This window comes from Bacteroidales bacterium, from assembly GCA_035342335.1.
In the GTDB taxonomy this organism is placed as follows: Bacteria; Bacteroidota; Bacteroidia; order Bacteroidales; family JAGONC01; genus JAGONC01.
Genome location: DAOQWY010000024.1, coordinates 1 through 46926 on the forward strand (window position 1 = coordinate 1; position 46926 = coordinate 46926).

32 protein-coding genes and 1 pseudogene are annotated in these 46926 nt (G+C 48.9%); 18 read left to right on the top strand and 15 right to left on the bottom strand.

Going from position 1 to position 46926, the window contains the following annotated elements; translation table 11 throughout:
• The first annotated feature begins 504 nt into the window (after positions 1-504).
• From PKI34_11010 to PKI34_11025, 4 genes are read left to right on the top strand one after another with little or no spacing between them, the layout of a single operon-like run.
• Positions 505-1008, top strand: a complete 504-nt coding sequence (locus PKI34_11010) for a T9SS type A sorting domain-containing protein (protein ID HNS18340.1) — start codon at positions 505-507, stop codon at positions 1006-1008.
• 11 nt (positions 1009-1019) lie between these two features.
• Entirely contained in the window at positions 1020-2675 is a 1656-nt protein-coding gene (locus tag PKI34_11015) for an FISUMP domain-containing protein (GenBank protein HNS18341.1), read from the top strand.
• 44 nt (positions 2676-2719) lie between these two features.
• Positions 2720-5308 carry an FISUMP domain-containing protein gene (locus PKI34_11020; GenBank protein HNS18342.1) on the top strand — a complete coding sequence of 863 codons (2589 nt, stop codon included), beginning with the start codon at positions 2720-2722 and terminating at the stop codon, positions 5306-5308.
• Positions 5309-5352: 44 nt separating this feature from the next.
• Positions 5353-9432, top strand: coding sequence for an FISUMP domain-containing protein (locus PKI34_11025; protein ID HNS18343.1), 4080 nt, complete (start codon positions 5353-5355; stop codon positions 9430-9432).
• Positions 9433-9483: 51 nt separating this feature from the next.
• Here PKI34_11025 and PKI34_11030 read toward each other — a convergent pair whose 3' ends face one another.
• The 3 genes from PKI34_11030 to PKI34_11040 all read right to left on the bottom strand — a co-directional run bounded on the left by PKI34_11030 (position 9484) and on the right by PKI34_11040 (position 11148).
• Positions 9484-9780, bottom strand: a complete 297-nt coding sequence (locus tag PKI34_11030) for a hypothetical protein (GenBank protein HNS18344.1) — start codon at positions 9778-9780, stop codon at positions 9484-9486.
• Positions 9777-10391: a hypothetical protein gene (locus tag PKI34_11035; GenBank protein ID HNS18345.1), complete on the bottom strand. Its 615-nt coding sequence runs from the start codon at positions 10389-10391 to the stop codon at positions 9777-9779. The genes PKI34_11030 and PKI34_11035 overlap by 4 nt, the downstream gene beginning before the upstream one ends.
• A gap of 289 nt (positions 10392-10680) precedes the next feature.
• Entirely contained in the window at positions 10681-11148 is a 468-nt protein-coding gene (locus PKI34_11040; protein ID HNS18346.1) for a DUF4440 domain-containing protein, read from the bottom strand.
• A 537-nt stretch (positions 11149-11685) separates the two neighbouring features.
• Here PKI34_11040 and PKI34_11045 point away from each other — a divergent pair.
• Positions 11686-12471, top strand: a complete 786-nt coding sequence (locus tag PKI34_11045) for a GEVED domain-containing protein (protein HNS18347.1) — start codon at positions 11686-11688, stop codon at positions 12469-12471.
• Between the two features lie 158 nt (positions 12472-12629).
• On the opposite strand, the pseudogene PKI34_11050 reads toward PKI34_11045, so the two are convergent.
• Positions 12630-14246, bottom strand: a pseudogene (locus tag PKI34_11050) (S46 family peptidase).
• A 271-nt stretch (positions 14247-14517) separates the two neighbouring features.
• On the opposite strand from PKI34_11050, the gene PKI34_11055 reads away from it, so the two are divergent.
• Complete coding sequence (locus tag PKI34_11055; GenBank protein HNS18348.1) at positions 14518-17940, top strand: FISUMP domain-containing protein; 3423 nt, start codon at positions 14518-14520, stop codon at positions 17938-17940.
• Between the two features lie 360 nt (positions 17941-18300).
• Positions 18301-18501 (top strand): cold shock domain-containing protein, encoded by a 201-nt coding sequence (locus tag PKI34_11060; GenBank protein ID HNS18349.1) that lies wholly within the window; start codon positions 18301-18303, stop codon positions 18499-18501.
• Positions 18502-18925: 424 nt separating this feature from the next.
• On the opposite strand, the gene PKI34_11065 is transcribed toward PKI34_11060, so the two are convergent.
• The 5 genes from PKI34_11065 to PKI34_11085 form a co-directional block, all read right to left on the bottom strand.
• On the bottom strand, positions 18926-20029 hold the full coding sequence (locus tag PKI34_11065) for an efflux RND transporter periplasmic adaptor subunit (protein ID HNS18350.1): 1104 nt from the start codon (positions 20027-20029) through the stop codon (positions 18926-18928).
• A 15-nt stretch (positions 20030-20044) separates the two neighbouring features.
• Positions 20045-21310, bottom strand: coding sequence for an ABC transporter permease (locus PKI34_11070; GenBank protein HNS18351.1), 1266 nt, complete (start codon positions 21308-21310; stop codon positions 20045-20047).
• A gap of 18 nt (positions 21311-21328) precedes the next feature.
• Positions 21329-22561 carry an ABC transporter permease gene (locus PKI34_11075; protein HNS18352.1) on the bottom strand — a complete coding sequence of 411 codons (1233 nt, stop codon included), beginning with the start codon at positions 22559-22561 and terminating at the stop codon, positions 21329-21331.
• 3 nt (positions 22562-22564) lie between these two features.
• The gene (locus PKI34_11080; GenBank protein ID HNS18353.1) at positions 22565-23281 is read right to left on the bottom strand and encodes an ABC transporter ATP-binding protein; all 717 of its coding nucleotides are present in this window, start codon (positions 23279-23281) and stop codon (positions 22565-22567) included.
• Between the two features lie 186 nt (positions 23282-23467).
• On the bottom strand, positions 23468-23809 hold the full coding sequence (locus tag PKI34_11085; GenBank protein ID HNS18354.1) for a hypothetical protein: 342 nt from the start codon (positions 23807-23809) through the stop codon (positions 23468-23470).
• 295 nt (positions 23810-24104) lie between these two features.
• Between PKI34_11085 and PKI34_11090 the strand changes: the two genes are divergently transcribed.
• Entirely contained in the window at positions 24105-25535 is a 1431-nt protein-coding gene (locus PKI34_11090) for an FISUMP domain-containing protein (protein ID HNS18355.1), read from the top strand.
• A gap of 159 nt (positions 25536-25694) precedes the next feature.
• The gene (locus PKI34_11095; protein HNS18356.1) at positions 25695-28475 is read left to right on the top strand and encodes an FISUMP domain-containing protein; all 2781 of its coding nucleotides are present in this window, start codon (positions 25695-25697) and stop codon (positions 28473-28475) included.
• 54 nt (positions 28476-28529) lie between these two features.
• Here the strand turns inward: PKI34_11095 and PKI34_11100 are convergent, their stop codons facing one another.
• The 5 genes from PKI34_11100 to PKI34_11120 form a co-directional block, all read right to left on the bottom strand.
• Positions 28530-29840 carry an OmpA family protein gene (locus PKI34_11100; GenBank protein ID HNS18357.1) on the bottom strand — a complete coding sequence of 437 codons (1311 nt, stop codon included), beginning with the start codon at positions 29838-29840 and terminating at the stop codon, positions 28530-28532.
• A gap of 560 nt (positions 29841-30400) precedes the next feature.
• Complete coding sequence (locus PKI34_11105; protein ID HNS18358.1) at positions 30401-31837, bottom strand: glycosyl hydrolase 53 family protein; 1437 nt, start codon at positions 31835-31837, stop codon at positions 30401-30403.
• Positions 31838-32047: 210 nt separating this feature from the next.
• Positions 32048-32674, bottom strand: a complete 627-nt coding sequence (locus PKI34_11110) for a hypothetical protein (GenBank protein ID HNS18359.1) — start codon at positions 32672-32674, stop codon at positions 32048-32050.
• Positions 32675-32747: 73 nt separating this feature from the next.
• Positions 32748-34085, bottom strand: coding sequence for an MFS transporter (locus tag PKI34_11115; GenBank protein ID HNS18360.1), 1338 nt, complete (start codon positions 34083-34085; stop codon positions 32748-32750).
• Between the two features lie 158 nt (positions 34086-34243).
• Entirely contained in the window at positions 34244-35362 is a 1119-nt protein-coding gene (locus tag PKI34_11120) for a hypothetical protein (GenBank protein HNS18361.1), read from the bottom strand.
• Between the two features lie 182 nt (positions 35363-35544).
• Here PKI34_11120 and PKI34_11125 point away from each other — a divergent pair, with 182 nt between their 5' ends.
• The 6 genes from PKI34_11125 to PKI34_11150 all read left to right on the top strand — a co-directional run bounded on the left by PKI34_11125 (position 35545) and on the right by PKI34_11150 (position 42054).
• Positions 35545-37377 (top strand): carbon starvation protein A, encoded by a 1833-nt coding sequence (locus tag PKI34_11125; GenBank protein ID HNS18362.1) that lies wholly within the window; start codon positions 35545-35547, stop codon positions 37375-37377.
• A 56-nt stretch (positions 37378-37433) separates the two neighbouring features.
• Complete coding sequence (locus PKI34_11130) at positions 37434-38318, top strand: GPP34 family phosphoprotein (GenBank protein HNS18363.1); 885 nt, start codon at positions 37434-37436, stop codon at positions 38316-38318.
• A gap of 39 nt (positions 38319-38357) precedes the next feature.
• Positions 38358-39044, top strand: a complete 687-nt coding sequence (locus PKI34_11135) for an SDR family NAD(P)-dependent oxidoreductase (GenBank protein ID HNS18364.1) — start codon at positions 38358-38360, stop codon at positions 39042-39044.
• Positions 39045-39082: 38 nt separating this feature from the next.
• Complete coding sequence (locus PKI34_11140) at positions 39083-40249, top strand: MFS transporter (protein HNS18365.1); 1167 nt, start codon at positions 39083-39085, stop codon at positions 40247-40249.
• Positions 40250-40400: 151 nt separating this feature from the next.
• Positions 40401-41048, top strand: coding sequence for a DUF47 family protein (locus tag PKI34_11145; GenBank protein HNS18366.1), 648 nt, complete (start codon positions 40401-40403; stop codon positions 41046-41048).
• Positions 41049-41064: 16 nt separating this feature from the next.
• A complete protein-coding gene (locus PKI34_11150; protein HNS18367.1) occupies positions 41065-42054 on the top strand; it encodes an inorganic phosphate transporter in 990 nt (329 codons plus the stop codon).
• On the opposite strand, the gene PKI34_11155 is transcribed toward PKI34_11150, so the two are convergent.
• Complete coding sequence (locus tag PKI34_11155) at positions 42047-44035, bottom strand: M1 family aminopeptidase (protein ID HNS18368.1); 1989 nt, start codon at positions 44033-44035, stop codon at positions 42047-42049. The two genes, PKI34_11150 and PKI34_11155, sit on opposite strands and share 8 nt — an antisense overlap.
• A 218-nt stretch (positions 44036-44253) precedes the next feature.
• Between PKI34_11155 and PKI34_11160 the strand changes: the two genes are divergently transcribed.
• The 3 genes from PKI34_11160 (at position 44254) to kdsA (ending at position 46795) form a co-directional block, all read left to right on the top strand.
• On the top strand, positions 44254-44577 hold the full coding sequence (locus PKI34_11160; GenBank protein HNS18369.1) for a rhodanese-like domain-containing protein: 324 nt from the start codon (positions 44254-44256) through the stop codon (positions 44575-44577).
• A gap of 6 nt (positions 44578-44583) precedes the next feature.
• Complete coding sequence (locus PKI34_11165) at positions 44584-45858, top strand: replication-associated recombination protein A (GenBank protein HNS18370.1); 1275 nt, start codon at positions 44584-44586, stop codon at positions 45856-45858.
• 121 nt (positions 45859-45979) lie between these two features.
• Positions 45980-46795: a 3-deoxy-8-phosphooctulonate synthase gene (gene kdsA / locus PKI34_11170; protein HNS18371.1), complete on the top strand. Its 816-nt coding sequence runs from the start codon at positions 45980-45982 to the stop codon at positions 46793-46795.
• Positions 46796-46926 lie beyond the last annotated feature (131 nt).

Genomic DNA, 46926 nt, shown 5'->3' on the forward strand with positions numbered 1-46926 from the left:
TTGGTGGCATCATTTTATTTCAGGAAGTGGTACCGGTTTGGTTCAGGGCGGAAACCTACGGTTACTTCTGGTCTTCCTCGCAGAGCAGCACACACCGCGCGTGGTACTGGCTCCTGTAATATAATACCGCCAGCGTAGACCGGTACAACACCATCAAAGATTACGGGTTTTCTGTCCGCTGCCTCAAGGACATGCCCTGAGCGTAGCGAAGGGTCATCCCTGCAAAAGCAGGGATCAATTGATTGATTGATTCATGGAATTCCGCCGGAGGCGGAAACTGGATAAAATCAGGAAGGAAGTTCATAAAGAGCTTCAGGGAGACCGTTGAGAGGGACTTGTATAGCTATCACTCCACCTTACAGAGGATCGTTCATTAAATAACTTGCAGGGTTCATGCGGAAATCTGCACTGTTCATCAAATAAGTCAGCATATCATGATCTGACTTGTAGAATCCGTTGAAATTTCGTATATTCCCTGCCTGAACAACTTCAAATCTTCTTGTTATGAAACAACTTTACCTTCCTCTTTTACTGATTACTGGCACAATCCTGTTTTCCAAAGGACAATCCCTGATCCCCGATGTCGTTGCCAGCGCAGGGGATATCTTCACCGGTAAGCATAGTTCACTGGAATGGACACTTGGAGAGGTAACCATTGAAACCATTTCTTCCGAAACCAGCCTGCTGACGCAGGGATTTCACCAGTCGTATCTCCAGGTGCTGAAAGTCAATGCACCAGAGGATCCCCTGGTGAACGTACTGGTCTATCCTAATCCTGTGAACGACCTGCTGACCATCGAGATCACCACTGCAGAGAAAAATCCGCAGTTCAAACTCGAGCTATTCGATTTTGTGGGTCAGCGGATGCATGACCAGGTTATCGAAACGCAGACCCATAAGGAGCAGCTGGATGTAAGCAGTTTCAGCTCCTCGTTCTTTGTGCTGCGGGTCATCAACCTGAGATCACACACGACCGAATCATTCAAAATCTATAAAGTTAAATTCTAAGTCACCGCATCATGAAAAAAGTCATCCTTACATTCGTATTCACAGGGCTATTGATTTGCACCCTTGTTACAGCCCAGGTGCCTCAGGCCTTTAAGTATCAGGCAGTGATCAGGGACAAAGCGGGACAGGTACTGTCTGAACAGAACATTAATCTGCAAATTACAATCCTGCAATCCAATGCGAACGGGCCGGAAGTATACCGGGAAATCCATCCCGTTACCACCAGCGAACTGGGACTGGTAAACATTGAAGTCGGGCATGGCAAAGCACTTACAGGCAGCATGCCCTCTATTGATTGGAGCACCGGTAGCCATTTTCTGCGTGTGGAGATGGATCAGGCAGGTGGGACTGATTTTGAACTAATGGGTGTTTCGCAGTTACTTTCTGTTCCATACGCACTGTATGCCGAGAAGTCAGGAAGCGGGACGCGGGAAGCAGACCTGGATTGGGAAATCATCGGCAATGATGTGGTGACGGGTCATGGCAGCGGTTACCCAATTGGAAATGTTGGTATTGGCAATAATGCACCTGGTTCTCTCCTTTATGTCGCAAAGAACATAGGAGAGCCAATGATTACTATCCGTAACCTCGGAGGTGGCGGCGGGGCGACCTACTCAATGGTGGATGACCTGAGTGGAGCCAATTGGAAATTCAAGGCGACAACTTATGGTGGCTTTAAGATCAGAGATCAGGCCAATTCACTGGATGTTCTTACGATGGAACCTAACAGTGCGGCGAATACACTGTACATCAAGACGGGTGGCAATGTCGGTATTGGCAAGAATGCACCGGCAGAGAAACTGGATGTTACCGGCAGGGTGAGATCTGATCAGGGATTCAACGTCAATGGTACGAATGGTTTGAACGACACAATAAACCAGGTAACCGCTTATGACTTCGCAAATGAGAAACTGAAATACAGGACACTAATCTATACAGGTGGAATATTGACGTATACAAGTCCTGAATCGGGTTGGTTAAACTCAGTGGGTGATTTCATCACACCATTCGAATGTGGAAACCCATTCTGGGATGATCGTGACGGGCAATCCTATAATACGATCCTTATTGGCACGCAGTGCTGGATGGCGGAGAACATGAATGTGGGAAAAATGATAAATGCCACCACTTATGGATATCAACAAACGGACAATGATACAATCGAGAAATTTTGTTACAATAATGATATTAATTACTGCAATGTATATGGTGGCTTATACGAATGGAACGAAGCAATGCAGTATGTAATGACTGAAGGAGTTCAAGGTATATGCCCTAGTACCTGGCATCTTCCTACGGACGATGAATGGAAGATCCTTGAAGGCACCGTGGATAGCCAGTACCCAGTCGGGGACCCAATATGGAATACTCAGGGAGGGCGTGGTCTGGATGCAGGTGGCAACCTCAAGGAGACAGGGACAACCCACTGGGTTTCGCCTAATACAGGTGCCACTAACTCAAGTGGATTTACAGCTCTTCCTGGTGGGGGCCGCGGTGGTCCTACCTTCGATCTCTGTGGATGGCAAAGTAACTTCTGGTCCTCGTCATTAGTGCTTGGCACAGATTATGCCTGGTCCCGACGTCAGTTTTCGAGCTTAGCTCAAACAGATCGAAATGCTAATACCAAACCGAATGGTCTTTCTGTACGGTGTTTAAGGAACGATTAAAGTAATAAAACAATAATATAGGTCAATTTATAATGAAATTCACAATGAACAGAACAGTAATAACTTTATTAATATTCCTATTAACCACCGGACTTCTGCTGGCACAGGCACCGCAGGCCTTCAATTATCAGGCAGTGATCAGGGACAAGGCAGGTCAGGTTTTATCCAACCAGAACATCAGTCTGCAGGTCAGTATTTTGCAATTAGCTGCGAATGGTTCGGAGGTATACCGGGAGATCCATTCTGTTACTTCCAATGAACTTGGGTTGATCAATATTGAAATTGGTAAGGGTAAAAATCCCACGGGTACACTTTCCACTATCGATTGGGGCTCGGGGAGTCATTTCCTGAAAATGGAGATGGATATGGAAGGGGGAAGTCATTTTGAGCTGATGGGAGTTTCCCAGCTATTATCAGTCCCTTATGCCCTGTACGCTGAAAAAGCAGGTAGCAATGACCGGGAAGCAGACCTGGACTGGGAAATCATAGGCAACGATGTGGTGACGGGTCATGGAGGCAGTTACCCGATCGGGAATGTCGGCATCGGGAACAATGCACCAGGATCTCTGCTTTACGTTGCAAAGAACACAGGTGAGCCAACCATTACGATCCGCAACCTGGGAGGTGGCGGTGGTGCTACGTACTCAATGGTGGATGACCTCAGTGGGGCGAACTGGAAGTTCAAGGCGACGACCTATGGTGGATTCAAAATACGTGACCAGGCCAATGCGCTTGATGTGCTGACAATGGAGCCAAATAGCGCGGCGAATACGCTTTACATAAAAACGGGTGGCAATGTCGGCATTGGGAAGAATCCACCGGCAGAGAAGTTGGATGTTGCCGGAAAGATACGATCTGATCAGGGATTCAACGTCAATGGCACAAATGGCCTATACGATACGACAAATCAAGTGACGGCTTTTGACGCAGTCAATGACAAGCTAAAATACAGGACTATTATCCACAATGGTGGTATCCTGATCTATTCAAGTGCCGAATCGGGGTGGGTTGATACTGTTATTGATTTCATTTTACCACCCTTCGAGTGCGGGGACATACTGTTTGACAGCCGTGACGGGAAGACCTATGCCACGGTATTGATCGACACCCAATGCTGGATGGCAGAGAATCTGAATATAGGAACCAAGATCAACAGCACCCAAAGTGGATCTCAGCAACAGGACAATGGAACCATTGAAAAGTACTGTTACAACAACGATGAAGCGAACTGTGATATTTACGGTGGCTTATATGAGTGGCCGGAGGCGATGCAATATGCAGTAACACAACGTTCACAGGGAATATGTCCTGTAGGCTGGCATGTCCCGTCCGACAGTGAATGGAAAACCCTTGAGGGTTCCGTTGACAGTCAGCATCCAATGGGGGATCCTGAATGGAACCAGGTTTCGTGGAGAGGATATGATGCTGGGGGCAATCTCAGAGAAACGGGGACAGATCATTGGACCGGGCCCAACAATGGCGCCACGAATTCCAGTGGATTCACAGCCCTTCCTGCAGGAATACGTGGTGGCGGTGGAGATTTTTTTGTCCTTAATAGCAGTTGTTACTTTTGGAATTCCACATCCGTCGACACCACTGAATCTTGGAACAGACACTTAACTTCGATTAAAAATAACGGCGTTTTCCGGGGCTATTACCCTTTGGAGTGCGGAAAGTCCATTCGTTGCCTTAAGGATTGCTTACCAGCTCCTTCACAAGCTGATGCAGGGCCTGATCAGCTGTATATTCCAGGAACCATAATAACCCTGGCAGGTAACATTCCAGATTCAGGTTCCGGACTCTGGCAGATTGTAAGTGGGACCGGTGGAGTTCTTGTAAATCCTTCAAGTCCGACCAGTGAATTTCAGGGTCTGGCAGGAATGGAGTACACACTTATCTGGACGATCAGTACGATCTGCGGAAGTACAGAGGATATATTATTAATTAGTTTTATGGCAGAAACCGGACAACCATGTCTGGGTATACCCACTGTGACCTGGGGAGCCCAGGTGTATAATACGGTGCAGATTGGTACGCAATGCTGGTTAAGGGAGAATCTTAACTTAGGCATAATGATCCCCAGCACAGCCGGTGGTTCCCAGCAAACGGATAACTCAATTGTTGAGAAATATTGTTATGGTAACAATCCATACTACTGTACCATCTATGGCGGACTTTATGAATGGCCGGAAACGATGCAGTATGTGACGACGGAAGGTGCACAGGGTATTTGTCCACCTGGTTGGCATATTCCAACAGACAATGAATGGAAGATTCTTGAAGGTACGGTGGATAGCCAATACCCTGTTGGAGATCCGGAATGGGATGGCATAGGGTTAAGAGGGCTGGATGCAGGCGGTAATCTCAAAGAAGAAGGAACAACGCATTGGTATTCACCGAACGAAGGGGCCAACAATTCCAGCGGGTTCACAGGTCTTCCAGGGGGCAACCGCATCAACAGCAATGGGGGCTTCAGCTACCGTAGCTTTCACGGTTTCTTCTGGTCATCAACTCATTTAGGTCCACCCCTTGCCTGGTACCGAAGGTTGACATTCGATAGTGATGACGTAGAAAGACTCGGGGAACCTAAAGAATTTGGATTTTCCATCCGTTGCATCAAGGATGCCAATTAGGGCACCGATAGAAAGGAACGGATTAACTATAATTCACATTCACAATGAAAAGAATAATTCTCTCTTTCATATTCACATTCACCGCCGGACTTCTTCTGGCCCAGGTGCCACAGGCATTCAAGTACCAGGCCGTGATCAGGGACAAAGCCGGACAGGTTCTGTCCAACCAGGAGGTCACACTGCAAATCACGATCCTGCAATCCCATATGAATGGCCCGGAGGTATACCGGGAAATCCATTCCGTTGCGACCAGTGAACTGGGATTGGTAAACGTTGAGGTCGGGCATGGCAAAGCGCTTACAGGCAGTTTACCCGCCATTGATTGGAGCACCGGCAGCCATTTTCTGCGTGTGGAGATGGATCAGGCAGGTGGAACTGACTTGGAACTAATGGGTATTTCACAACTATTGTCTGTCCCATACGCCCTGTACGCTGAAAAGTCAGGAAGCGGGACGCGGGACGCAGACCTGGATTGGGAAATCATCGGCAATGATGTGGTGACGGGTCATGGCGGCAGTTACCCAATTGGAAATGTTGGCATTGGCAATAACGCACCTGGCTCGCTGCTTTATGTGGCAAAGAACATGGGAGAGCCAATGATTACTATCCGTAACCTGGGAGGCGGTGGAGGTGCAACGTATTCAATGGTGGATGACCTGAGTGGAGCCAATTGGAAATTCAAGGCGACTACTTACGGTGGATTCAAGATCCGTGATCAGGCAAATTCACTGGATGTGCTTACGATGGAACCAAATAGCGCTGCAAACTCCTTATATATTAAAAGTGGAGGCAATGTCGGTATTGGAACTTCAAACCCTGATAATTCGGCGCTTGTGGAATTATCTTCGACATCGAGGGGATTTTTGCTCCCAAGGATTGCATTGACAGCCATCAGCTCGAAAGATCCAATAACAAATCCTGCTGTAGGTTTGCTCGTTTATAATACTGAAACTGCTGGTATTCCTCCAAACAATGTAATACCTGGTTATTATGGCTGGAATGGCTCGAAATGGATTTCAGTAGCTGCACCACCAGGGATTCAGACTGGTGAGATGTTATATTGGGATGGTGTTCAATGGATCAGTCTATCACCCGGGCCAGAAGGGAAAACCCTGACGATTTGTGATGGTGTTCCAATCTGGGGATCCTGTCCAAACATACCTTTGGTTTCCACTTCTGATGTTGCAAAAATATCCCTAAGTTCTGCATTAATCGGTGGAACTGCAGATATGGAGGGAGAGTTAGAGATAACAGAAAGGGGAGTATATTGGAGTGTTCAGACAAATCCGGAGATAACAGGTGTCAAGATAGCCATTGGAGAAGGAACAGGATCATTTTCGCACCATCTTACCGGTCTCGCACCCGGGACCTCTTACTATGTAAAAGCCTTCGCTATGAGCGATAGTGGAATATCTTTCGGTAGTAATAGGAAATTTACAACTCTGACTGACCTTGTTCTTGATAAGATTTCAGGCTACGTTCAAAAAGGACCATTTATCAATGGAACCTCCATTGTTATGTTCGAACTGGATCCTATTGATTTACATCAAACGGGTGAGTCATACACTACTCAAATCAAGAATAACAGAGGGTTATTTGAAATTGACAATTTACTTTTAAGTTCAAATTTTGTTGAGTTTTCGGCCAATGGTTACTATTACAATGAGGTAAACGGATCCATTTCCCCCTCTATGCTCAACCTTTTTACTATTTCTGACATCTCAGATCTTTCTCAGATCAATGTTAATATTTTGACTCATTTGGAAAAGAGCCGGATTGAATATTTGTTCGAGCATGACAGCAGTTTTATTATAGCGAAAAAACAAGCACAGCAAGAAATTCTGGCCATTTTTGGAATGGAAGATATCGAGATTGATGATTCTGAAACATTGGATATTTCTGTCGATGGTGAAGGGAATGCAATTTTGATAGCTATTTCGGTAATATTACAGGGCAACAGAACCGTTGGAGCGTTGACTGAATTGATGGCAAATATCATCACCGACATACGCCCTGACGGTATCCTGGATGATCAAGGCATATTGGCATCTCTCAGAAACTCCACCCTTGCCCTCGATTTGAATCAAATCCGTTATAATCTGGTCTCGAGGTATCAGTACTTAGGTGTAAGTGCTACTATCCCCGATTTTGAGACCTATGTGAATTTGTTTCTTGCAAGCACAGGCACAGAACCGAGCGCTGTGACATCTTCGGCCACAAATATAACGACTTCAACAGCATTGCTAAATGGCTTGGTTGACCCAGGAAGTGATTCTACTACTGTAATTTTTGAATATGGGAATACTCCCGAACTTGGACTATCAACAACTGCTGAACAGAATCCAGTGATAGGCAGCACACAAATTCCCGTTTTTGCGACAATAACCGGTCTCGATCCCGGTACGACCTATTATTTTCGAATTACCGCTGAAAACGGATATGGCTCGAGCATTGGGGAAATAAGCATTTTCAACACAACAATTACGAGCTTCAGCGGAACCGTTCAGGATTTTGACGGGAATATCTATCAAACGATCGGCATTGGTTACCAGGAATGGATGGCTGAAAATCTTAAGACTACGCATTATCAAAATGGTGTTGCGATTAATTCGACCTGGAACTCGCCCGAAGGATCTTATTGCTGGTACAATAATAATATTGACTACAAAAATGCCTACGGTGCACTTTACAACTGGTTTGCGGCCACGAATGAAAACGGACTCTGCCCTGAAGGATGGAGAGTGCCATTCGACAGCGACTGGTCACAACTCGTTTCATATCTCGTTGACAATTATAACATAACAAACAATAATAATGATCCGAACGGAGTCGGTAATAATCTAAAATCCTGTTTGCAAGCAGTCGGCTCACCAGTGGGGGAAGAATGCAATTCTTTGGAACACCCCCGATGGGAACCCAATGTAACCCATCATGGCAACGATAATTTCGGCTTTTCAGGCCTGCCTGGAGGTTATCGTACAGGTGAATTTAGTTATGTTGGCATGAGTGCTGGCTGGTTGTCCACTACTATTTCTAATAATAGTTATATATGGAGTCGCATGTTATATTATGATGATGGTAGCATAACCAGAGACCAGAATTTTAATAACACTTTCGGGCTGTCTGTCAGGTGCCTTAAAATTGATCAGGGAAGTGGTGGTACATCAGATATCAGTACAGAAGATGTATCAGTAATAACCAGCAATTCAGCTGAATCCGGTGGTGATATCACGAGTGACATTGGAATTAATGTTATTGCAAGAGGGGTGGTTTGGAGCACTGGACAGAATCCCACTATTTATCTTAATCAAGGAATAACGCAGGATGGATCTGGCTCAGGTACTTTTACATCATCCCTGACTGGACTTTCTCCATTTACTACTTATTACGTCCGGGCTTACGCTTCAGACACTTCAATCACTATGTACGGTAACCAGGTCAGTTTTACAACACTGCCTGAAATTGATTATGGGGCAGGAGTCACTGACGTGGATGGCAACTCCTATGTCACGGTCATCATTGGTGATCAGGAATGGATGGCAGAAAATCTGAAAACTACATTGTATCGCGATAGTACTCCCATCGGCACGACCTGGTATATAGACCAAGATGCCTACTGCTGGTATATGGACAATTCCAATTACAAGAATGCTTACGGGGGCTTGTATAACTGGTTTGCTGCGACCAATTCTCACGGACTTTGTCCTCAGGGATGGAGGGTGCCTTTCGATAGTGATTGGGAGCAACTTATTCATTATCTTATGGTTGAATATGGGTACACAAACGATGATGACGATGCTAATGGAGTTGGAAACAAACTGAAATCATGCAGGCAGGCAGGGACTTCACCCCTTGGTGGAGATTGCAGTGTATCTGAACATCCCCGCTGGGAACCCCATGACATCCATTACGGAAGCGATTTCTTCGGATTTTCAGGACTGCCTGGAGGTTTTCGGCAAGGTGAATTTTACAACCTTGGTATGAGTGCTGGCTGGTTGTCCACTACTATTTCTAATAATAGTTATATATGGAGCCGTATGTTGAATTATGACCAGGGAAGTATGACCAGGGACCAGGGATTTAATAACAATTTCGGGCTGTCAGTCAGATGCATAAAGGAGTGATCGAATCCCGACGACTTCGGACTACTGGTCTTCAAACCAGGCCACCTGCTTTCAGTAAACCAGGCTGATCATCGTCATATTCCCGGTGGTTCGGGTCGTAATGATCCCATCGTCCTGCAGCCTCTGTATGAAGACATAGGTATTTTTCAGCGGCCACCCCCAGTCCTCTGCCAGTTCACGGTACGATGTCGACGTTTCGCCTGTTTCCTCTTCAACCCAGACACCATCCTTGTTCAATTCCATAGGGTGATGCGTACACCTCTTGATCAGGTCGAAGAAAGCGCCGAGTTCCGAGAAAGGGCATTCACCAAGTTCTGCCATGCGGTATCCTTCCCGGAGCAATTTCACCGTGTCGGGGGTGGTGGCAGCTGGTCAGGTGGCAGGTAGGGCTCGGAAAGGTCGTACAGCACCGTGAAGGCGACCACAGAATCGCGACCGAAATGCAATTCTACCCGGCCTCCGCTGAAATCACCCCTGCACCACCACGCGTATGAACCTGTTCCCAACGCGCCGACAGTGACCGCCCGTGTCATTTGAGTCTCATTCTGAGAAAAGTAAAATTTCTCTGCCTGCAGGGTGTAGATCTCAGGCGACATGTATTCCAGTCTGGCCCTGTGTCCTGCCAGCTCCCTGAAGTGTGTCGTCCAGTCCCATGCGCTCCCGTGACTAAAAACCGTATCCGGTGCAAAAGCGATAAGAAGCGACTCCCCCTGGCGAATTGCATACGGCAGTTTGACCTTCAGCTCCTCCTGGGTATAACTGCGGGAGTAACGGCTCTCAGGAAACTCGTTCAGAAGCTCCTGCCATATCTGAGCGACTGCTGCATCCGTAATGACCTGGTCACCATGCGATTCCCTGATGACTTTTACTTGGGAACGTATGGCCTTTTTACCTGGAGAACCACATCCTCCAAGAATAATAAATCCAGCAAGAAAAATAATGGTGATTGTACGGGCCATGGTATGCTGGTTTGTGCAAATAAAGATTTTATTCCGTGCCCAGCATTTGATCATATTAAAATATTCGATCCGCCCCAGGAGAAAACGATTCGTATGAACAAGGCAGACCTTCCGTTTGGATCGTACAATATAGAGGTCTGGTTTCCTGGAGAACGCAAAGTGGTAAAAAAGACCATTATCTTCTAAAAAAGCTGCAAGCTGCAAGTTACAAGTTACAAGCTGCAAGCTACAAACCTTTTAAAGCTTTGCTTTATTTCTCCTCTCTCCTCTCTCCTCTCTCCTCTCTCCTCTATTCCTCTTCATACACCGTCATATCCCCAAGGCACATCCATTTGCCGTTCTCCCTGACGTAGAACTCCGTGTACTTGCCGCGCATGTTCGTCACGGTCTTCTCTGCCCCGGCCGTTATGGACAGCGTGAAGTGAAAATAATAGTGCACCACTGCTGCATTTTCCACCACCGCGATCCGTGCGGGATTGATCATGCAGTCCATGATCTTCCAGGTATCCTTCAGGGGCTGGAACATCTGTATCGCCTGGTCTTTGTTGATCGGCAGCGGTTCCGTTGTGGACCATCCCTGGTATTTTTCGTGGAATGGGATAGGTGACGGATCAACGTGGCCGGCTTTCAGGTTATCCCAGTAGTTTTCGACTACCTGCCATACCTCCTTCTGCGCCGTAGTCCATTCCTGGGCGAACAGAGAGGTGGTGGTCAGGAGGAACAATGCAACACATGCAAATCGAACTAGTGTTTTCATGATGTGATAAGTTTGGATTGAAGGACGAAAGTACTAAAAAAGGCTGCATACTGCAAGCTATACGTTTTTTATTAACACTCCTGCTGAGTGTAAAGGTCAAATCATATAAAATGATAAATTTTCATCAGGCTATTTTTTCTTCATTTTATTTTATATTTGTCCTCCACCCTCTTACATTGTATTTTCGGTCACTGAATAATCATTAAACCATTATGTGATATACGCAACATTTTACACCTCAGCGCTATGCGTTATGCTTCTTCTTTGGTCGGGCAGCCTGTTATCCCAAACAGTGTCTCCTGAAAAAGTCATTACGCCGATAGGATTTGACATTTCCCCAAAACTGAGCGACCTGGCTCCTATTCCCCCCGGTTATGTGGACCAGCGTTAAACAGTACGCTATGGAATGGATTCACTGGCCCCTGGAGCGGCACTAACGACGGTGATCCGATCGTGCTGTATGATCAGTATGCCGACCGTTGGATCGCCTCGCAGTTTGCGTTGCCCAACTAGCCTTCCGGCCCGTTCTATGAACTGGTGGCCGTATCCCAGACAAACAATCCGACCTCGTGGTCGTGGACATATAACGGAGGTACACCGGATTCCAAAACTGTCGACCGGCACATCACCGTGGTTCCGGCAGGGAGTTACTGTGAATCGCACAGTACAAGCAATGCCGTGGAATGGATTAAAAACGTGGTAGTTGGCTCATTCTCCAATCCATCAGGTGCCTCGTTGTATTCTGATTTCACCGGTCTGACGGTAAACCTGAGCCCGGGCTCAGCATACAGTTTTACACTGCCTCCCTTTACAACTTCCCAGCGGAATTTCTGGAGGATCTGGATCGATTTCAATGCAGATGGAGATTTTGATGATTCAGGCGAACAGGTCTTTGCCGCAAACAACAAAAAAGGCAACGCCACAGGAACGATCACCATGCCAGCCACTGCCTCGGGACAGACAAGATTGAGGGTCACGGAAAAGACTGGAGGCTCCCCCACGTCTTGTGAGGTTTTCACCAACGGCGAAGTGGAAGACTATACCATGAGCTTTGCCAGCGGACCGGTCTCTGCAACCATGCAAAACAAGCTTATGCTTGAACTATACCCCAATCCTGCCTCCGACATGCTGAACATCGTACTGTCAGGCCATGGTGAAAAGGTCAATATCAAAGTAACTAATGCCTTTGGACAGGTCATCGATGATTTCAATGTGACGACGGACAGGACATCGCTGAACCTGAACAGCTACCTGAAAGGCATCTACTACATAGGTGCAGACGATGGGAGCCAAACCACACTGAAAAAGTTTATCAGAGAGTGAGATACCGCCTGGAGATGACAACATGCATTTAAAGGGCCTAATGCGCGAAACCCATCTCGTCCAGGATGAATCCTGCATGGCCGAATTTCTCGGTCACAAAAAGCACATAGCGGATATCCGCCGTTATGGCACGCTGTAGCTCGTAGTCGTACTGCCAGTCACTGATCAGGTCCCCAGGTGAACCGCATGGTGCCGTCGGCATCCGGATAAAGGGTGCTGCCTTTCCATTCGTACAGGGCATCGATGTATTCCTTCCGGATGCTGGTGACGTTGGCGGCAAACGACTCATTGGCCCTGCTGATCTCTTTGGAAAGCGAGTAGAGATTCGCAACCAGGTCGATAAAGGGATCATCCAGCGCCTCCAGTTCTGCGGATGATTTTCCGAAGAGGCTTCGCGCGTACCCCAGGTCGTTCAGCCGCGATGATTTGTATGCTTCATCCACGAACTGCTCCAGCGTTTTCGACCGGTCATTGAATAGATGATCAAGCCCTGCTATTCGCTATCCCGGCGGCAACGCCATGGCCTTCTTCAATACACGCAGCAGCAACTCCTTATCCACAGGTTCATAATAGTTCATATAAGTGTACTGCAGGTTGTTGATGGATTCCTGGATTGCGCTTTCATCCAGTCCGGGTTGTCGCTCACTTTCAGGTTTTTCCAGTTCTTTGACAAGCAGGTAAATGGTTGCCGCCACGCCCAACTGTATGCCAGAAAGACCCTGAATGGTTCCGAAAACATCGTCACGTTCTCTTGTTTTCTCAAGAATAAGATACTGATCCTTCTCCTTGTCGATGATAGTGCCATATTTATTCCTGGTTTCCGGATCACTGTTGGCCCATTTTAAAAACGCATTCTCGAAATCCAGCTTTTTCTGAAGGAAGTCCGTTTTCTCAAATCCCGCCACCTTTCCCTCGTAGTTTTTCAAAACATTTGACAGGCCAGCCCTCAGGCTTGCCACCTTCAGTTTTCCTGCAGGATCATTTTTCGTTTTCTCATCAAGTATGCCGATGACCTCTGTGTATTGTTGAATGGTGGATGGATAATTGTATTTGAAATTCCACGCTACGGAGTTGGAAGATCGGTAACGCGTGGTAAATCTGGGAAATCCGATAATGAAATTAAAATCGCCGTCCTTCAGGTCATCGTTTGCCACTTTGAACCATACTTTTGGCTGGTAAGGAACGTTTTCAGCACTGTATTCCCTGCCCGTGCCGTCAGGGGCGACATAAACGCGCAGGAATGAGAAATCGCCTGTATGGCGCGGCCACATCCAGTTGTCGGTCTCTCCGCCGTATTTTCCAATTGAAAGAGGAGGTGAATAAACAATCCGGATATCTTTGAACTGTTTATAAACATAAAGCATGTACTGTTTCCCATTGTACAGCTCCGATACCAAGGCGCGCACATCTTCTTTCCCTTTTTCAAGTTTATCGGTCATACCGGCGATCTCCCGGTTGATGGCCTGATCCCTTTCCACAGGATCAGCAATGCCTTTGCCTGCAGCACTTACTTCTGCCGTGACATCCCTCATCTCCGTCAGCAACAGTGCACGGTAACCGGGAGCCTGGATTTCATCCGTTCGATTCGCGGCCAGGAATCCATCCGCAAGGTAATTGCTGCTGACACTCGATGCCCGCTGAAGAGCCGTGTAGGCAACATGATGGTTTGTCAACAGTAATCCTTCAGGTGAGACAAAAGAAGCCGTACCTCCTCCCAGCTGGACGACTGCATTGCAAAGGCCTGACAGGTTATGACCGAAAAAGTTCGCACACATCATGCCATCTATAATAATGTATTGATTATAAATTAGTTATAAATAAAATTACTGATAGTAACCCCTTAGCAAGTGTCTGGTTCCTTAACAATGATTGATCGTAAATGAGCATTGGATACCACGGCAATCGGCAATCGGCAATCGGCAATCGATAATCCCTATGGGACAATTTATGAACCCTCAAATAATTCTATAAATATTACTTGTCCGTAATTGGTTAATTCATTATATTCGACGCGAAATTTCGTTTCTTAACCCTAATGCAAAAATCATGAACCGACATCTGCCTGGCGCCATCCTATTGATGATGGCTATCCTGATTTTACCCGGCCAGAACAGGGCCGCATTATCTGATGCAATTCCATCAGCTGAATTCACGGAATATTCTTTTTTAACACCTGACGTTCCATCCCCTCCGGAGGAAAGTGAAGTGTTGTGCGCAGATGTTAACGAAGATGGGGTAGTCAATGTGCTGGATATCATTTTTATGGTGAACTATATCATGGGAAACGATCCTCATCCATTCAACGAGGACGTCGCTGATGTGAATGCTGATGGATGGATCAACGTATTGGATATCATTTCAATGGTGAATATCATCATGCAGGTGCCGGGTATTCCCTGCAGCTGTGTTGCACCGGTTCTCTATGAAGGTCAGACCTATAGTACGGTCCAGATCGGTGACCAGTGCTGGCTCAGGGAGAACCTGAACGTGGGCACGATGATCAACAGCACCTCAGCTGGGTATCAGCAACAAGACAATGGCATCATTGAAAAGTACTGTTTCGGAAACAATGAGGAGAACTGCGCAATATATGGCGGTTTATACGAATGGCCGGAAGCAATGCAGTATGTTTCCGATGAAGGGGCTCAGGGTATTTGTCCTCCCGGGTGGCATCTCCCATCAGATGGTGAATGGTCTAATCTGAATGTGTTTTTAGGAGGCTCAGCAGTTGCCGGCGGAAAAATGAAATCCACCGGCACGATTGAAGCGGGCACGGGCCTGTGGCACACTCCCAATGCAGGTGCAACCAATGAAAGTGGATTCACGGGGTTTCCAGGGGGATACCGGGATGCTGGCGGTGTCGATTTTGGCCTCCTCGGAACCTATGGTTTCTTTTGGTCATCCACACAGTCAGGTACAAACAGCGCGTGGCTTCGGTATCTTGCCACCGACGATGCCACCCTGTACCGTGTCGACAACTCTTTTGATAACGAATGGAGTGGATATTCCGTACGCTGTATCAAGGGCTGCTGGCCTGAACCCACACAGTCGGATGCAGGACCTGACCAGCTTGATATCCAAGGCACTTCTGTTATGTTAGCAGGCAACACCCCTGAATATGGCACAGGTCTGTGGGAGGTGCTGAATGGAACAGGCGGCACGATCAATGACCCTTCAAGCCCCTCCAGCCAGTTCCAGGGTGCAGCAGGGAGTGAATATACGTTGTCGTGGACGATCACCACCGCATGCGGAAGTTCGTCCGACCAGGTGGTGATCAGCTTTATTTCCGGAGGGGGATTCTCCTGCGGCGATCCGCTGGTCGATGAACGCGACGGGCAATCCTACGCCACCGTCCCGATCGATTTTATGTGCTGGATGGCCGAAAACCTGAATGTAGGAACAATGATCGCCAGCACTTCAGGAGGTCAGTTGCAAACCAACAACCAGATGATCGAAAAGTACTGCTACGATGATGATCCGGCCAATTGTATTACCTACGGAGGACTGTATGAGTGGAACGAAGCCATGCAGTACCTGACAACGCCTGGAGCGCAGGGCATTTGCCCGGTTGGGTGGCACATCCCCACCGAAGGGGAGTATGATATGCTTGCCAATGAATTAGGCGGAGAAGCTGTGGCCGGAGGAAAAATGAAATCCACCGGAACAATAGAGGATGGGACAGGGCTGTGGTACGAGCCCAACGTGGGAGCTACCAATTCCAGCGGTTTTACGGGCCTGCCACATGGTTACCGCGACGCTGGCGACGGCAGCACCTGGTCGCTGGGATACTACGGCGACTACTGGACCTCCTCGCAGTACGATGCTGACAACGCCTGGTACCGTGCCCTGGAAAACGATTGGGCTGACCTGGATCACTCGGACTATGACAAGAATGGTGGTTCGGCCATAAGGTGCATCAAAAGTTGCTCACCCAGCCCCACACCGGCAAATGCCGGACCTGATCAGCATGGATTGCCCGGAACTTCTACCTCCCTGGCAGGCAACACCCCTGTTGAAGGTACAGGGATGTGGCAGATCATCAGCGGTGATGGAGGGACCCTGGCCGATCCCACCAACCCCACCAGCGGATTCCAGGGACAACCCTGCACGATCTATACCCTTTCCTGGTCCATCACCACGGTCTGCGGAACATCCTCCGACCTGGTGGCAATCAGCTTCGCCCAGGAAGGAACATTCACCTGCGGGGATCTGCTGGAAGATTGCCGCGACGGACAATTCTACGCCACGGTGCAGATCGGTGATCAATGCTGGATGGCCCAAAACCTGAACACCGGCACAATGATCTACAGCAATGACGGCGGACAACTGCAAACCGACAACCAGGTGATTGAAAAATTTTGCTACGACAATAATCCGGCCAACTGCGACACCTACGGCGGACTGTACGAATGGTATGAAGCCATGCAGTACCAGACTGCCGAGGGAGTGCAGGGCGTCTGTTCCTATGGCTGGCACTTTCCTACCGACGGAGAATTTACAGAGCTCACGGATTATCTGGGGGGAGAAGCAGTTGCCGGGGGTGCCATGAAAGCCACGGGCACTATTGAACAGGGAACGGGCCTCTGGCACGAACCCAACACTGCCGCCACCAACTTCAGCGGATTCACGGCGCTTCCATCCGGTTACCAGGATCACTGGGATGGCATTTTCGTTGATTTGGGATATTATGGCGAGTATTGGACATCAACGCAATATGATTCGGATTACGCCTATTACAGGGGGCTGTTCAATGACGGTGCAGAAGTGTACCGCTCTGACTGGTACAAAGAAGGCGGATCAGGAATCCGCTGCATCCGCGACTGCACCCCCCAGCCCACCCAGGCCAATGCCGGACCCGACCAGATCCTCATGGGCGTGACTTCCACTGCACTTCAAGGGAATATACCCATCTTCGGCTTAGGGGAATGGGAAATCGTTGAGGGATACGGGGGAATCATTTCAAACCCAGCTAATCCGTTCAGTACCTTCCAGGGCCAGGCAGATGTTTTCTATGTCCTTTCCTGGACGATCACTACCATCTGCGGTAGCTCAACAGACCGGGTGAGCATTTACTTCAGCAGCTGCACGAACGAAATCAATGAATATACCTATGAGGATCTCACCGATCCATATGCGTACGAATATGACTCCTGGACCGACATCGGCTGGGCAGATATTTCAGTGCCCACCAATGAAAATATCGTGGTTAGTTGTATCCTGGTCACCGCTGCACAGATCTGCTCCGATGAATGGCCGGATGAGGTTTATCTGTTCCTGAAATCACCTGCCGGCACCACTGTGCAGATCTGGCAGGGATTTGCTGATAATGGCTGCACGAACGACTTCACCTTCACCACCGATGCCTTTGACGGAGAGACTTCCGGAGGTCAATGGCTGCTATATTTCGAGGACCTCTACGGTGACGGAGGAGGAACCTGTGTCGGAGCAAAGCTGTATGTCGGGCACTGATCCCCAACACTGCGGATTGCGCAATGGTCCATCAAGCGATCATCCATGATCTCTGACACCCCTCATCATACACGGGGTAAAACAGGTTTGTCGGATCCATTCGCCTTAACAATGCTTTTTTTCCTGAGTTGATTCAGGAAAATGTTTATCTTTGCTAAAATTTTCAGATTTAAGAAACAGTGCTCTCACTTGCTAGTAAACCGTCACTTATAGTATAGTCCTGCTCTTTTTTTTAAATCCATCGAAATCAGAACAAATGAATTGTATTGACGGTGATTTCCCTTTGAACGGGAAAGATCTTCATTCTTATGGAAACCGGTTCAGTGCAAACTTTAAATCACATCCTAAAATCTACAAATCATGGCAAAAGGAAAAGTAAAATGGTACAATGAAGCCAAAGGTTTCGGCTTTATTGAATCGGAAGAGGGCGGAGATGTATTTGTTCACCGCACAAGTATCGTGGGTGGAACTGATCAGCTGCAGCCCGATCAGGTTGTTACCTTCGACGTTAAGCAGGATGAGAAAGGTCCGGTGGCCATCAATGTAAAACCAGTGAATTGAACCTGAACGACTTATAACAAATCAGCACATCCCCCTGAGACTTTCCTTCGGTCTATCAGCGTAATCCTTAATAATCAACTTTCATTACTTGACGGCTTATGTTGATAGCTACGGCAGGATCCCTGCCGGGGTCAATGGTTACTCTCTTTTACTTCTAAACTCCCGGATCACTTCCCTGAATGCCACAGGGATACTGGTCTGCTGTGCGGCTTTTTTCAGGTCATCAGACGTAAGGCCATGTTTTTCAAGGATATCGAGGGAAAAATAGTTTAGGTTGTTCAGCTGGTCCTTCTGGAAATCACGAATGATATGGACAAGGTAACTGAACAGTGCGCACGGACGAGCTATTAAAAAAATGACGGGACTTAATCAAAGAAAGTCACACTTGTGGATAAAAATTTTTCAAAATAGCTACCCTATAACCTTATTTGGCCGAACTGCCCGAGGTGCCATTGTTCATTTTGATCTGATCGTCTTTCGACAGGCCATCCAGGATCTCAATGTTGATCCCGTCGGAAAGGCCGGTTTTAATGTTTCTTCGTTCAAATTTCTGAGGTCCGGTCTCCACCTCCACAAAAGCAGTGTCCCGGTCAAATTGCAGGAGGCTTTCCTGGATGGCCAAAACACTGTCCTTTCGGTCGAGAACGATGTCGGCATTGGCACTGTATCCCGCCCGGATAAATGCGGCTTCACTGAGCTCCACTGCCGCCCGGATCTCAAACTGAATGGCGCCGTTTTCCTCCACCCCTTTGGGTGAAATATGTTCCAGCACGGCATTAAAGTTATGCTGGTCAATGGCTCCAATGGTCAGGATCAGCTTCATCCCCTCGCTGATCTTGCCCACTTCGGTTTCGTCAATGTTACCCTTGAAGATCATCTCACCCATATCCGCCACCGTGGCGATAGCCGTACCATCATTGAACGTATTGCTTTCAATGACCGAACTTCCCACTTCCACCGGCACATCGAGCACCATACCCGAAATGGTTGACCGCACGAGCGTATTGGATTCCCTGTTGGAATCCCTGGTCTGCCCGTCACGGATCAGCTGCAGGTTGTTTTCGGCGCTCTCCAGCTCCTCCATGGCATTCATGTAATCCAGCTCAAAACGCTCAAAATCATTTTTCGAGATCACCTGCTGATCGAAAAGTTGCTTCTGGCGATCATAATTCCTCTTTGCATTGTCCAGCGTAATCTTCGCTCTGGTCAGCCTCGATTCAGCACTGTTCAAACTGACCATGTTGGGAATGATCCTGATCCGGGCGATGACATCACCAGTCTTGACGTATTCTCCTGCCTCAATATAAATCTCATCAATGATTCCGGATACCTTTGGCTTGATGACAATCTCATTCCTGGGCACCACCGAGCCTGTGGCCACCGTCTTTTTGATGATGTTGGTCACAAAGGGCTTCGCAGTCTCATATACGACGGTTTCTGCCCTGGACTTGTTGTAAAGAAACCAGATGGTCCCGATGAAAGCGGACAGGAGGATCACAAGAAGTGCTATTTTCAGTACTTTTTTCATGGTATGACAGTGATTTTAATATTCAAAGCGAATTGCATCAATGGGTTTAATACTGACTGCGCGCCGTGCCGGTATCAATCCGGCGATCACTCCGGATAAAACGAGGATGGCCAGGGCAACCATCGCCATCTGGAAATCAATCTCCGGATTCCTGAACATGTTGCTGCTGGTCCCTGTTTTTGCCATTGCAACGTTCACCCCCTCGAGGATGCCAACCCCCACCACGAGGCCAATATAGCCCGCTGCCGTTGTCAGGATCACGGATTCGATGATTACCTGGATCATGATGTTCCAGGGCGTAGCGCCGATAGCACGCTGGATGCCAATCTCTTTCGTTCGTTCCCGCACCACAATGAGCATGATGTTCGAAACGCCGACCACACCGGCAAACAGTGTCCCGGCTCCGACGATCCAGATCAGAATGTGTATCCCGGTGAACAGTCCTGTCATCTTGTTGAATTCCTTTTCAAGGTTGAACGATCCGATGGCCCGCTGGTCTTCCGGGTGAATGCCGTGCCGCTCTGCCAGCAATTTCTTGGCTTTGGCTTCAACAACGGAAGCCGGAACATCGCGATGGGAAGTAAAAGCGTACCATCCCACGATGTCACCATAATTGTATGTCTGTTGCAGGGATGTGAAGGGTAAAAAGATGACCTGGTTCTCCCGTTCAGCCTGCTGGTCCGATTTTTTGGATTCAAACACGCCCACAACCTGGAAATAAACTCCCTGGATCTTCAGGTACTCACCAATGGGATCTTCACCGGGTTCAAACAGGTCATTTTTGACTTTTGCACCGATCACGGCCACTTTCCGGCGCTGGTCAATATCCAGATGATTGATGAACCGCCCCTCGAGCAGGTTAAGGGGATCTATGCGTTGTATTTCAGGATAGTCGCCGAAGATGGTGAATGAGGATGTCCGGTCGTTCCGGATGACATTGTTGGCCCCTCCCCCTCCCCAGGCCTGGATGCGTGGTGCAACCAGATCGATTTCAGGAATCTTTTCTTTCAACGCCCGGGTATCGTTGTTCCTGAAATTGAAATACCGGCCCCGCTGAAATCCCTTATACGGCATGGTCGTCCGTTGGGTCCACATAAAGACGCTGTTGGTGGCCATATTGCCGAAGTCGGCCAGGATAGCATTCCGCAATCCGTTACCGCTGCCCATCATGATGACCAGCATGAAGATTCCCCAGAAGACTCCGAACGCTGTAAAGAACGTACGAAGTTTGTTCTTCTTCAGGGTGTAAAAGATCTCATTCCAGCGGTCTGCGTCGAACATAAATAAACACCTGGTTGATTATTCATTCCTTAATGCTTCAATGGGCTTGATGGCCGCTGCCTTACGTGCAGGGATCAGGCCCGCCAGGGCACCGGCCAGCACCAGGATCCCGGTTGCCACCAGGGCCACCCTTAAATCGACCTCCGGATTCCTGAAAAAATTATCACCGTCCGCAAAATAGGGAGAAACGATCTCCAGCAGTCCAACACCGGCAATGAGCCCAAAATACCCTGCAAATGCCGTGATCAGAATCGACTCCTGGAGGATCAGCCCGATGATGGAACCGGGCGTTGCCCCGAGTGACTTCCGGATGCCGACTTCCTTTGTGCGCTCATTCACCACCACGATCATGATGTTGCTCACGCCAACAATGCCCGCAATCAGGGTGCCGATGCCGATGATCCAGATGAACATCCGTATGCCGGCAAACAGGCTGAGAAATTTTTTGTATTCCTCCAGGGTGTTCCAGATGAACAAAGCCCGTTTATCGTCCGGATGAATCGTATGACGCTTGCTCAGCTCCCTGCGGATGGTTTCCACGGTTTGCTTACTCTGTTCAATGGTCACATCGCTGACGGTCAGCGAGATCTGGTTGATCTTGTTTCCCCTGTTGAAAACACGCTGTGCCGTGGAAATGGGAATATAAACACGGTTAAGATCCCGATCACCTCCTGGATCAGTAAATACACCCACCACCTTGAACGGGATGCCGGCCACCATGATATACTGATCCACTGCCGGCTCCCCTTTGAAAAGTTCCCGTTCCACCACCTCACCCAGGGCCACGGATTTGCGGAACTCTTTTATATCAAGCTCATTCAGATATCTCCCAACTTTCACCTCCAGCTTTTCCAGGTAGGCATAATCAGGGTGGGTCGCAATGATGTCATAGGTTGCATACCGGTTTTTATAACTGACGGTCGTATTTTCCCAGATGTTAAACCGTCCGGCAGCGTGCTCCACATAGGGCAAATCCCGGATGATGGAATGATCTTCGTTGGCAAACTGAATGTTCCTTCCCGGCTTCAGCCCCTTATAGGCCATGGAGGTGGTTCCCTGATTGACCCAGATGCTGTTGGTGGCATCATCCCTGAACTGTTCCTTCACCCCGTTCTCCAGTCCCTGACCGGAACCCAGCAGAATGATCAGCATGAAGATTCCCCAGGCAACACTGAAGCCTGTCAGGAATGTACGGAGTTTGTTCCTGCTGATCGTGCTGAAGATCTCCTGCCATTTGTCTGCATCAAACATGGATCAGGAAATTAAAGACTGGAAAATGGACTGATGTTGGCGTACACCGTTCACTTCATCGGTCACGATGTTCCCGTCGTGAAGCCGGATGATCCTGCCGGTCCGGTGTGCAATGTCATTTTCGTGCGTGACGATCAGGATCGTGATTCCCGACTGGTTGATCTCATTAAAAAGATCCATCACCTCAAAGGATGTGTTCGAATCAAGTGCCCCTGTCGGCTCATCGGCCAGGATCACTTTCGGTTTGGAGACCAGTGCACGCGCGATGGCAATGCGCTGCTGCTGTCCGCCGGAGAGCTCATTGGGCATGTGCTCTGCCCATTCCGCGAGCCCCATTTTTTCCAGCAGCTTCATGGCCACCTGGTTACGCTTTTTGCGGCTTACGTTCCGGTAGTAAAGTGGTAGTGCCACGTTCTCCAGTGCATTCTTGAATGAAATGAGATTGAACGACTGAAAGACAAATCCGATATGACTGTTACGGAAACGGGCCACTTTCTTTTCGCTCATGTTCCTGATCAGTTGCCCTTCCAGCCGGTAGTCCCCTTCATCATAGGTGTCGAGCATCCCGATGATGTTCAGCAGGGTTGATTTGCCGGATCCGGATGAGCCCATGATGGCAACCAGCTCACCTTCCCTAACTTCCAGATCGATACCTTTCAGCACATGAAGCGAATTGGTCCCCGTAACATACGATTTGTGAATGTTCTTCAGGGAAATCATGAAGAGGAGGTTAAAATTTATTAATCATAAAAATCTCCACGAATCATGCCATGTGAATCAAATAATTCATTATCAATTAATTGAATAAATCTTTCAGAAAAATCCCCGGGCATCAGGTGTTCACTTATCTTACACTGCCTGTTCATTTTTGACCACAGTCCGGCAAGATAAAAAATCAGCAAATGTTCAGCTTTTCAATCGGTACCGGCATCGTGGCCCGTATCCATGCAGAGGATCCGGTGCCTTCCCAACACTACGATATGGTATTTCAAGTTCCTCACCCGCAGTCACGCCCGAGGATACAGGCCACCCTGTGACCAGCTGCTGCAATAGCTGGAAGTTGTCCGTCGGATGGACAAGGTTGTCCGAATCAAAGTGATCGAAGTTGCGGCCAGGTTCAATATAATCAACAATGTCACCGGTCAGGACGGCGAGATCGGCTTTTCCTTTGCGATGCAGTATGTTTGCGTAAGCAACGAAATCGCGGAAATTCTGGTTAAAGTTGTTGAACACCGCCGGGTGTCGCACGGTAGTTGCAGGAAGAGCTTCCCCTGCAACACAGCAGCAAAATGTTCAATATTCTTGTCCAGGGCAATGGTGGCTGTACAGGTCAGATCGTTGCCGGACACTATGGCTGTGGAACCAAGATTGGGTTGGATGCATTAAACCATCATCGGAACCTTTCAACTGAAAATGAAGGAAAATTTAAGTTGAACAACGGTCATTTATGATAGTAGCATAAGCAAAAGTAAACAATCAGCCCTGTAATGCCTCCAATTCAATTTGTTTTCCTAATTTTGCCGACCCATTCATTACCTGATTTATGAAAAGACTTCTTCTGTTCGTTAGCCTGTCCATCATTTCCTTTACCATTGCTGCCCAGGTACCGCAGGCCTTTAATTACCAGGCTGTCCTTCGCGAATCCTCCGGAGTGCTGATCCAGGATCAGCAGGTTCAGATGAGGATGAGCATTTTACTGGGATCAGCCGATGGGAATACCGTCTACAGTGAAACCCATACCTGTACTACGAACAATTTCGGGCAGGTCAATCCTGCCATCGGAACGGGTACGGCTGAAACAGGTGATTTTAGTCAGATCGACTGGACATCCGGGACGTACTTTCTGAAAACGGAGGTGGATCCTGAAGGTGGTTCGAATTATACCAACATGGGAATCACTCAATTGCTGGCCGTTCCTTATGCGCTGCAATCCACTTCTGCGGCCAGCCTTCCCAGCATGACGACTCAGCAACGCGATGCCATCCAGAACCCGGTGAGCGGGATGACGATCAACAACCTGACCACGAACTGCCTGAATTATTATGTCAACGAAAGATGGTACGAGATCTGCGGCAATTGCACGCCTTTGCCCACAGCGGCCAATGCCGGCCCTGATCAGCTCAACCTGACCGATACAACCGCGATCCTGGCAGGAAATGTGCCTGTAAATGGCACGGGCATATGGACAGTGGTGAGCGGAAACGGAGGATCGATCGATGATCCATTGAACCCGTCGAGTGCAGTTCATGGCACGGCAGGTACAACCTACCAGCTTAAATGGACCATATCCACTCCTTGTGGCAGTTCAGAAGATGAAGTCATCATTGGTTTTTCAGCAATCCAATCCTGTCAGGGCATCCCGGTTGTGAACTATGCAGGACAGACCTATCATACGGTACAGATCGGTACCCAATGCTGGCTCAAGGAGAACCTCAACGTGGGCAGCTGGATCAACAGTACTGTAAGCGGATTTCAGCAGGCAAACAACGGCATCATCGAGAAATATTGCTACAATAACCTTCCCGAGAATTGCAACGTATACGGAGGACTTTATGAATGGCCCGAAGCGATGCAATACGCGACATCCGAAGGTGCACAGGGAATCTGCCCGGATGGATGGCACATACCCACTGTGCAGGAATGGAACGATTTGATCACCCACCTGGGAGGTTCATCTGTTGCCGGTGGAAAGCTCAAGTCAACTGGCAACCTGGAGGAGGGATCAGGCCTGTGGAAGTCGCCCAACGAGGGTGCAACCAATGAAAGCGGATTCACTGCTTTTCCTGCAGGTGACCGCAGCAACAGCCTGGGATATTTCTATGGCATAGGCTATGATTGCTATTATTGGGCATCCTCACAGATTGATGAAAACGACGCAGGATATCTGTTCCTGAACTACGACTATCCCAACTCCTACTTACCCATACTGAGCAAGGATAACGGATTCTCTCTCCGCTGCATAAGGAACAACTGAGAAGGCAACAGCTTGCCTGAGCAGTTTTCGAAGGTCGGTTGCGGACTTTAAAGCTGGAATCCGTCTGGCATCAACCTGACAATTAAGTTGAACCTTGCCTTTGTATTGCTTTTCTATTTTTCCTATCTTTAGGCATTGATTTTCTAAATCATTTTAACCATGAAAAAATCACTACTTCTCATTCCCCTTATGACAGTAGTAGGTGCCTCATATACCACCCGGCTTCCTGCAACACATTCAAGGTCAACCTACTCAGGTACCAGGGCAGAATTCCTGTTTGAACCGAAGGCCAGTCCTCCTGAATGTATCTATACCCTTTATGGGGATGCCAACGGGGATGAACAGGTTAATTTACTGGATATTATCACGACCGTCAACTATATCATGGGTGAAAGTCCGGATCCCTTCGACCCGGAAGCAGCGGATGCAAACGGGGATGGGCTCATCAATATTCTGGACATCATCGGCATTGTCAATATCATCATGGAAACCCCGGGCGCTCCGTGCCCGGGCATTCCTACTGTTTCGTACGGGGGACAGATCTATGAAACCGTGCAGATAGGCGATCAGTGCTGGTTCAGGGAGAATCTGAGTATCGGCACGTTGACCACCGGAACAATCGAACAATCGAACAATGGCATCATTGAGAAGTACTGTTATGACAATGATCCCGTTCACTGCAACCTGTACGGAGGCTTGTACCAATGGTCAGAAGCGATGAACTATCAGAGTGCCGAAGGATCACGGGGTATCTGCCCCGCAGGATGGCATGTCCCCCGAGAGGCGGAATTCGTCCTACTGGCCGACTTTCTGGGAGGACAGGACGTTGCAGGCGGAACGATGAAAGAGGTGGGCACCACACACTGGAATCCTCCAAATACCGGTGCCACGAATGAAAGTGGTTTTACGGGCCTTCCCGGTGGGTACAGGCTGAATACAACAGGAAATTTCACCGACCTTGGAAAATTTGGTATACTATGGTCCTCCTCATTTTTTGATGCCATGGATGGATTTGACCGCTATATGAGCTACACAAGCGATGACCTGACCAGGACACACACCAGCAAGGCGAATGGTTACTCCGTCCGCTGCCTGAAAGATTGCGAACCTCAGCCTTCCCAGTCCGATGCGGGACCAGACCAGCTTGATCTCCAGGATACTTATACAACCCTGTCGGGAAACGTTCCGGACTGTGGCACTGGTGTTTGGAAAATAATCAGCGGCACCGGAGGCATCCTGGCCGATACGCTCAACCCGGTGAGCGGTTTTCAGGGTTTGGAATTTCACGAATATGCGTTGACCTGGACAATCAGCACAATATGCGGAAGTTCAACGGATACCGTCTTTGTCAGCTTTTCCGAGGTCCCGGGCCTTCCCTGCCCGGGCCTTCCGACAGTAACCTACGCAGGTCGAACCTATAACACGGTCAGGATTGGAAACCAGTGCTGGTTGAAGGAAAACCTGGATATTGGCACGCTGGTTCCCGGAACAATCGAACAATCGAACAATGGAATCATCGAGAAGTACTGTTACAACAACGATACCGCTCTTTGCTCAATCTATGGCGGTCTTTATCAGTGGGATGAGGCCATGCAATATGTGGTCGCAGAGGGTACTCAGGGCATTTGTCCGCTCGGCTGGCATATTCCGACCAACCACGAATGGAGTGTGCTCGAAGCCCACGCCGACAGTCAGTACCCATTCGGAGATCCTGAATGGGATAAAGATTGGTGGCGGGGGCTGGATGCCGGAGGACAGCTGAAAGATACGACCGGCCTCTGGAGCGAACCCAATACAGGTGCAACCAATAAATATGGATTCACGGCGCTGCCTGCAGGGATCAGGGACCAGATCACCGGGCTCTTTGATGAGATGGACAGTTCTGCCTATTTCTGGACATCAACCCGAACAGAGATGGAATTCATCATTTTACGATTACTGGATTTCCAGCACAGCAACATACTGCGGTATAGTTACAGTTACGAACACCCGGGTCATTCGATTCGCTGCATAAGAGGCTGCTGGCCACCGCCCTCTCAGGCTGATGCCGGCCTTGATCAAAATGATGTTCCGGGAACATTCACAACCCTCACGGGAAATACACCCGCCTATGGTACCGGAGTATGGCTCCTGATCAACGGTACCGGAGGCACAATCCTGGATACGCTGAATCCGGCAAGTGGATTCCTGGGACAAATTGACAGCACCTATGTGCTTACCTGGACCATCAGCAATGATTGCGGAAGTTCTGTAGATACTGTACAGGTCAATTTTGTTTTCAATTGCGGCGATCCATTGACCGATTCCCGTGATGGTCAATCCTATGCCACCGTCCTGGTCGGTACACAATGCTGGATGGCTGAGAACCTGAACATTGGGATACGCATGAACAGTACAACCGGGGGATACCAGCAAACCGACAACGATACCATTGAGAAATACTGCTACAACAATGATCCGGCCCAGTGCATGGTTTACGGGGCACTGTATGAGTGGCCTGAAGCCATGAACTATGTCACCCAGGAAGGGACGCAGGGCATCTGTCCTCCAAACTGGCACATACCCACCGACACGGAGTGGAAAATCCTTACCGGAACCGTTGACACTGAATTTCCCGCAGGAGATCCGGAATGGAACAAAACCGGCTGGTGTGGTTCGGATGCAGGAGGCAATCTGAAAGAGACAGGATTCGTCCATTGGGACGATCCCAACACCGGGGCAACAAATTCGAGTGGCTTTACAGGACTGCCCGGTGGTTACCGCAGCATCTACGACGGAGACTTTGAAGAAAGGAATACACTCGGTACGTTCTGGTCATCCTCTCAGGAGAACGAAATAAATGCCTGGAGTCGCTACCTGCATTACAATGATGCCAGGATCAGCCGTTTCCTGTGCGATAAAGTCGATGCATTCAGTGTGCGATGCCTCAAAGATGACTAATAGTGATTACCTGATCAATTGACCGTCATCCCCGCGAAAGAGGGGATCCAAGCATTACAGCTTGAGGAACTCGACCCTGCGATTCAGCGCCTTATTGGCAGGCGTGTCATTGGGAGCCACGGGTTCTGTTTCCCCTTTGCCGTCGGTTTCCATACGTGAGGCATCTATTCCGAATCCTTTGCTCAGCTCATTTTTAACCGAAGCAGCGCGGCGTTTGGAAAGATCTAGGTTAGCAGCATCTGCACCATCGGAATCGGTGTGGCCAATGATCTTCACGCGTACATCCGGATTTTCAGTCAGTGCCGCTGCAATTTCTTTCAGTGTGCCATAGGACTCAGGTTTCACAATATCCTTGTTTACGTCGAAATAGATGCCGTAAGTCACCAGCTTGCCTTCGGTGATCAGCTTGTTGCGTGTATCCGGTGCCCCGACGGCGATGCGGATGTTGGTCACCATGGCAGCACCATTTTCAAACCTGATCCTGTCGGGCTTCACACAGCCTGTCGGAAAAGCTTTTGGCAGATCAAACACTTTATACTCATTCTGGTATAAGCGAAGCCTGGACTTCTGTACCCAAATGGCCATGTGATATTTCTGGTCAACTTTTTGTTTGTACATTTCATCATCCTTGTGACCATCTATTTTCAACTGCTCGCATTCTGTACCATACAGCCACGTGCTGTAAAAAGGCCTGCCATAATCAGTATGGAACTGAAACCCTCCATTTCCCGGGGCTGTACCTCCATCCCACGCTTTTACATTTTTAGCCTGCATCAACCGCATCATAAATCCAGGCACATGACCTTCCTTATCTTTAACAGGGATCACATCGAACTCCAGTGTGTAGTTATCGGGCAGGTTGAGCAGTGCATCTGTCCAAATGGCTTCCCTTCCATCGAATTTCATCCAGTTGCCCGGAAATAAATTCGTGGTCACAACTTCTGCTGAACCATTTGTGTTCCAGAGAGCCGGAAAATCCCCCACCGCATCCTGGCTGAAATCCTCAAACCAGATCACCTTTTCCCCAGGTATGAAATCATATTTGGAGTATGTTTGCAGGGCAGTCTGTTCCTGGGGAGCAGTTTCTGTCCTGACAGGCTCTGTCTTGGTCTGGGCAGGTTGTTCAGCGGGTTTTTGCTGTTCTTTCTTTTCGGTAGTGGTCTGCTTTTGCTGTTCCTCTCCCTGCGGATTTTCGATATCTTTTTCGATCTGGTCAAGTCCCTTGTCGATGGCTTGATCTGTCTTTTGCTCGGTACGGTCCTTCACTTTATCGGCGATTTTCTTTCCAAGGCCGATCTGGGCAGAGGCTCCGGTTGAAATTGCCATCAGGCAGATCAAAATAACCAGCTTAATAGTATTTTTCATAATTGCAGCGATTTACTCATTGAGTGAGCGTAACTAAAACTCTTGCTAATGTAACATAAAATCCAACGGGGAGTTGTTTATGAAATAAAAATCGTGCCATAAACCTTGCGATGGGGCGATTGTCGGTTGCACGATTTTCGGTTTTCGATTTCGAACGCCGAACGCCGGAAATCGTCCAATCGACAATCGATAATTCCATTGGCAGATCCCCGCTTGCGCGGGGATGACGACATCCTGAGATTTAAGGGAGTGGACGATAAAATTTGCTTGCAAATTTTATCGCCCACTCGTTCTCTCCCCGCAACATACGTCATCCCCGCGCAAGCGGGGGCCTCATCCCCACGCAAGCGGGGACCTCATCCCCGCGCAAGCGGGGGCCTCATCCCCGCGCAAGCAGGGACCTCATCCCCGCGCAAGCGGGGACCTCATCCCCACGCAAGCGGGGACCTCATCCCCGCGCAAGCGGGGACCTCATCCCCGCGCAAGCGGGGATCTGGCTCAAAATTGCCCAATTGTCAATTTTCGAACATCGAACATCGCTCAATAAGCAACCAGCAACCTTATTGTATCATCACCTTCTCCCTGGCAACAATCGTATTCTGTTTCCACACAGCAATGACATAGAATCCGGGAGACAGGACAGGAATATCAACGGTCTGTTGCGATGGCACGGCGCCATGTTTTTCCAGTACCTTAGAAAAGATCCCTCTGCCCGCCTGATCAATGATCATCGCAGTATAGCTTCCATCCGGGGCACTTTTCCTGAATTTCAGAACCACCTTCCGCTGGTTGCTGTCAAACGAAATTTCGAGCCCGTGGTCCACCGCGATCGGACTCCGGGCAGAAAGATTCTCATAATCGTGCTGAAAAAAGCCGATTCCTCCATCGTCGATCAGGTGGTTATCAAAATCAAAAAAAGCAGCGTTCTCATAATGCGACCCCTTTCCCCACTGCGTGTAGCAATCGGACGACACCCAGGCCGGCTCCCAGTAGATCACTCCGCTCCCGCCCCTGTCGATCACCTCCTGTGTCAGATCGATCATCCATTGCTTCTGGTTCTCAGGACTGGCAGGAGTATAGGACGGATCAACGGTACTGAGTACATTGTTCGCATTGTCGGTGCCCTGAGTTGTCCAAATAACTCCAGTTTCAAAGATCATCACCCGGTAGGCTGGAAAATCAGCGATCAGATTAGCGATGATGCCACCTGTCTGAGCAATGGTCACAGGCTTATGGTACTGCCAGTAATAGGAGATCCCGATGATGTCGAAGCCGGTTACGCCGTGGGATAGGAAGTCAGGAACCAACCAGGCAGCATCAGCAGGGTCAGCGATATGAATGGCAGACAGGATGCTTTTCCCGGTCTGCGTTTCCACATCCCTGACTGCCTGGAAAGCGGCGTTGAACAACTGGCTGTTACGATCCCAGTCCAGCACCCATCCAGCATTATCGTCTTCCGGTGAAAGCAGGATCCCTTTGTTAGTTTCATTGCCGATCTGTACCAGTTCAGGTAAAAACCCCTCCTGGTCAAGGTCGAGAAGCGTATGCGATATATAATTGTATAATGAATCTGTCAGCACCGGGAGATTATCCACCACAGCCAGCCAGGCATCCGGAACACGCTGCTTGCCAGGATCGGCCCAGTTATCCGACAGGTGGAAATCCAGCAAAACATGCAGGCCTCTTTCTCTGGCACGGTGAATGCTCTTTTTGACATCCTGAAAATCTGAATACCGTACCCCGCTGTTCAGGTTATCATACCAGTCAGGTGTGTGCCAGAGCCGGAGCCTTACCAGATTGCAGTCATGATCCGCAAAGAGCTGGTATGGATCCTCTGGAAAGCCATTTTCGAGGTAAATGGCACCGCAGTCTTCCATCTCGTTCACATAGGAAAGGTCGGCGCCAAAATAGAACTGCTGAGCATGAAGGCTTGTATTTACGCAGATCAGGATTATACCGATGTATAAAAGATAAAGGGTTTTGTTTCTCAAAATCATGTCCTCCACTTTTATACAAATGTACAATAATAGGGCGGTTGCCGGTTGAACGAGATTCGATATCGAACGTCGAAATTCGCTCAATCGACAATCGACAATCCCAGCAGGCTGTCATCCCCGCGAAAGCGGGGACAGTCATCCCCGCGAAAGCGGGGACAGTCATCCCCGCGAAAGCGGGGACAGTCATCCCCGCGAAAGCGGGGACAGTCATTAATCTCCCAGCATCACCACCACACCCAGGTTAAAATAGATACCGCCATAAACATATTTGTAATCCTCATCGCTGTCTCCCTCTGCTTTATACTTGTACGATTCGTTGCCATACCCAATGCCCAGGTCGATCCCGACGTGGTTGTTCAGGAAATAAGTGCCTCCCACACCCAGCCAGTATTCAAGCAAAGCACCGCTGTCCTTGTCATCATCTTCAGGGCCATAGGCATCCGAGTGGGAACCAATGCCGACAGCCGCCTCAACAAGAGGCTTGAAACCATCCAAATCCAGAATGTAATACCGCACAAACGGGCCTACTGTAAATTCAGTGGACCGGTAAAAATCATCCTTGTCATCAGGATCCGTATACTTCGAACTGGCAAAATCAACAAACAACCCTACCGGCAGGTTGTCGATGATCGTATACCCTGCCATGGGAGTGAAGTTAAAGGTAAAATAGTTGTCCGATACGTGCGAGTCTCCACCCTGCTTGTATTTTTCCTTTCCTATCTGAAAATTCAAGTTGCTGGAGCCCTGCAGAAACCACTTGCCCTGTTCGGTCTGGGCAAATGACGCAACCGTACTGAATGCTAAGGCAACTGTCACAACAAAAGTCAATCTTTTCATAGGATTTGATTTTTAAGTTAGAACAAAGAAATTAACAGATTAAATATACATGAACATTGTGTTCATTCCAAGATTATCTCACCTTGATGAGCACTTTTTCCTGGTGCTTCCTGATCAACAGGAGCAACAGAAACACGATCCCTATCAGAAAAAAAATCCCAACTGCCAGTACCGAGAAACGCATGGAACCTGTCAAAGCTTCGATGACACCAAAACTGAAAGTACCCATCACTGTGGCCAGCTTCTCCATTACATCATAAAAACTGAAGAACGAAGTGTGATCGGTTGTATCGGGAAGCATCTTTGAATACGTACTGCGTGCCAGTGCCTGCGCCCCGCCCATGACTAAGCCTATACAGAAAGCAGCTATCAGAAAACCAACCACATGCATTATAAAATAAGCACCAAAACAGATCAGGATCCAGGCACCCACGGCGAGAATCAGGGCCTTCAGGTTGCCGATTCTGGCGGACAGTCGGGCAAATAACCAGGCTCCCAGCATACCTACCAGCTGGATGAGCAAAACGGTGGGAATCAGTACATCCTCCTTGAATCCCAGCTCTTTTTCACCGTATGTGGCAGCCATAAACATGACCGTAAGCAGTCCCATCATCATGAAAAAGAAACCTGTCAGGTATGTTCTCAACTGAAATGACTTGCGGACGTAATTAAAAACCATCCGTAATTCTTTGTAACCATTGGTATAAACATTTGCATGCTGCACTCTCTTACGGTAAGTGTACTTCGGCAGGCGTGCGAAGGTTATTTGCGAAAACCCGATCCACCATAAAAATACGGTAAGAAAGGAGATACGGGCTGGCAGGCTGCTATCACCTTCGATTCCAAAAAATTCAGGCTTCATGATCATCCAGAGGTTAAAAAGCAGCAGAACAACGCCTCCAAGATACCCCATCGAATATCCCCTGGCACTGATACGATCCTGGTCCTTATATTCAGCGATGACCGGCAGGAAAGAATTATAAAAGACGATGCTTCCTCCATACCCCAGCGTTCCCAGCGCAAAGGCAATGATCCCAAGCTCCACGTTGGACGAATTGAAAAAGAACAGCGCGCCGCACGATAGCGCGCCGATCCAGGTAAAGGCCTGCATGAATGCTTTACGCCGCCCCGTATAGTCAGCAATGGAGGAAAATAAAGGGGAAAAAGCAGCCACGACAAGGTAAGCGGCAGCGATCGCCCACGAAAATAAAACCGTATTGATGACTTTCGCGCCGAAAAAAGATACCGTGAAGTCATTACCTGACCGGGTGACGGTATTGTAATAAATCGGAAAAATAGTGGAAGAGATGGTCAGCTGGTACACTGAATTGGCCCAATCGTAGGCAACCCATCCCCTGATCACCTTCTTGTCACCCTTGCGGAATTCGAGAACGTCCTTGATTCTTTTCAATCCTGATAGGTTGTTATTTGTTGTTATTTGCTCGGTCCGGAGTTTATCCCGACGAAAGTCGGGAGCGCTTCGCGTTATTCATTGTATTCGTGGTTATTACTGCCGACTGGCTACTGGCTGCTGCCGACTGCCAATTGCCAACTGCCGACTGCCGACCTTTACAGCGCCTTCTGATAAATCCTGCGCCGCTTGCACAGCTTTCCGCCCAACCGCTCCATTTCACCGCGTACAGCAAGGTTGGTTTCCAGCTCATTGTGACTGTCAATGGTGGTGAATCCCATTTCTTTTGCCGTTTGGATCATCCAGTTCATTCCCAGGGCATCCAGCCCAATGTTGCGGTATTCCTTTTTGATTCCTCCCAACAGCAGATCCAGTTGCCTGGAGCGTTTGGATTCCCGCAAAAGATAAAAAAGGCCAAACGGGAACAACCGGCCTTTTGCCTTTCGGAATCCCCGGTTCAGATTGGGCATCCCGATCAGGAATCCGATCACCTGGTTGTCTTTCAAGCCGATCTTGACCAGCCTCGGGTCCAGTATGGGAACATATTTTTTACCCAATGCATCTATTTCTTCGTGCGAAAGCGGCACAAAACCATACAGGTCGATGTAAGTCTCGCTAAGCAGCTCAAGTACAGGTTTAACATAAGGTTTCAGTTCTTTACGCTTTGTCAGGTTCTGAAAAGCGAATTCACCCCTGTCTGTAATTTTATCGATGATCTTTTGATAGAATTCAGGTAGTGGCCGGGAGAGGTCCACCACATAACATACATAATCGATCTCCTTGGTAAAACCGCAGGCTTCAACAAGCTGAGGCACATAGGGAAAATTATAGATGGTCGAAAGGGTAGGTTCATATTCAAATCCTTCGATCAGGAATGCCTCCGGATCCTGGTCACTGAAACCCATCGGCCCTACCAGTTTAGCCATTCCCAGATCCCGGGCCCAACTTTCGATCCGGCCGAGAAGGGCACTGACCACCTCTACATCCTCAATGCTTTCCAGGAATCCAAATCGGGCATTTTGTTCATGAAACATACGGTTGCGTTCCCTGTTGACAATACCCATTACACGGCCCACCTCCCTGCCTTCCTTTCTGGCCAGAAGCAGCAACGTATCATTCTTTTTGAAGGCAGGATTCTTTTTGGCACTGAAAAACTGCCACTCGTCTGTCAGCAACGGAGGCACCCAAAGAGGGTCGCTTTTGTGAAGAATGTAAGGAAGATGAATGAAGGCATGGAGGGTTTTCCGGGTAGTCACAGACAGGATTTCGATGCTCATGATGGATGATTTTAAGCAGCATTACAGACTGAACTACTCTCAAAATGATTCCTTCCACGGCAGTAAAGCGTACAAATGTATAAAACTTGACCAGCTAATTTCAAATTTTTCTCACGATAGTTAAGATCATTCATTCTGAAAAGTTTAAAAACTTTATATTTGAAGGCATAAAATGCTTTCCCATGAATGCGATGCCGCTGGTGATAGCTGCACTGGTCTTGTTTGCGCTTGCTTACCGCTTCTACTTCAGTTTCATCACCGCGAAAGTCCTTTCGCTGGATGACCGGAAAATCACCCCTTCGGGGCGGCTCTATGACGGGCAGAACTATTACCCGATGAGCAAGTGGGTATTGTTTGGCCATCACTTTGCTGCCATTGCCGGTGCCGGCCCGCTGGTGGGTCCTGTACTGGCCTGCCAGTTTGGTTATTTTCCGGGTTTTCTGTGGATGCTTATTGGAGCCGTGATGGCCGGATCGGTTCACGATGTGGTGATCCTGACTGCGTCCATCCGCCACGATGGGCGTTCACTGGCCGAAATTGCCAGGGATGAGATCAAAAAAGTATCGAGTGGGATTACGGCTTCACTTGCTACACTTTTGATTATCATTGTAGCCCTGGCAGGGCTGGGACTGGTGGTGGTCAATGCCCTTTCGGAAAGTTCGTGGGGAACCTTCACGATCGCCGCCACGATTCCGATTGCCATTTTCATGGGACTGTGGATGTTCCGGTTCAGGAAAGGAAAAACGGTTGAAGCCACGGTAATGGGAGTCATTATGCTGACATTAGCCGTCATTTTCGGCAAGCACATTCCGGAATCTTCCATCGCCCACTGGTTTACGTTTGATCATAAGACATTGACCCTTCTTCTGGCCGGTTACGGTTTCATTGCTTCGGTCCTTCCTGTCTGGCTGCTATTGTCACCGCGCGACTACCTGAGTTCGATCATGAAGCTGGGTGTGGTGGCAATGCTGGCACTGGGCATCATCATTGTCATGCCTGACATGAAGATGCCTGCCTTCACGGCTTTTATCAAAGGAAACGGCCCGGTCATACCCGGTACCCTTTTCCCCTACCTGTTTATTACGATCGCCTGCGGTGCCATTTCGGGATTTCATGCCCTGGTCAGCTCCGGAACCACTCCGAAGATGATCATGAAAGAAACGCATATCAAACCTATCGCCGTTGGGGCAATGCTTTCAGAGGGAATCGTCAGCATCCTGGCACTGATTGCCGCTGCAAGCCTGTATCCCCTCGATTATTTTCAGATCAACGTTTCACCCGAAAAATTCCAGCAGATCCTTCCACAGCTCCAGGCCATGGGATTCATCGAGTCAGATCTGACCACACTTTCGGCGGAAGTGGGCGAAAATGTCGCTGGCCGGACGGGCGGGGCAGTCTCCCTGGCCGTGGGAATGGCCCAGATCTTTTCCGCCATACCGGGCTTGAAAGGGCTGATGTCGTACTGGTATCACTTTGCGATCATGTTTGAAGCGTTGTTCATCCTGACAACCATCGACGCCGGAACGCGAATCGCCCGCTTCATCCTGCAGGAAACCCTGGGAAAGGTTTACAAACCATTCGGACGAACCAACTGGTTGCCCGGTAACCTGATCGCCAGCGGTGCCGTGGTTTTTTGCTGGGCTTATTTCATCTACACGGGAAGCGTGGCAACGATATGGCCTATGTTCGGCAGTGCCAACCAGCTGCTGGCCACCATTGCACTGGCAGTGGGCACAACCTATATCGTCAACCGGGGCAAGATCAGGTACGCCTGGGTCACCTTGATCCCAATGGCATTCGTAGGCATAACCACCTGTGTCGCCTGTATCAAAAACATGACCGGAATCTATGTCCCTATGCTTTCTCAACCGGATCAATTTCTCCAGGGACTCATCAATTTGCTGCTCACGATCGTTATCATGACCTGCCTGTTCATCATTGTCTGGGATTCATTGCCCCTGTGGATCCGTGCAGCAAAACAGCAGCGACCCTCTTTGCAGCGATTCCCTGATTGAATGAAATTCAAACAATAAACACCGACTGATATTCCCTGTATGCAATCCATCGAACCATGAAAAGCTTCCTGACAATCCCCGAAGAGGTGTATTTACTACCCATCCACGAAAAAGGCGGGCAGAAAATCGATTTCAAACATAAAAAATTCGAAGTCACGCTCTCAGCGGCCATACTCATGGAGCTGGCCCTGCGCAACCGCATTGACTCTGACCTGGAGTATGTCTTCCCGGATCAGAAGGTCCCTACCGGAGATGCCCTGCTGGATGAGATCATGGATTGGATCATTGCATCCCAAAAAAAGGAAACCATCTCCTACTGGATCATCAGGATCACCGAATATTCCGACAGGATCAGGCAGGTCATCCTGGAAAGCCTGATCCGTAAAAACGTCCTCCAGGTAAGGAAAGAACGTATTTTCCCCGGATTTAAAACAAAAAAGTACCCTGTGGCTGAAGGAGGAGAAGTGAAAGAAATCAAGTCCAGGGTCAGGGACCTGGTCACCGGTGAGGACCTTCCGGAGCTCCGCGATATGGTGATCGTGAGCCTTGCCTACTATGGCGACCTGCTGAATTTTATTTTCACGGATGAAGAGATCCTGAATTACCAAAACAGGATTGAACAGCTGGCTAAAATGGACCTCATCGGACAGGCCATTTCCAGATCAGTGAAAGAACTGGCATTCGTGGTAGTGGCCACCATGCATGCAAAAGAACTGCTGGGAATGAAATCCGCGGAAGAAAAAATGGATGAACTGGTAGAGGAAATGAAGTCCCTGTTCCAGATCGAAAAAGATGAAGACCTTCCCCACTGGTTGAGAAAAGGGACTGAACAGTACGGAAAAACACTTGCTTACATTGAAGAAACAGGGACCAACGAAATTGTTTACAATACCAGTACCGGGAAATATGGACTGAAATTCTGGTCATTTCCCGGTCAGTGAATCCGGTTTGCCCGTAAATTAAAAATAATGCTTATAACCATGCCAACGATCATCATTACAGGGGCCAACGGCAACCTTGGCCTGGTTGTTACAGAACACCTGCTGAATAGTGGATATCAGGTTATTGCCATCACAGGACCCGGAGGAGCCGGACAGTTGACTGCTCACCGGGGACTGGTCGTCCACGAAGCGGATCTGATGGATGAAGAACAAACGGGTAACCTGGTTGCCACAGTGACAGACCGGTATCCGGATGTTGTGGCCGCCGTACTGCTGGTGGGAGGATTTGCCACAGGGAAACTGCAACACACCAGCGACAGGATGCTGGAGGATATGATCCGGCTGAATTTTCACTCTGCTTTTCATATGGTGCGTCCGATGGTCTCATTCTTTGAACATAAACCCGAAGGGGGACAGTTCATTCTCATTGGCTCCCGGCCAGCGATCAATTCTTCGGAAGGGATCAACTTCTTTGCCTACTCCCTGAGCAAAGCCATGGTGGTGAAACTGGCGGAGTTCATCGATGCGGAAGGCAGGGATAAAAAGATCAGGGCTGCGGTGATCGTGCCGGGCACGATTGACACCCCTGCCAACCGCAGGGCCATGCCCGATGCGGACTTTACCAGGTGGGTTCCTCCTCAAAACATTGCTGAGACCATTGCTTTCTGTTTGTCGGAAACAGGAAAGATGCTTCAGCATAGGGTGATGATCATCGACAAACACTGACAGGGCAACAGGAATCAGAAAGCATACTCCCGTTGATCATGGAGAAAAAAAAATTCCAGACTTTAAACGTATTGAGCATATCGGCAGGTCATTTGTTTCATGATATCTATTCCTCGTTTACTGCCCCGATCTTGCCCTTGCTCATTCAGAGGTTCTCCATGAGTTATTCGCTGGCAGCTTTGCTGACCCTGTTCCAACAAATTCCCAACCTGCTGAATCCATTTCTGGGTATTTGGGCCGATCGGGTGAATGTGCGGATATTCATCATTATTGCACCAGCCATCACTGGAATAGCCATGAGCCTTCTGGGAGCCTCTCCGGGGTATGTCTTCGCTGCCATTCTGCTCCTGGTTGCAGGGATCGGCTCCTCTTTTTTTCATGTTCCCACACCTGTGATGATCCGACAGGTATCGGGTGATAAGCTGGGAAAAGGAATGAGTTGGTATATGTTTGGCGGAGAAATTGCCCGTACCCTTGGCCCTTTGATCATCCTCGGAGCCATCTCCCTCTGGGGTGCAGAAGGAACCTACAGGCTGATACCCTTTGGCATCCTGGCTTCCGTAATTCTTTATTTCAGGCTCAAAACCGGGGACTCCGTTCATGCCACCACCAGCCAGAACGTTACTACAGGACTATGGGCAACCTTTAAGGAACACCTTCCTCTTTTTTTAATCATCATCGGTATCCTTACATTTCGCTCCATTTTGCGTGTATCCATAACCATTTTTCTTCCAACCTACATGGAAGTCATTGGGGTAGGATGGCAAAAGGGAACCGTTTATCTTTCCGTCGTTGAGATCGCTGCAGCTGCAGGAACCCTTTTCTGGGGTTCCATTTCCGATAAAATGGGACGCCGAAATGCACTTCTCATCATGACGGCTTCCGCTCCGTTTCTGATGCTGGGATTCTTAAAATCCCACGGATGGATGATGATCTTGTTCCTGATTCTCATGGGATTTTTTCTGCTGGGCATCACACCCGTTCTACTGGCACTGGTGCAGGACAGGGCCAGGGTAAGGCAGGCATTTGTCAATGGACTCTTCATGAGCATCAGCTCCGAAAGCTCCTCCCTGGCATCACTGGTCATTGGCGGATTGTCAGACTGGGTGGGCATAGAACAGGCATTTCATATTGCCGCTTATTTATCACCATTGGCTGTACCTTTTGTGCTGATGATCAAACGCAGTCCCAAAAAAGTCAAATGATTCTTTTACAGTGACTTCCTGCTCCCTGTTGTTATTTTGTGAATAAAATGTCCGAATTCAATGGTGCTTGTTCGGCACCTCTTGCTATCTTTAAACCCCTTAAAGGATTATCCGACCTGGAACGTATTCATTTTTCACCTGAACCCGGATCATGAGCTTTCAAACATTTTTCAGAAAACTGGTTCCCACGGAAAAGAAATTTTTCCCGATGTATGAGGAAGCAGCGGCGCTTACTCTGGAAGCTGCCGTCACCCTGCGTAAAGTATTCATCACCGATGCCCCCGGGGAAAGGGAGGTGCTTTTCACCTATATCAAAGAACTGGAAACCAGGGGCGATGAAGTCGCTCACCGGATCTTCGATGAACTCGACAAGACCTTCATCACACCGTTCGACCGGGAAGATGTCCATAAGCTGGCCTCAACGACCGATGACGTTCTGGATTTCATTAATGGCTCCAGCCAGCGGATCCGGTTGTATAAACCCAAAATGTTCCCGCCTGAGTTTGTTAAGTTCACGGATTTGCTGATCGAAGGAGTTTCGGCATACCATGTGGCGGTCAAGGAACTTAAAAACCTGAAAAAACCTGAAAAAATTTCCAGTGCCTGCATTCTCATCAATGAAATCGAAAATCGGGCCGACGATCTGTATCATACATTTCTTTCTGATCTTTTTGATAATGAAAAAGACGCCATCGAGCTCATCAAGAAAAGAGAGATCATTATGACCATGGAACGGGCTGCTGACCGGCTGGAAGATGTTGCTGACGTTCTGAGGACGATCATTCTTAAAGTAGCCTGAACATAAGCAGACCCGTATGGATACACTCGTCATCATCACCATCATCCTGGCATTGTTGTTCGACTTCCTGAACGGGATGAATGACGCAGCCAACTCCATAGCCACAGTGGTTTCCACCAAGGTCCTGTCACCCATACTGGGTGTTGCCTGGGCCGCCTTCTTCAATTTTGCCGCTGTCTTCATCTTCGGAGTCCATGTGGCAACCACCATTGGAAAGGGCATCGTCGATCCGGATATGGTCAACAAATACCTGATCTTCTCAGCACTTGTGGGAGCGATCATCTGGACCTATACCTGCACTCACTTCGGGTTCCCGATTTCCGTTTCCCACGCCTTGATCGGCGGACTGATTGGCCCCGCTTTGATCGTGGGTGGGGTGGATGCCATTTACGCGAAAGGGATCACATTGATCGTCCTCTTTATCGTACTCTCACCCCTGATCGGCTTGATACTTTCATACCTGATCTCACTGCTAACGCTCTTTATTTTCCGAAAATATTCCCCACGAAGGGTGGATTCCCTGTTCCGGGGATTACAGCTGTTCTCCTCTGCAGTTTTCAGCCTTGGCCACGGCACCAACGACGCACAAAAAACCATGGGTATCATCGCTGTTTTGCTTTATACATCCGGGCACCTTGGCTCTGAATTCCATATACCTACCTGGGTAATCATTGCCGCTTATTCATCCATCTCCCTGGGGACACTGCTCGGTGGATGGAGGGTCATCAAAACACTGGGATTATCCCTGACCAACTTAAAACCTTTCCAGGGATTCTGTGCCGAAACAGCCGGTGCGTTGACCATTATTGGGAGTTCACTGGGTGGCATACCGGTCAGTACGACCCATACCATCACCGGCGCCATCATCGGGGTGGGGATGACCAAACGGCTTTCTTCGGTCAGATGGGGCATCGCAGGGAATATCATCATCGCCTGGATCCTGACCATTCCGGGCAGTATGGCGGTTGCTGCAGGGGTTTACAGCATCATCCGCCTGTTTATCTGATGATCATCTTTGCAGAAGCACTCCCGGTTCCGGATTCCATTTTTAAAAAATAAACACCCGGGGCCAGCCCCTTGCTGTCAACAGGGATCCTTTGCTCTCCTGCAGGCCGCCTCTCGTTCAAGATAACCTTAACGATCTGCCCCTTCGCATCCAGCAGGATTAGCCTGAAATAACCCGTTTCGGGCAGGTGAACCTGTAAAAGGGCTGAGCGATCCACGGGATTGGGATGAAGAAGATACTCCAGCTTTCTCCCGGTCAGCATTCGTTCTTCTGTACCAACCGTCGTGGAAGCTTCTTTCAGCACAATCTGGTTGGCGGGATCAAAGAAGAGCTGCTCAGGTTGTTTTATGACATCAATAACGTATTCCTGGTCATTCACCGAATTGAGCACCTTCACCAACGTATCTGAACCATCCGTGAACACGATCCGAAGCTCCAGCGGCATGACAAAAAAATACTCCTCAGGCTGCACCTGGCTTGCCCTGAACCATACCCTCCATTGTTGATCCCCGAGGTGCGTGAACGTATAGGTATTGACATACTCAGGATGGTTCGGATAGGTGAGCCACTGATGAAAGAACCACGAATAATCCTGGCCCGTCACCTGGTTCATCTTGGCGATAAAATCATCCGTGACGACTGACTGATAGCGGAAATTGGCCGTATCCTGGGCATACTGGTAGACACATTGGAAAAACAGGGAATCACCAACCACATAACGAAACAAATGCAGCAGGCAAGCAGGCTTGGCATAGGTGATGGCATAGTTGTACAGGATATCAACATCAGGAGGATCAAAGGCCCATGAAGGATTATAGATTGGCCAGCCCGGATTCCCGTTCAGATAACTGGAGGCATTGGACTCAATTTCATCCATATACGCTTCATATCCATCTTTTTCCTCCCTCCAGAGTGCTTCACTGAAATTAGCAAATCCCTCATTCAGCCACACGTCGGCCCAGGTGCCGCAGGTGATCATGTCACCAAACCACTGATGGGATAATTCATGAACTACCAGCATCTCATTCCAGCAGTTCCGGCAGAGGCAGGTCAGGGTCTGGTTTTCCATGCCCCCCCAGGGGAACTGGCTATTCAACGTCGCAAAGCCATCCTTCTCAAAAGGATGGTCGCCGAAGGTTTCAGCATAAAATGTGAGCAAGGATGATATGATGTTCTTGATCCCGGCCGGATTTTCACCGGGGTTATAGTAGAACCGCACCGGCAGGCTGTCCTGGGGATTTGATAACCTGTGCCAGTAAACAATATCCAGGTTGTAGTTATTCCGTCCGGCCATGACGATCAGGTAGGTGGAAACCGGATCCTTCGAAATCCAGTGATACCATATCGTATCAGCAACCTGGACCGAATCGGCCAGCCGTCCGTTAGAGCCCAATTTTGCCATGGCGGGCACCTTTGCTGTCAGATCCAGCCTGGCCTTATCCGTTGGCTGATCCCAGCAGGGAAACCACTTTCGGGCCCCCTGCGGGGCACAATCTGTAAAGACCATTCCATTGCCTGTGTAAAAAGCATGATCGATGACGTTTTTATGGGTATAGAAGATCTTGACATAAAGCGAATCGCCGGGGTAATACATCCGATCCAGGTCGACCCTGAGCGTGTCGTCAGCATGTTCGTAAAATATTCCTGCCATTCCTACAGAATCGATCTGCAGGGAAAAACTGGATGCATTCAGCTTGATGTGATTCAGTACCGTATCCACTTTCAGATGGATGACATTACTGGCGGAGAATGACTTGGGATAAGGACTGACGAAATTATCATAGAGATCCAGGTCAAGCTTATATTCGAGTACATCGTAGGTGTGTCTTGGTGAATTGAGGCCCCTTGGCATCTGGATGGCCGGCCTGGATGACTTTGCCCGTGAACAGTATTCGCCTCCACTTTGAAATACCGGTTGCGATAAAGTGAATGACAAGCCGGTCAGAAAGATTACGGTGATAATGGAGATTCGTTTAATCATCTTTGTAACGTTAAAGGATGGATCAGGAAATCGCCTGATACGGAAATATACTGCAAAAATAAGCGTTTATGCATACCGCTGCATTAACATTATACTTCCGCCATAACATTTGATGGACAGTTATGTGTACCTTTGCAGAGCGTGGTCAGAGTGGCGCATCATCAAAAACATCGTAAAACAATCCCTGTAAGAAGTTCCGGATTAAAGGGGAATATTTTATGAAAACAATCACCGCTCAGGAGTTAAGGAGAAGAATCGATTCGGGAGAACCTCTGCAGATCATCGACATCAGGGAACCCACTGATTATAAGGTGTGTCATATCCCTGGTTCCATCTGTATCCCCGGGAAACATATCTTCGACCATCTCAACCAGATTGGGAAGGAAATCCCTGTGGTCATTTATTGCCGTTACGGTACCAAGGGTCCTTCTGTGGTAGCGGCGCTGGAATCAGACCACAACATCAGGAACCTGCTCCTTTTGGAAGATGGCATTTATGCCTGGGCAAAAGAGATCGACCGGTGGATGCTTGATTTAATCTGACGATCCATGGCAACACTCCCACCACTTGCTGAACAACTCCGCCCGTCAACCCTTGAGGAATTTCTCGGGCAGAAGCACCTTACCGGAGAAAATTCAATCCTCAGAAGGGCCATCCGGACGGGAAACCTGCCCTCGATGATCCTGTGGGGTCCTCCGGGTGTCGGCAAGACCACCCTGGCGTATATCATTTCCAGGCAACTGAACCGCCCGTTCCATACCCTGAGTGCGGTCAATTCAGGCGTCAGGGAAGTCAGACAGGTGATCGACCTGGCCACCGACACTGAAAACCGGGTTATCCTGTTCATTGACGAAATTCACCGCTTCAGCAAATCTCAGCAGGATTCCTTGCTCGGTGCCGTTGAAAAAGGGATCATAACCCTCATCGGAGCGACCACCGAAAATCCCTCCTTTGAAGTGATCGCGCCTCTTCTTTCACGTTGCCAGGTCTATATCCTGAAAGCTTTCGGTAAAAACGACCTGCAAACCCTGTTGCAGCGTGCCTGTTCTTATATCAGGGAGCATGATCATACCGAAGTCAGGGTCATAGAAGACGAAGCCCTGATGAGGATTTCCGGCGGGGATGCACGGAAACTTCTTAACGCCATTGAGCTGATCCTGAATGCAGAACAACCACGGCAGGCCGTGGTCGAGATCACCAACGACAAAACCGTTGAGGTGATCCAGCAAAATCTTGCCCTGTACGACAAACAGGGTGAAATGCATTTTGATATCATTTCCGCTTTTATCAAATCCCTGCGGGGCAGCGATCCGAACGGTGCCGTTTACTGGCTGGCCCGAATGATTGAAGCCGGGGAAGACCCGAAATTCATCGCGCGGCGCCTGGTCATCCTCGCGTCAGAAGATATCGGTAACGCCAACCCGAATGCGCTTCTGCTGGCCAATGCCTGCTTTGAGGCCGTCAACAAGACCGGCTACCCCGAATGCCGGATCATTCTCTCCCAGACTACGATCTACCTGGCCTCCTCTCCCAAGAGCAACGCCTCCTACCTGGCCATCGAAAAAGCCTCCGAACTGGTGCGGCAGACCGGAGACCTGGCTGTCCCCCTGCACATCCGGAACGCCCCGACGAAACTGATGAAGGAGATTGGTTATGCAAAAAATTATAAGTATGCACACGATTATGCGCAGAACTTCGTGGAGCAGGAATTTCTTCCTGAAAAGATCAAAGGAACCAAACTCTATGATCCGCAAAATAACACCCGGGAAAATGATATCCGTCAATGGCTCAGGTCATTATGGAAGTCGAAATACGGGTACTAGGGAAGCAGTCAGCAGTCAGCTGTCAGCAGTCAGTCCCCGCGAGTGAAACGAAGCGGGGATCAGCAGTCAGGAAGAAGGTAATTTAACAATTTGACAATTTGACAATTTGACAATTTAGATTATGAACCTTCAAACCCTCCCAAAGATCCAACATACCGAAAAAGGCACCTTCTTCCTGATCGCCGGGCCTTGCGTGGTCGAAGATGGCATCATGCCTTTCAACATCGCACAGCAGGTGAACGACATCACGCAAAGGCTTGAAATACCCTATATTTTCAAGGCCTCTTACCGGAAAGCGAACCGCTCCCGTCTGGATTCCTTCACGGGGATAGGCGACCTGAAAGGACTGGAAATCCTCCAGGCCGTGGGCAAGGAACTCAACATACCCACACTTACGGATTTCCACTCGGCTGAAGAAGCCGAACTCGCCGCCCGCTATGTCGACGTCCTTCAGATCCCAGCCTTCCTGTGCCGGCAAACCGATATCCTCCTGGCAGCAGCCAGGACGAATAAATGGGTCAACATCAAGAAAGGACAGTTCATTTCACCCGATGCCATCCGGTTCGTCATCGACAAAGTACGGCAATCAGGTAATGATGCCATTATGGTCACGGAACGAGGTACTACCTTCGGCTACCAGGATCTGGTGGTCGATTTCAGAAGCATACCCGTGATAAAACGCCTGGGGGTATCCGTTGTTCTTGATGTCACACATTCCCTTCAACAGCCCAACCAGTCTTCGGGTGTGACAGGCGGAGTGCCGGAAATGATCGAAACGATTGCCAAAGCAGGTGTTGCCGCCGGGGTGGATGGCATTTTCATTGAAACCCATCCGGATCCCCCCCACGCCAAATCCGACGGAGCCAACATGCTTCCGCTGGATCAGCTGGAACCTTTATTGCTCAAGTTGCTGAAAATACGCAAGGCACTGGCATAAAAGGCAAACTGCAAACTGTAATCTGCAATCTGCAATCTAATTCTCCTCTCTCCTTTCTCCTTTCTCCTTTCTCCTCTCTCCTTTCTCCTCTCTCCTTTCTCCTCTCTCCTCTCTCCTTTCTCCTCTCTCCT

Excerpts from the sequence above, each read along its gene's own strand:
- PKI34_11010 (HNS18340.1), top strand. The coding sequence starts at position 505 with ATGAAACAACTTTACCTTCCTCTTTTACTGATTACTGGCACAATCCTG.
- PKI34_11015 (HNS18341.1), top strand. The coding sequence starts at position 1,020 with ATGAAAAAAGTCATCCTTACATTCGTATTCACAGGGCTATTGATTTGC.
- PKI34_11020 (HNS18342.1), top strand. The coding sequence starts at position 2,720 with ATGAACAGAACAGTAATAACTTTATTAATATTCCTATTAACCACCGGA.
- PKI34_11025 (HNS18343.1), top strand. The coding sequence starts at position 5,353 with ATGAAAAGAATAATTCTCTCTTTCATATTCACATTCACCGCCGGACTT.
- PKI34_11035 (HNS18345.1), bottom strand. The coding sequence starts at position 10,391 with ATGGCCCGTACAATCACCATTATTTTTCTTGCTGGATTTATTATTCTT.
- PKI34_11040 (HNS18346.1), bottom strand. The coding sequence starts at position 11,148 with ATGAAAACACTAGTTCGATTTGCATGTGTTGCATTGTTCCTCCTGACC.
- PKI34_11055 (HNS18348.1), top strand. The coding sequence starts at position 14,518 with ATGAACCGACATCTGCCTGGCGCCATCCTATTGATGATGGCTATCCTG.
- PKI34_11060 (HNS18349.1), top strand. The coding sequence starts at position 18,301 with ATGGCAAAAGGAAAAGTAAAATGGTACAATGAAGCCAAAGGTTTCGGC.
- PKI34_11065 (HNS18350.1), bottom strand. The coding sequence starts at position 20,029 with ATGAAAAAAGTACTGAAAATAGCACTTCTTGTGATCCTCCTGTCCGCT.
- PKI34_11070 (HNS18351.1), bottom strand. The coding sequence starts at position 21,310 with ATGTTCGACGCAGACCGCTGGAATGAGATCTTTTACACCCTGAAGAAG.
- PKI34_11075 (HNS18352.1), bottom strand. The coding sequence starts at position 22,561 with ATGTTTGATGCAGACAAATGGCAGGAGATCTTCAGCACGATCAGCAGG.
- PKI34_11080 (HNS18353.1), bottom strand. The coding sequence starts at position 23,281 with ATGATTTCCCTGAAGAACATTCACAAATCGTATGTTACGGGGACCAAT.
- PKI34_11090 (HNS18355.1), top strand. The coding sequence starts at position 24,105 with ATGAAAAGACTTCTTCTGTTCGTTAGCCTGTCCATCATTTCCTTTACC.
- PKI34_11095 (HNS18356.1), top strand. The coding sequence starts at position 25,695 with ATGAAAAAATCACTACTTCTCATTCCCCTTATGACAGTAGTAGGTGCC.
- PKI34_11100 (HNS18357.1), bottom strand. The coding sequence starts at position 29,840 with ATGAAAAATACTATTAAGCTGGTTATTTTGATCTGCCTGATGGCAATT.
- PKI34_11105 (HNS18358.1), bottom strand. The coding sequence starts at position 31,837 with ATGATTTTGAGAAACAAAACCCTTTATCTTTTATACATCGGTATAATC.
- PKI34_11110 (HNS18359.1), bottom strand. The coding sequence starts at position 32,674 with ATGAAAAGATTGACTTTTGTTGTGACAGTTGCCTTAGCATTCAGTACG.
- PKI34_11120 (HNS18361.1), bottom strand. The coding sequence starts at position 35,362 with ATGAGCATCGAAATCCTGTCTGTGACTACCCGGAAAACCCTCCATGCC.
- PKI34_11125 (HNS18362.1), top strand. The coding sequence starts at position 35,545 with ATGAATGCGATGCCGCTGGTGATAGCTGCACTGGTCTTGTTTGCGCTT.
- PKI34_11130 (HNS18363.1), top strand. The coding sequence starts at position 37,434 with ATGAAAAGCTTCCTGACAATCCCCGAAGAGGTGTATTTACTACCCATC.
- PKI34_11135 (HNS18364.1), top strand. The coding sequence starts at position 38,358 with ATGCCAACGATCATCATTACAGGGGCCAACGGCAACCTTGGCCTGGTT.
- PKI34_11140 (HNS18365.1), top strand. The coding sequence starts at position 39,083 with ATGGAGAAAAAAAAATTCCAGACTTTAAACGTATTGAGCATATCGGCA.
- PKI34_11145 (HNS18366.1), top strand. The coding sequence starts at position 40,401 with ATGAGCTTTCAAACATTTTTCAGAAAACTGGTTCCCACGGAAAAGAAA.
- PKI34_11150 (HNS18367.1), top strand. The coding sequence starts at position 41,065 with ATGGATACACTCGTCATCATCACCATCATCCTGGCATTGTTGTTCGAC.
- PKI34_11155 (HNS18368.1), bottom strand. The coding sequence starts at position 44,035 with ATGATTAAACGAATCTCCATTATCACCGTAATCTTTCTGACCGGCTTG.
- PKI34_11160 (HNS18369.1), top strand. The coding sequence starts at position 44,254 with ATGAAAACAATCACCGCTCAGGAGTTAAGGAGAAGAATCGATTCGGGA.
- PKI34_11165 (HNS18370.1), top strand. The coding sequence starts at position 44,584 with ATGGCAACACTCCCACCACTTGCTGAACAACTCCGCCCGTCAACCCTT.
- kdsA (HNS18371.1), top strand. The coding sequence starts at position 45,980 with ATGAACCTTCAAACCCTCCCAAAGATCCAACATACCGAAAAAGGCACC.